We start from the raw sequence: 56,052 nt of genomic DNA on the forward strand, positions 1-56,052 counted from the left end.
AGAAAATTGGGTGGCGCAAGCGCAAGATTTTTTAACTGCGTGACCAGTTGTTCTTTGGCAATCGGCTGTAACATCAGATTGAGTATGTTCAGTTGCGCTGCTTTTTCGATATGGTCATTGTGGATCACAAAAGCATCAGCGGTGGTCTGGCAACTTTGTTCTGCCTTGATCCCGACAAAAGCATCCAGCTCGGTGGTATGGGCTTTTAGCGTGGTTTGGGCATGGAAGATTTGTTGATGAAAGGCCAGATAAACACCGCTTGGTAGGCTCAGTACCTGCTCTAGGGCCAGGTATAAATTGCCGATTGCATCGGTAAATTCACGGGTATCGTTACCTTCAATATTCAGTAATGGATATTGACTGCCGGTAATAATGGCATGGCAAGAATGGCCTAAGAAGCGTGCCAGTGTGGCTGCCGCATAACTGAGCGTATCGGTTCCGTGAATAATCACGAAATGCTGGAAGCTATTCAGTTGGAGTTGCTGGATTTGTTGGACCAGTTGCAGCCAGTCGGATGCTGTGCAGGCGCTGCTATCTTTAATACTGGGTGCAGCGAAGCATTCGACCTGTAAATGCGGTGGGATCACCTTGCCGAGTAGCGGTAAAAAGTCCTGTTCCGGCATTGGCATTAACGGTTCGCCAATACAGCCAAAAGTCCCACCCATATAGATTAAAGCGATTTTTTTCATCATAAAAAAAGCAGTCTTAGAGACTGCTTATATTAGACTGATCAAATTCAGGAAGCTATTTTATTCAGTAAAATTTCTGAACGTTGTTGTTGCTCTGCATTCAATGTTGACGTGTTTTTTAACAGTTCACGGGCAGACTGGTAAGCGCCCAGTTCAATATACTGTTCAGCCAGTTCCAGATTTAACTGTGCTTCATCCAGTTGTTGCAAATCCGGGAAGGATTGCATCAATGGATCATGACTTGCTGAAGCTTGAGCCGGTGCTGGCGTAAATTCAACTTTAGGCTCGACAACAGGTGCGGGCGCTACAGCGTCAAATGAAAATTCAGTCTTTTCAATAGGAGCTTTTTCTTCAACTTGCTCCTGAGACGGTTCAAAACTGAAATCAAGGCTTGGTGCTGTTTCTGTACTTTGCGGTTTAGCTTCAGGCTGATTTGGAACAACTTCTAAATCCGCAAAGTTAAAGTCTAATTCAGGTTTAGTGTCTTCAACTTTGGCTTGTTCAGTCTGCGCTGGGGTGGAATTCAGGTCAAAAGAAAACTCAAGCGGCTGCTGCTGTTTTGCTTCAGGTGTTTCAACAGGTGCAGGGGTAGGTTCAACCGTTTGCTTTTGTTCAAACGAAAAGTTGAAATCTAGGGGCTGTACTTCAGGCGCTGGCTCTACAGGTTTGGCTTCTTCTGCAGGCGCGTTATATTCAGATTGTAAATCATCAAAAGACTGCGCTGCCGGTGTTTGCACTAAAGCATCAAAATCAGCGCTATTGTTCTGAGCGACGGGTTCAGCTGCTGTAGGCGTCTGATGAAAACTGGTCGCGTTAAATTCGATTGAATCGGGCTGTTTATTTTGTAGATATTCGCGATGTTTGATTTCAGCGGCTTGCACAATATCTTCAAGTTTCAGTGCATGCAGATGTTTGATCAGTTGATCAATTGCAAAATCATCTTTCTGTTTGAGATGAATCTCCAGCAAAAACAGATACAGCTCATGTTGAGAGTTATCTTGTTTCAAAGACTGATTGATTTGTGCCTCAGCAGCTTGAAAATTACCACTTTGAATATTTCTTTCAAGCTGTTGGCGCAGGCTTTCAGAAATTGCAGTGCTAACTTGAGGGGCAAGTTCCTGTTCTTCCCGAACGAGTGTTGTACGTGAAGCAGTTTTGGTGGCAGCTTTTTTCGGTGTTTTGGCTGTACCTTTCTTTGGTGCAGCATTGGCCTGATTACTTTCACGTTTTTTTAAAAAGATCGCGACCACCAGCACAATGACCAGTAGCACGATGATGATATTTGACATGATCTTTACCCCTTAAAGATAGCGCCGCTTTTATGCAAATTTATGAGAATCTTCTCGTTACCTAGCGTGTTGGCTTTTTAGTTTCCTGCTGCGCTTTCAACTGATCCTGTAATTCGGCAAGCCGGGCATTTAACAGCTGAATACGTTGTTCCTTTTGATGCAGTGCCAGTTCTAACTGGGTAACGTTTCTTTGTAATGTAACGGTTTTTTCTCGTGCTGTCATAACTTTTAATGACAAGTCTGCACTGGTTTTTTGTTGTAATGTGTCTTTTTTGGCACTTCCCGTACTTGAATCTTGATGACTTTCAGCAACTAAGGACATTTCTGCCTGCTGTAAGCGATATTTGGCTTTAGCCGCGGCAGGGCGCTGCGTTTGTGCTGCAATCTGATTGATATTTTTAGGCTGCTGAGTGGCAGTGGCGCTGACATTAAAATTCAAATGTGAGCCTTGTCTAAGCCGGTTTGCATTCCCGCCAATAAAGGCATGTTCATTCTGCGCCTTGATTTGATGCATCACCTGAGCAACAGGTTGTTGGGTCTGCCCCGCAATACGTTGTGCAATACTCCATAGCGATTCATTGCGTTGTACCACATGTTGTTGTGCAGTCTCCGTAGAGGGCATTGGCGTATTCTGCACAGGTGCTTTTTGCTTAACCGGTGTGGAACCTTCTTTGGCCTGATAGTGGGCCTTGGTTTTCTCTGCATCTTCAACCGACTTTAATGCCGTATTTTTGAACTCATTTTCCGGCTGAATAGTTGATGTTGCGACTGGAGAGCTTTGGGCTGTTTGAACATTGTCCTGTTTAAGAGCAGTAACTTCGGCTGCTTTCTCTAATTTCTCTGCTTTGGGCTCTATATTTGATGCTGTTTGCTGAAGTGGTGCTGCTACAGAGGGATCTGCATTGACAGGCGTGGCAACTGATATGACGGCTGCATTGTCCAGTTCAGAAGAAGATTGTTTTTTTAATGCAGGCGGTAAGGCAAAGGGTGCATTTAACAGGGTTTCCTGTTTAGCCCCGGGTTGTGCCGTACTGTCTGCAACATTGAAACGGGTACTTTCAGGCAGGTTTAAGGCTATATCTTTTTCGCTGACGATAAATTTGGGTGTCAGTGATTTTTCATTATTACTTTTTGCGCTGAGCGGTGGTGCTTTGACTGCCTGACGCATGGACTGGCGTATATGTTTTAAATGAGAAGCGCCGCCTTCCTGTATTTTGATAATAATGTTCAGTTCAGCATCGGTCATTGGGCGGGAAGAGGTGATGACAATGACACCTTCGCCCTGATTATTGCGGCGTGTAAAAAAGTTCAGATTTGAAGGCGGCTGATGTGCAGCGCCAATCATCAATAAGTCCTCTGGTGTCGCCAGACTGACATCAAATTTCGAGTTGAGATCGGCCTGATGAAAACTCATTTCCGCATACAGTAATTCACCTGGCGCAGACTGGATTTGCAATGGATCAAGTGTAATGGCATAAAGATGTTGCGAAGAAATTATGGTTAAAATGGCAATTTTTAATTTGTTATAAACAGTCATCTCGATCCATGAAAAAGTGATGTGATGGTCAGAAAAAAAGTATACATTACCGTGATGTAAATGAATTGTAAATTCTTCATTTTTCATCAGCATAAAAAAGCCGATCAAATGTGATCGGCTTTTGATTTTCCGGGATTTTTGCTTAAGCGTTCTTGTATTCAACCAGGATACGAAGCATACGACGCAACGGCTCTGCAGCGCCCCAGAGTAACTGGTCACCAACCGTGAATGCACCGAGATATTCTTTACCCATATTCAGCTTGCGTAAACGGCCGACTGGCACAGTTAAAGTTCCTGTGACTGCAACTGGAGTAAGATCAGTCATAGAAGCTTCACGAGTATTCGGAACCACTTTTGCCCATTGGCTCGAGTTGCGAATCATATCTTCGATCTCGTCCAGTGCCACATCTTTTTTCAGTTTCAAGGTAATCGCTTGAGAGTGACAACGCATCGCACCGATACGGACACAGTGCCCATCGATTGGAACAATTTGCTGGTTACCGAGGATCTTATTGGTTTCAACCTGACCTTTCCATTCTTCTTTTGATTGACCACTTTCGAGCTGTTTGTCGATATATGGAATCAATGAACCTGCCAATGGCACGCCGAAGTTTGCTTTCGGAAAACCTTCGCCACGTTGCAAGTCAGCAATTTGACGATCAATATCCAGAATCGCAGATTTAGGATCATCCAGTAAGTCTTTGGTATTGTTATACAGATAGCCCATACCAGTGATCAGTTCACGCATGTTTTGCGCGCCTGCGCCCGATGCTGCCTGATAGGTCATTGAGGTTGCCCACTCCACCAGATTGTTCTGGAACAATGAACCCAAGCCCATCAACATCAATGAAACCGTACAGTTACCACCAACGAAAGTTTTAGTGCCATTCACTAAACCATCTTTGATTACGTTCAAGTTCACTGGATCAAGAACGATGATTGCATCATCTGCCATACGTAAAGTAGAGGCTGCATCAATCCAGTAGCCATCCCAACCTTCAGCTTTGAGTTTCGGGAAAACTTCAGATGTGTAATCACCACCTTGACAGGTCAAAATGACATCCATTTGCTTCAGACTGTTAATGTCCGTTGCATCCATAAGTGCTGGGGCAGTCTTACCACCAAATGCAGGTGCTTCACCACCTGCATTACTGGTAGAGAAATAGAATGGCTCAATATGAGCAAAATCATTCTCTTCAACCATACGTTGCATCAGGACAGAACCAACCATCCCACGCCAACCGACCAGACCTACTTTCATGTCATTGTGCCTCGGTATGTAAAAAATTTTAAAGGGGTTTGAGTGTATCAAAAGCGTCCACAACTGCAAGCTTTAGCGAACTAAAACAGTCAGTTTATTGAGTGGAATATCTTGTTTATATTAGAGAGAAAATTGATAAAGCGACAGCTTTATTGTAAATCTATGCTATCCCTAAGAGAAAAATGAACATGATGTGGATTCAGATTTGCGCAGCAGTGGTGATATGGCTTTCCTTTTGGTCATTAATCCCGAGAGATGAATGGTGGATTCGGGGCGCGGATTTTCCCAGATTACAGATCTTGGCATTGGGGATCGTGACTGCCGGGGCAATGTTATTTGGTCTGTCGGACTGGACCTTGAGCACCGAGCTGTTTTTTCTTGGCTTAATGGCTGCGATTGCCTATCAGCTCAAAATGGTGCTGCCTTATACGCCGTTATGGAAAAAGCAGGTACAACAAGTCAAACAGGCGGACTTAAAGCCAGAACAGCAAATTTCATTACTGGTCGCCAACGTACTGACTCCCAATCATCAATATCATCTTTTGCTGGAGCATATTGAGAAATTAAAGCCTGATGTGGTGTTGACGCTTGAATCCAATGCTGCCTGGCAACAGGCGCTTAGCCAGATTGAGCCAGACTATCCGTTTCGGGTCCCTGTACCGTTGGAAAATCTGTATGGCATGCATCTGTACAGTCGCTTGCCGTTAAAAGATACCGAAGTGAAGTTTATCTTAAGTGATGAAATTCCTTCGATTCATACCTGCCTGACCTTGAAGTCGGGGATACAGGTCAAATTATATTGTTTACATCCGAAGCCGCCGAGTCCTACTGAGGCCAAAGATTCGACTTTAAGAGATGCCGAGTTATTGCTTGTGGGTGATCAGATCAAAGATCTGGACCAGAGCTGTATTGTGATGGGTGATCTGAATGATGTGGCCTGGTCGCGAACAACACGTTTGTTCCAGCGTATTAGCGGCTTGCTCGATCCGCGGGTTGGGCGCTATTTTATGAATACTTTCCATGCCAACTATCCTTTACTACGTTGGTCACTGGATCATATCTTTCATAGTACCGATTTTGGTTTAGTTAAAATGAAACGTTTGTCCCATATCGGTTCAGATCATTTTCCAATTTATGTGGTGTTGCAAACAGGTCTTCGCTTTGAACAGCAACAACAATCACTGCAACAGACGGCCGAAGATGAACAGGAAGCCCAAGAGGCCATACAGGAAGGCATAGAGAAGGCCGAAGAAGAGGAAAAAGTCGTGATTGATCCATTGGCTCAACCGCATAAATAGCAATGCGATTGTGTTGAAACGATGCAATTCTTTTTAATTTCAGCGCGTTGCTAAAACCTATGATTTTAAACTTTAGCTAATCAATGTACGTTATTTCGTACATGGATTTAAGTTTGTAACGAATAGCCCTACAGGTACAAAAGATTTATTCTAAATACATCAGCACAAGGACGCAGGAATGGATTTCCGATTAAGGATAAGCAGCGCTGAGATGGAACAGTCATCATGGATATGATGCATGCGATGGACGCAACCCAATAAAAATAACGTGAAAGCACAACCTCATTTGCCCGAGTTTTGCAGGATGCAAGGCTCGGGTTTTAATTTTTTATTTATTCAGATGCTTTATTTTTCTCTCCTGCCGATATTTCAGTATCAGGGTGCGGTGGTTCAATACGTTCAGGTTTTTTAGGTACCAGTTTTTTATAAATAGGCACAGTGATCTGCGCGGCTTCACATTTTTCCCATGCCAGGTCAATGCTCGGTAAGTCTGTAGCATAAAAAGCATTATAGTTAACGATCAAGGGCAGTTCAGTTTCAGCAAAACTTAGATCCAGCTCATAGCGGCGGGTTTCATAAGGGCGCAAGACCTGGATTTCATCCTGATCTATCGGACATCTCAATGATTGTCCATGAAACATGATGGTTTCACCGACCTGAAATTCAATTGGACGGCAAAGTGGGACACGCTGATAGATATAATCGGAGGTCGTGTTACTAATTTCAATCTGTAAAGGAGCCATCGCCAAGGGCTGAAGCGAATTGACGGGGAACGGCTGTTTGGTTTTAGCATCAATAAAACCCATCGTGCGTTGTATGCCTTTACAGCTACTTTGACTCTCTTTCGGGATCGCGATGAGGTACTCATAACGCTCATCCTTATCTCCGGTTGATGGATTGGAAATCCCGCCATTATTTCCACCCGGCAAAGGTTTCAGCGTTCCCGAACCACTTCCTCCCAAGCTGACATTGGCCGCAGAAAAATTTTCACCACATGCGGTCAATGCCAGGGCGGAAACTAAAAAAATGCTTGGGAAAAGTATTGTTTTCATTTTTATTGATCCTTAAAGAGATAAGGTACTTGCAGTTTTATCTGGTGATCATATTGATACACACCAAAACGGAACTGATAGGTCGCATCTGCTTGGTTCTGGTCATGTTCGCAATAATGGATGGCAGCATTTAATAATTGTTTTGCCATGTCTTGCCAAAGGTCGAGACTGAGTTGTCGAAGTGCTTCCACCGACTGGGCAGTCAGTTTCTCGGCATGGACGGCCTGTTCCAGATGAGTAAACGGTTTTTCACTGATAAAGTTATCAATTCCTGCTGCTAAATGGTCAGTTAGGTTGGCAGAGAAGAGCGCCTTACTCTCTTGCATTTGATTATCCGGTGTAAAGCTATTTTGCTGCAAAACCACCTGCTGGTCTTGTTGTTCAACCACACCTAAACGTTGCAGTTCAAAAAGAATCGAACGCGGATGCTTTTCGGTCGAGATATGCTTAACCAGGGCTTCAAAGCTATCTGTTTCACCAGAAACCGGAATCTGATGGGGAAGATCCAGTGCAATCCAGCGTGCAATGACACGGGCGGGGACGCTAATGGCAAAATTGGGCGCCTCGCTGGAATTTTGAGTGGCCTGTTGCCGAAACGCACTGACATCCTTACGGTGTAGACCGGATAGTAAACTGACCGCTGAATCGGTTTTATTCTGTTGAATCCGGTCGAGTTCTGCGAGTGCCTGTTGATAAAAGATGGGCTTCAAGGCAGCAACAAAGTCGGTATAGCCTACCCCTGAATGAATTAACCAGCGCGCAATATGCTGCATCATTGGAAAAATGCTTTCCAAAGTGGTTTCTGCCTGCTGGGCAATGATGCCCTGGGTATTGTCGGCAGATAATTCGTTTTCGGTCATGAGCGGATGGGTTGGTTTTACCATTAAAGCACCTGAAGAGTTGAAGCAGGATCAGTGATTGACTAATCCGGTATTAGCTATAGCTGGACGTGGGAAATGATTCAGCGCCAGTATTGTCGATATTAAAATGAGTAAATGACACACTGATGGAGATATCCAGACTCTCGACACAATGCCACCAGCCGAGAGGAATAAATAAAGCTTCACCCGGTTCCAGAATGCATTCGATTTTGCTGCTTAAGGCAAAGTCTGGAAACGATTCTGTGATATCGGGTTGATAAGGATTGGCAACTTTGCTGAATACTGCGACATCATTATATAAATTGGCAACTTGTAGCGCCGGAATTAAGGTGACTTTTTTACGGCCGTAAATTTGAACCAGAATATTATTGGTCAAATCATGGTGTAGAGGGGTAAAAGCACCTTTCGGCCCAAACCAGATAAAGCTGCGGTCATAGACCTGACGATGATCTGTATAGCCATGAAAATGATCAATATCCTGAAATAATGCGGCTAAACTGGACTGGCTGGCTTTGGCATTATTGGCCGTCATGTAAAAATTATTCGAGTGAGGGGTGTGTTCAATTAAATCGACAAATTCCCGCATCAACATCTTAGTTTTATGTTGCACCGAGTTGCGTTCAAATAAGGGATCCTGTTCACGGTTAAACTGTACTTCTATTTCCTGATTTCCCACCGTTTTTTTGAAATACTGCGGTGACCACTTGTGTAATGCAGGCCAATGATCGATTGAACCTGTGAGCACCACAGCTAAGTTCCGGCTGTAATAGGCTTGAATGAATTGCGCGAATGAGGGAAGCGCGATACGGCTCAAGGACTGATAGTCAGGATTTAAACGGGCAAAATGGTCGAGCGTGTGGAGCAACCAGTTTCTTTTCTGCACTAAAAAATGCTGTTCTTGAGCGATTTGAAAATAAGGATGCTGTTTTAACTGCACCAGCTCGAGGGCGATATCAATTTCACTTAAGCCCTGTTGTTGCAAGCTTTGATAAATATAGGTTTGATCTGCTCCATTCAACACCGCCTGTGCCAGCCATTTTTTTTGCTGGGGATTAAAAGCGCTGCTTAGTTGTTCCTGTTTTTCTAATGCGATCTGTTCGAGTTGATGATAGTGCTGTGGTTCCAGCGACGTCTGGGGTGCAACATTTTTGTCCAGATCAATTAAGCCTTCACGTCGCAAAATCCTGACGAGATCATTGGGATGACAGCCGCGTTCTAAATTTTCTTCTAGCCACTGCTGCCATTCTTGAGGTAAGGCATTGAGTTGTCTGGCTAAGTTTTCTTGTGTGTCCATACATTCAGCCCATCAATAAATTATTTTTGACCTTTCGTTATTAATTTACGCACAAATATATTTGCACTCAAGCAAAAAAGTGTTAAATTTTCACATCTATGAATATGTGAAAAAATCACACAGAGGGTAAAATAATGAAAAATATATGGACACAATTCGCACTGAGCATGACTTGTGCAGTACTAGTCGGCTGTGGCTCGGATCATGATTCCGATTCAACACCAACGCCTACACCGACTCCAACGCCTACACCGACTCCAACGCCTACACCGACCCCAACACCGACCCCAACACCGACTCCAACGCCTACACCAACACCAACACCTACACCGACTCCAACTCCTACACCGACCCCAGTCGTGGCTGACCGCTTTGTTGGTTCATGGTTAAGCGGCTTTTGTCATGAAGGTGCACGAACAAACTTAACTGTTTATAAAACTTCAGATAATAGTGTTCGCTTTACCACTGAAAAACGTCAGTTTGAAAAAGAAGATTGTACTGGGGCTGTGATCAAAACCTATAGTGTAGCTTCGGATGATGCTTTGCTCACCGAGATTGCCGCGACAGAAAGCAGTGGTACAACTACAGCAAACCGGGTGAAATATATTGATCGATATCGTCCGAATGGTATTGCTGCCGCCTATGGCTTTAAAGGTGAGGGGATGTGTGATGTACCCGCAACGGCAACCATCAAGGATATTCAAGCTTATATGGATGGCATTGATCCATCGAGGGCCGTAACCTGCTATACCCGTACCAATGTTGAGGGCTATAGCTTATTTAAACCGACTGTAAAAAAAGCCACCGCAAGCTATCGCCTGTTAGACAACCAGAGCTCTCTCGAGAATTTCCTGATGCAAGCCAATGAGCAGGGGCATCAGGGCTTTGCCTTAGTCAGTCACTCTCTGGATGTAAAAAAGCCCAATAGTGATTTCCCTGAACCTAAGAATTTATATATTAAAAATAATGCTTCGACCGATAGCTATAGCTATAAAATCGCTGATGTCACCACCAATGTGGTAGCTAATGTTTATCTGTTCTGGTTAGCTGAAATTAAAAAACAAGGTGTTGCAGGCTTCGCGTATAAGTCATCTCTGGGTGAGTCACCACGCAATACTTATAAATATTTATTTGTTAAAAATGACAAAAAACCAGCGACTTATAGTTATGACAACCGCTTCTTGACCGATACCAGCCGCGCTAATATTCTGACCGTATTTAACCAGCTCGGGGCTCAGGGCTGTAAGCTAATTTATGCGGGCAGTACCTTTACCTATAATGGTACAACCAATGGCACGTTTTATGTACCCACCTGTGTAAACAGCAGTACTCATAACGGTACTTATAGTTATCGCTATTTTGAAATGCCAAAAACCAGCGCGGGATTCTATGAGGACAATCCAACCAAGTTAGACCTGTTACTCAAACAGCAGGCCGCGGAAGGCTATCACCTGATTGATAAGGATAATGCAATTGCGTTCTTTAATACCAAAGGCTATTTATTTGAACGTGATAGCAGCAGCACAAGCAATATTGAATCCAAGGTCTTTAACGAAGATGCAATTTATAAACTCGATCTCGCGAGCGAGGTACAAAACCGATTACAAGATCAGGGTAATCTAGGCTGGTTTATCAATGTGAAATTAGGCTCGGTTTATAGTAATAACCCAACCTATTACGATTTAAGTTCAGGCGTGATTTTCCCGAATTAAGTCTTATTGTTCTATTAAAGAAAGAGCCGATTCATGTATATGGATTGGCTCTTTGTTGCTTAGTAGATTTTTTCGTAGCCTTCGGCTCTGGTTTTAAAACGGCGGTGGAACCACATCCATTGCGTCGGTGCGATACGTAATTGAGCTTCAATAATCTGATTGACCCGAATCGCATCACCCACTTCATTTTCGCTTGGCATATTGTCCACCATCGGTTCAATCAGTACTTTGTATTGTGGATTACGGACATCACCGTAGCGATAAAAATACAGCGGAATTGCAACCGCTTTTGAAATTTTGAGTAAACGGCGATGTGCCGTGACCGTTGCTGCGGGGACACCAAAGAACGGGGCCATGACACCTTGTTTCAAACCGAAATCCTGATCCGGGCTATACCAGATGGCGCCACCGTCTTTAAGGCGACGGATCAAGCCGCGCATATCATCATGATCGATCTGGTGCTGATAAATGGTGGCACGGCAACGATAAATCAGCATATCCAGCATAGGATTGTTTTGTGGTCGATACACCACATCCGGCTCAAAATACTGGGCACAGATATAACCGCCGGCATCAAGCAAGGTACTGTGCGTCCCCAGTAACAGGATGCCTTTGCCTTGAGCCTTTGCTTCAGTGATATGTTCTAAACCTTCAATGCTATGACGACCCTTAAACCATTGCGGGCAGTACCAGGCATTTAGGGTTTCAAACACCCCCAGCATCATATCAACAAAAACCTGCTTGGCCTGAGCTTCGACTTCCGCAGGTGACCATTCTGGAAAACAAAGTTCCAGATTTCGAAGGGTGGTTTTACGGCGTGACTTGAGCAGATGCCAGAATAATCCTGCTAAGCCATGGGCCAAGCGCCACTGGATTGCCCACGGGAGAATGGCCAATAACATAAGGAAAAAAATGGCGATCCAGATTTTCCAATATTTGGGTAATAGAAATTCCCATTGAAATTCGCCAGGAATATAAGACTGCTTTTGACTCATAAACTTAGTAGAGTAAATAATGTTGAATTTTGGAGCAGTGTAACATGAAGTGCACCTGAGAATATGCCCACACGCTTTGGTTCGGCTGCTACTCGACGGAAAATGAATGAGAGTTTTTTGCTTGTTGTACTGCTGTAATACAATGAGCTCATACCTGACTTAATTAAGATTAAGCCCCATACAACAAAAAAAGGTGAAGGATGATGAATATTCAGGAAATATCACAAGGAAAGAAAGTCGATGCTCAGCAAATGATCGAGTTTTATGATCAGCTAGAGGAAATAGACTGTGCATTGATGTATGGTCGCTGGAAAGGATATGAGGTCATCACTGGGCATCCAATGAATGGTCTGTTAGCGCAGGCAAACTGGTATGGAAAATTATTGATAGATCAGGAAACGGTCTATCCCCTAGTGTTGCTGAATACCAAAAAAACAGCGTTATTTTTCATTGATCCCAAGTGGCTGCCTTTAAATCTGGATTTTAAATTTTTGAAAAAAAATGCCAAGTCTCTGGCTGGTGGCTTGAAACTTCTAAAAACCAAAGACAGTAAGGCCCGTTTAAGGATGACTGAGTTTCGAGGGAAAATATCAGCCACGATGATTTATGATGAAAAGCCGATACACGATGTGTTTCGAAAAATAGATGAAAATACCGTATTGGGCTGGATGGATCTGAAACAGCAGCCCCAGCCTTATTTCTTTATTCTGCAACGCGATGAGAACAGCTCGCTTGGTTTTGAGTGAGTTCATGTTCTATCAGAATTTACCTGTTGCGAATTGAAGCTTAGGTCAAATTGTACCTACACTTTTAAATCTAAAAGATAAAGCGCATGCTTTTATCGATAGGCTAATCATTATTTCGATCAGGAGATCAGGGTGAAAACGATAAACATCATTCAGGGAGATATTACTCAGATTGCCGTAGATGCGATTGTAAATGCAGCGAATACTTCATTGCTTGGCGGTGGTGGCGTGGATGGCGCAATTCATCGAAAAGGCGGCGCAGCGATTTTGGCAGATTGTCAAAAAATAAGGGCAAAACAGGGCGGCTGTGCGGTTGGTGAAGCGGTTATGACCACTGCTGGAAATCTGCCTGCAAAATATGTCATTCATACCGTTGGACCCACTTGGGTCGATGGACAGCACGATGAAGCGTTATTGTTGGAAAATGCGTATCGGAATAGTTTTAAACTGGCTGAAAATTTGCACCTACAAAGTGTGGCATTTCCAAATATTTCCACAGGAATTTATCGTTTTCCTAAACAGCAGGCTGCTCAAATTGCGTTAAAAACAATTGCTGAGCAATTAAAACAAAGTCAGTTTATAACAGACGTCATTTTTGTCTGCTTTGATGATGAGAATTTTAATATTTATCAGTCATTAAAAGAGAATTTTAAGATATAACCTCCGATTTGATTTTAAATAGAGCATCTATCCCGAACAGATAGATGCTCACTGGTTATTTAATTGCCTTTGCTGAGATTTTCCAGCTCATCCCAACGTTCCAGCTTTTCTAGCAATAACTCGTCAATTTCTGCGAGACGCTGGCTGGCCTGAGTCGCTGCATTGGCATCGCTGACAAACCATGAACCATCAGCCAGTTTCTCTGATAAGGTGGCTTGTTCAGTCTCTAATGCTTCAATTTCAGCAGGCAACTGTTCAAGCGCACGCTGATCTTTATAGCTGAGTTTTACTTTCTTCGGTGCAGTAGCGTTTGCAGCTGCGGCAGCCGCTTCAGCTTTGGCTTGTGCCTTTTTCACATCACTTTTCTGATCAACGACTTTCTGGTCTGGACGTTGTTCTAGATAGTCCTGATAGCCACCGATATATTCATCAATATTACCTTTGCCATCAAATACCCAGGTTGAGGTCACAACGTTATCCATAAAGGCACGGTCATGCGAGATCAGCAGCAAGGTGCCTTTGTATTCCGATAACATTTCTTCCAGCAACTCAAGCGTCACCATATCCAGGTCATTGGTTGGCTCATCCATCACGATCAGGTTGGATGGCTTGAGTAACAATTTTGCGAGAAGAATACGGTTGCGTTCACCACCAGAAAGCGCTTTAACAGGGGTGCGGGCACGTTCTGGAGAGAACAGGAAATCTTGTAAATAGCTATAGATATGACGGCGGTTACCATTGACATCGACGAAGTCTGAGCCTTCTGAAACGTTGGCCATCACGGTCTTTTCCAGATCAAGCGCATTACGTAACTGGTCAAAATAGGCGATTTCAAGCTGAGTACCAGTCTTGACTGAACCGCCATGTTCGATTTCACCCAGAATGGCTTTGATCAAGGTGGTTTTACCGACACCGTTGTCACCGACCAGACCGATGCGGTCGCCACGCAACACGATGGCAGAGAAATCTTTAATCAGGGCTTTGCTGTCGTAACTCACACTCAGGTTTTCAATTTCAAACACTAGCTTACCAGAGCGATTGGCTTCCTGGGTTGCCATGCTGACCTTGCCTTGTTGTGAACGACGTGCCTTAGACTGTTCACGCAAGTCTTTCAAGGCACGGACACGACCTTCGTTACGGGTACGACGTGCTTTAATACCTTGACGAATCCAGGCTTCTTCTTCAGCTAACTTTTTATCGAATAGAGCATTCTGCTTTTCTTCTGCTTCCATTTGCTGTGCTTTGAGGTCGAGATAACGTGAATAGTTACCTTCGTAGCTCCGCAAAATACCACGGTCCAGCTCGACAATACGGGTTGCGATACTGTCAACAAATGAACGGTCATGCGAGATAAATAGTAGGGTCAGATTATTCTGATCCAGTAAGAATTTTTCGAGCCATTCGATACTTTCGACATCGAGGTGGTTAGTGGGCTCGTCCAGTAACAGGACATCGGGTTGAGTCAGTAAAGCACGCGCCAACAGTACGCGACGTTTACGTCCGCCTGATAAATCTGCCAAGTCAGCATTCGGATCAAGTCCCATTTTACTGAGAATCGAGTTGACCTTGTTTTCGAGCGCCCAGCCATCGAGTTGATCGAGTTTGTGCTGCAGCATGCCCATACGGTCACAGGCTTCCATATCGCCCAGTACGCAGGCATCGCTGGCTTCATGATATTCTTTTAAGACATTGGCAGCTTCGCCAGCACCCTCGGCCACGATATCTGCAACTTTACCTGAGTCCATCGGGACGTCTTGGGCTAACATTGAAACAGTTAAACCGTTTTGAATGGAAACTTCGCCGTTATCCGGTAACAGGCTTCCCTCAATCAGTTTTAATAAAGTAGACTTACCTTCGCCATTACGACCAATTAAACAGACTCGTTCGCCACGTTCCAGGTTAAAGTTCGCGCCGTCGAGTAAGGCAGGTCCGCCAAATGCGAGATGGACATCCCTTAAAGTAATATAGGCCATAATGTTTCCTAAAAGTTCAGATGAGGTCTGAAATGACTAAACCACAAAATTTTGATGATCACGCGTCATTTTCCGCACCCATTGAAGATTTGCAAGTCCGAATTGCATTTTTAGATGATTTAGTTGAACAATTGAATCAACAACTGGCACTTCAGACCCAAGAAATAGCCGATCTAAAAAAACAGATGCAACTGTTATATCGTCGGGTTGAATCGTCGGATTTATCGGACGGGATTGCGCCTTTTGATCCGATGAGTGATAAACCGCCGCATTATTAAGCGATTTGCCATCATAAAATACCTGTTGAATAGAGATTCAAGAATCAGAGATGTATTTATTGTGTATTTCTGGCATTCATCATATTTTAAACTTTAGAAAAATAAGGTTAGATAACTGCGATCTCTTCAAGTTTGAATGATAAATCAAAGTCTTGAAAGTCGACTGTAAGGAAAGCTTGCCTTTTGGATTCAAGTTATGTAACGCTAATAAAAGGACATTTTGGGCAACTTTATGAGTAATATTGGAATTTGGATCACAGTTGCGATTGTACTGTTTGTACTTGGCTCGATTTTTGGCTTACGTGTCAGTCCCCGAGAAAAAGCATTGGGCATGATGCGCGATCAGGCACGAAAAATGGGTTTGCATCCACGTTTAATCGCCGCACCAGAATGGACGAAAATTCCAATGGCATCAGAAAAGCGTGCCAGCATGGTGGCTTATTATAGTGTCCTGATTCCAGATGCCCGCCTGCCGCTTATGCGCGCAAGAGTGGTGGATGGCAAGCTTCAGGTCGTGCAAGGTGATCAGAAATTTAATGATTTAACCATTGCATTAACAGGAGTTTATGCTATTGATATGCAGGCAAACTGTGTTGGGCTATATTGGGATGAAGAAACTGACTTAAAAGCCACACAGCTTGAACAGATAAAAACTTATTTACATGAATTGGCTCAACGCTAATTTATTGATTGAACACAGGAAAAACGATTTATTATGGCGAAAACTCCACGCTCTGCTTCAGAAAGCACAGCAGCTTCCGCGTCTGCTGCAAAGAAACGTGCCTTAGTGATTGTGGAGTCGCCTGCAAAAGCGAAAACAATTAATAAATATTTAGGCTCACAGTTTGTGGTGAAGTCATCGGTCGGTCATGTCCGTGATTTACCGACAGGCGGCGGAGCGAAGTCTAGCGAAAAGAAGCCGGCAACGCGTGTCAAGCTGACTGAACAGCAAAAAGCGGAAAAAGCCCAATCTGCACTGATTAACCGTATGGGTGTTGATCCGGAACATGACTGGATCGCCCATTATGAAGTGCTGCCGGGCAAAGAACATGTGGTTGCCGAACTGAAAAAACTTGCCAAAGATGCCGATGCTATCTATCTCGCAACGGATTTGGATAGAGAAGGGGAAGCGATTGCCTGGCATTTAAGAGAAGTAATTGGTGGAGATGACAGTCGTTACCATCGTGTGGTCTTTAACGAGATTACCCAAAATGCCATTCAGGAAGCGTTTAAACAGCCAACACGTCTCGATTTGAACCGTGTCAATGCACAACAGGCACGTCGTTTCCTTGACCGTGTGGTGGGCTTTATGGTGTCGCCATTGCTGTGGGAAAAGATTGCCCGTGGCTTATCGGCAGGCCGTGTACAATCGGTTGCAGTCAAACTGGTGGTCGAGCGTGAACGTGAAATCCGGGCCTTTATCCCGGAAGAATACTGGCAGGTATTTGCAGATACCTTGTCGAAGAAAGATGACATTCGTCTGGAAGCTGTGAAACAAGCCGGTAAGACGCTTAAGCTCAAGAATAAAGCTGAAACCGATGCGTTATTGAACGTATTAAAAGATGCTGAATATAAGGTGGCATTACGCGAAGATAAACCGACCAAGGTGAATCCAAGTGCACCGTATATCACCTCGACCCTGCAGCAGGCAGCAAGTACCCGTCTAGGTTTCTCGGTGAAGAAAACCATGATGCTGGCACAGCGTTTGTATGAAGGTGGTTTTATTACCTATATGCGTACCGACTCAACCTTCTTGAGTGATGACGCGGTGAATATGGTGCGTAATCATATTCAGCAAAATTTTGGTGAAAAATATGTGCCGGCCAAGCCAAACCGTTATGGCAATAAAGCAGGCGCGCAAGAAGCGCATGAAGCGATTCGTCCATCCGATGTTGGATTGACGGGTGACAAACTTGCAGGTGTTGAGCGTGATGCTCAGCGTTTATATGATTTGATCTGGCGTCAATTTGTCGCTTGTCAAATGACACCAGCAGAATATTTATCTTCGACGTTGACCGTTGAAGCGGCAAATGTTGAGTTAAAGGCCAAAGGCCGTACTCTAGTCTTTGATGGTTTTACCCGTGTGCGTGGTGCAAACAAATCAGATGATGATGTGTTGCTGCCAGCAGTGAAAGTCGGCGAAGTGCTCAAGTTAGAAAAGCTTGATCCAAGCCAGCACTTTACCAAACCACCTGCACGTTTTACCGAAGCATCTTTAGTTAAAGAACTTGAGAAAAAAGGCATTGGCCGTCCATCGACCTATGCTGCCATTATCTCAACCATTCAAGAACGTGGTTATGTGAAACTGGAAAACCGTCGTCTCTTTGCCGAGAAGATGGGTGAGATCGTGACGGATCGTCTGGATGAAAGTTTTAATAACCTGATGAACTATGCTTTCACTGCAGATTTAGAAGGTCAGTTAGACCGTGTTGCGACAGGTGAGCGTAACTGGAAAGAGCTATTAGACACCTTCTACGGTGACTTTAAAAAGCGTTTGACCAATGCACAGGGCGAAAGCGGCATGCGCCGTAACCAGCCGGTTGAAGTGCCAGATGTACCATGTCCTGAATGTGCGCGCCCAATGCAGGTACGTACCGGAACAACAGGCGTATTCCTGGGATGTTCAGGTTATAACCTGCCACCAAAAGAGCGTTGTAAGGGTACACTGAATCTAACACCAGTCGAGTCTTTAGCTGCATTGTCGGATGATGATGGTGCTGAAACCGCTGACTTGATGTCGAAACATCGTTGTCCTAAATGTGGTACGGCGATGGACAGCTATGTGGTTGACGGGGGGCGTAAATTACATGTCTGTGGTAATAACCCAGATTGTGATGGCTACGAAGTCGAAGAAGGTGAATTCAAGATCAAGGGCTATGATGGCCCAACCATTCCATGTGATAAATGTGATGGTGAAATGCAGTTGAAAACTGGCCGTTTTGGTCCGTATTTTGCCTGCTCAAGCTGCGACAATACCCGTAAGGTCTTGAAGAGTGGTCAGCCAGCACCTCCACGTGTTGATCCGATCAAAATGGAACACTTGCGCTCAACCAAGCATGATGATTTCTTTGTGTTGCGTGATGGCGCGGCTGGTTTATTCCTGGCTGCAAGTAAATTCCCGAAAATTCGTGAAACACGCGCGCCGAAAGTAGCCGAATTACGAAGTGTTGCGGAACAGCTTGATCCGAAGTATCAATTCCTGCTGCAAGCGCCAGATGTTGATCCTGAAGGCAATCCAACCGTGGTGAAATTTAGTCGTAAGAACCAGTCACAATATGTGGGTTCTGAAACGGCTGAAGGCAAACAAACCAAGTGGAGTCTGGTGTTCCAAGACGGAAAATGGGTAGAAGGCTAAATATTCAGATTTAAAAAAATGCTAGCACTTGCTAGCATTTTTTATCGCATCAAGAAAAACAAGAAATATATTTTTATTGGGGAAATGATATGTGGAAAAATATTCGGGTCGCGATTTTGCTGGTCGTGTTGCTGGTGGTCGCCGTGAATGCCTATCGTGATCAGAATCAGGACTGGAATCAACCGATTCATATTTTATTGCATCCGATTAATGCTGATGGTTTAGCGACCACACAACAGTATATTCAACAATTACAGCAAGATGACTTTGCTGAGGTGAAACAGTATTTAGAGAAAAATAGCCAGCAGTATCGCGGACAAAGCAGCTATTTCATGATTCAGATTGGACGCGAGTTACAGCAAGTACCTCCAAAGATGTCTGAACAGCCGAGTATCTTGAACAATATCTTGTGGAGCCTGAAATTCAGATTCTATGCATGGGAACAGCATCAATCGGGAGATGGTTCACCAAGCTTGACGCTATATCTGAATTATTATGATCCGAAGCAGAGCAGGGAATTGAAGCATTCGACTGCGCTGGAGCGTGGACGAATCGGCTCGGTCAATTTATTTGCTTCACCCAAACAGGCTGCACAGAACAATGTGGTGTTGGTACATGAATTACTACACGGGTTTGGCGCGACAGATAAATATAATTTGAATAATGGCGAACCGATTTTCCCGATTGGCTATGCCCAAGCCGATCAGCAGCCTTTATATCCACAAACTGAAGCTGAAATTATGGGAGGAAGAATTCCCTTATCCGAACATAAAAGTAAAATGCCCAATGACCTGAATGAAACGGTAATCAGTATTTTAACGGCCAGGGAAGTGGGGTGGATCAAGTAAATTGTGGATAAGTTTAGATTTATCCATAGCATTCAACAGAACGCTCAAAAATATGAAATAAAACACAAGTTTTCTGACATTCCATCATTAATTTTCAACATGCCTTATACAGAATTTTGTGACGAACAGGCCCAATATAGGCATATAACATTGAAGATAAAAGAGTAAATAATGATGAAAACAGTGGGTAACGATCTGATTCGCAATCAGCTACACGCTGATCGTAAATGGTATCTGTTATTGGGCGTGTTACTGGTTATTTTTGGCTTGGTTCTTTTAGCTGCGCTACCATTCGCCACCTTGTCTGCGGTACTGTTATTTGGTGTCTTGATGATGCTGGGCGGCGTTTTGCATTTTATTGCCGCATTTACCGTCTTTAAAGGCGGTACGCGCTGGTTGTGGGCTTTATTTGGTGTGCTGTACTTGGTGGCGGGTTATTTTGCCTTTACCACACCGGTGATCACTGCGGTAGTGCTCACCAGCTTTCTGGCGATTGCCCTGATTATTGCGGGGATTATCCGCACTGTGAATGCATTTATCCTGAGACCGGTTTCTGGTTGGGGCTGGGTGCTGTTTTCAGGCATATTAACCTTACTTACCGGGATTTTAATCCTTTCATCACCGGATTCACCGTTCTGGGTGTTGGGAATGTTCTTGGCAATTGATATTTTATTCCAGGGAATTAATTACCTGACCTTTGCGGGAGCGATCAAACAGTTGCCGCATAGCTCAACCACCGCCTAACTCATTCGCTAAAATTGTAGGGCGTGCCTTTTGCACGCCCTTTTTTGTTTTGTAGCGAGAAACATTTGCATGGCTTTAGTCTGTTAAAATATCGATTCGTTTGTAACTGACCGATTGTATGACGCTTGCCAAGCTAATTGATGAACTGAATCCACAACAGAAACAGGCTGCCACCACGACTGCACAAAATTGTCTGGTTCTGGCAGGAGCGGGATGTGGTAAAACCAAGACCATTGTGGCGAGATCGGCATATTTAATTGATCAGGGTTTGCCTGCACAGCAGATCCAGATTCTGACCTTTACCCGTCGGGCTGCAAGTGAAATTGTCACCCGTGTCGAGCAGCATATGGGTGCACAGGCCAAAGGTTTGCGTGCATCCACCTTCCATACCTTTTGCATGTATTTGTTACGTCGTAATCCGCGCGCTTTTGGTCTGACCCAGTTCAGCATTATTGACCGTGATGATCAGTTGCTGATGTTCCGTTTACTGCGCGGCAAGGATAAGGGCAATGTATTGCCAAAAGCAGCTGAATTATGTGATCTGTATTCATATGCCCGTAATACCAAGACCAAACTCTCTGACGCCTTATTAGAGCAGTTACCGCAAGCAGTGGAGTACAAGGTGCAAATTGCGGAACTGATGCAAGCCTATGAACAACGTAAGCAAGAACGCAATTTTCTCGATTATGATGACATCTTGTCGATTGTCGCGGTGCATTTGCAAAACTCAGCTGAATTGGTGCAATGGGTTACCGGCTTCTGTTCAGCACTACTGGTCGATGAAATGCAGGACACCAATCCGTTGCAATGGGCGTTATTGCAACCCTTAGTCGGTAAGGTCAAACTGTTTTGTGTCGGCGATGATGCACAATCGATTTATGGCTTTCGTGGGGCGGATTTTGAAAATATCCACCATTTTAGGGAACGTGTCCCTGATGCCCAAGTGCTGACGCTGGAAATGAATTATCGTTCCACGCAGGGGATTCTGGATTTATCTAACTGGTTGCTGGCGCAAAGTCCGATTGAGTATGGCAAGCATCTGCAAGCCTATCGCGGTAAAGGTTTAAAGCCTCAGTTGCATATCCTGAGTAATGAGTTTGAAGAAGCCAACTGGATTATTCAGGATTTAAATCGTCGGCATATGCAGGGCGCGGCATGGGCAGAGCATATGGTGCTGTTGCGTTCGGGTTTTAGTGGGCGTTATCTGGAAGGGGCCTTGATTGCCGCCAACATTCCCTACCGTTTTATTGGTGGGGTGAAACTGCTGGAATCGGCGCATGTTAAAGATGTGCTGAGTCTACTCCGTGTTAGTGTTAATCCGCAGGACGATCTGGCATGGATGCGTTTCTTGACGCTCTGGGATGGTGTCGGTGATGTCGGTGCCAGTAAATTAGCTCAGGAACTGATCCAGCTACCTAATATTGAGGCGCGTTGCCAGCGTTTAGAGCGTCATGGCAAAGTACCGCAACAAGCCATCCTGATCCTGATGCAGCTGGATGTGTTGCAGCAACATGTCGAAGCCTGCATTGGGCTGGCGCTGGATGCCTTGAATGAACAACTGGAAAATAACTATAAAACCAAAGACTGGACCCGCCGTGTCAAAGATTTTGATCTGGTCAAGCAACTGGCACGTAAACACAGTTCGCTTGGAGAGTTTCTGGAGGAATATGTACTCGATCCAATTTCGGTCTCGGAAATTGATAAAACCCCAGATCAGGACTTGGTAACATTGATTACCATCCATTCGGCTAAAGGTGCCGAGCAAAAAGTCTGTTATGTACCGCATGTCTCGCCAACGCAGTATCCGCATGCACGGGCACAGGGCGATTTTGACGATGTGGAAGAAGAACGCCGTGTGTTGTATGTGGCCTTGACCCGTGCCGAGAATGAACTCATTTTGACAAAACAGAATTTAAATCTATGGGCTCATGATCAATATGATGAGCTCGGTCGCAAAATAGAAAGTTATTTTCTCAATGATTTACCTCAACATTTAGTCGATACCCAGATTCACCGTGATATTCCGCGTGCTTATGGGCAAGCCAGTCGCTCGCGTTCGACTGCAATCAATTTAGGTTTTGGGATCGATTTGGATTAAACTACCCAGATTCAATTTATTTTGATTCACCGATTTGAGGGTGAATCATGTTTTAGGTTTTAGCATGAAAATTTTAGTTCGTAATTTAGATCGTAGCGTGACCGATGCAGAAGTGCTCGACTTGTTTAAAGCTTATGGCAAAGTCGAGTCTTGTGTGGTGGTCAAAGATGCTGAAACAGGAAAATCCAAAGGCTTTGGTTTTGTTGAAATGCCGAATCCACGTGAAGCGGTCAAAGCAGTGAAAGATTTAAATACCTTGAAAGTAAAAAACTATGGCATCCGTGTGAAAATTGCGGAAGATCAAGCTTAATTCTGTATGTTAAAGCAATATACCGCTTTATCGGTTTTTGCTCCCAATGCCGGGCGAATTGCGCAAGGTCAGAAAACCTTGGAAGTTCGCTCATGGCATCCTGAGGCATTGCCTATAAAAGATGTAGTAATTGTCGAGAATCAAAACTTTCTGTTGCAGGATGGCGATGAAGAATCGTTGCCTTAGTCGATATAGAAGCCGTCCATGCATGGCGAGTGGATGAAGTTGAAGCAGCTTGCGCCTCATATTGGGCTGAAGGCTATTTCGCTTGGATGATTGCGAATATCCGTCCATTCGACCAACCTATTCAAGTCATGGCTAAGCGAAAACTTTATCTGCTCGAGTTGGGCATCGAGTCACTTGTCTTCGCCTTATTTACCCCATGTTTGTCCCCAACCCTGACAAGGGTTGATAAAATAGCCATAGATATTGGTGATTTCTTGTTGGTCGATTAAGCCATTATGATCCTGATCGAGTGCTTTAAAAATCTTTATGCGTTTACGGTCGAGCGGGAAAAATTGTTTTTGCCAAGAAACAGGTTGATCTTTTAGGTCAATGAGTTTTGTCCATTCATTTTGATCAATCATTTGATCTCGGTTGAGATCGTAATCGGCATAGAGCTTTTCCCAGTCCAAACCGGCAGGTTCACAGCTATAACTCATTGAAATCGCCATACAGCATATTAAGCTCAGGATGGCTTGTTGAATATGACGCATGAGCGGGCTCAAAAGATATTGATTTTATCATTAAAGCATTTAATCTTAAGCTATCCAAGTGGAAGGATTTTGAAGGAAAAATATTATGTCCCGTGTTGCTCGTTATCATGCAGATCGTACCAATCAGAAACTATATTTCGCCCGTCTCGCATGTCAACAAGCTGAGCAAACAGAACATATTCAACAAGCACAGGCTTATCGTGAAGCTGCTGTTTTCCATTTGCATGGGGCAATATTGGCATTTTTGCAAGAACTGGTACGTTATTATCGCCTGAATGACTTGCAGCCGACCTTTAAGTCGATTGAAGAACATATGGCGGATAAAGGGCAGGTCTCTCCAGAGATTCAGGTATTACAACAACTGGCTAAAGACGGTTTTGTGGCTGAATTGAAACGTGCCTATCGGATGTGTCAGTATGCACCCGAGCCCTCTGCACCAGAACCTGAAAATGAAACCTCTTCTAATTTGATTATCAAGGTGACGCAAAGCCCACAGGCATGGTTGCCCGATGCCAAAATCTTACGTGAATGGCATCGTGAATTAAGTCACTTAATTGATGGTTTTCGTAATGAAATGGTGGAGTTCTAAGTCGAAACTTTAAGACGACTTGAAATCTATTCCCTCAGCACTTATATAAATAAGACGTGAGAGCGCAAAGTGCCAAATACTTTGCCACCATGTTGAAACATGGAGAAAATTTATGTCAATGCAACAGTTAAAAGAATTATTTGGTAATCAGGAAGCAATTCTTGAATTGGTTCAACTCGAAGGTGGTGAGCTTGCTTTGCGCAATGCGGGTTCTGAAAATGAGCCTTTGGTCAAAATCCAGTTTAGTGATGAGGTGAAGGCCATCCTCGGAGACCAGACGCCAGCCGTCGCACAGCATATGATTCAGGCAGCCTTGTTCGGATTGCTAGAAAAGCAGATGAATCAATGGCAAGCCGAAGTGCTGGACGAGCAACCTAGCCATTTCAGCTAATCCTGAAAAATAAAAAAGCGTACTCAAGGTACGCTTTTTCGTTTAAAGCAGTTTGTTAATGGGCTTCGGTCTGATGAGCGAGTTCAATCTGATTGAGGATATGATGGCTCATATTCTTGGCCATTTCCTCTTTGGCATAGAATACTTCTCCAATATTTTCCTCACGGATAATCACGGCTTCTTCTTTGCTTTCTGCACAGATCAGGACCTGAATTTCAGGATTAAGTTGTTTGGAAATATCCACGATACGATGAATATCCAGAATATCCATTGGTGAGATCACTAACAGGCGTGCATGCTGAATGTGTGCCTGAATCAAGACATTCGGTTCGGTGGCTTCACCGCTGACCGCTGCTCTGCCTTGGGCACGTAGTTTTTCAACAATTTCCCGGTTTTCTTCAGCAATCACCACTTTGATGTTTTGCTGCATCAGATTTTCACTGATACGACGACCCACCCCCCCATAGCCGATAATCACTACCTGATCGCGCAGGTAAGCCTGATCAACCTCATCCGGGAGCATTGCCAGTGGGTCACCACTACGTTCCAGTAAACGTGCCAAATGCGAGCGCTCACGAATCCAGCGCTGTACGGGCTCGATCGCAGAGAACACAAATGAGTTCAGCGTAATTGAGAATAATGCGCCTGCAAGAATCAGGTTTTGTGCATCCGGTGTCAGTAAACCGAGTGATAAACCCAGTGTCGCCAGAATGAAAGAGAATTCCCCAATCTGGGCCAGACTTGCACCTACCGTTAAAGCAGTATTAATCGGGTAGCGGAAGAACAGCACCAAAGCCATTGCAGCCAAGGTTTTACCCACCATAATGATGGCAACCACCGCTAAAATCTTTAATGGGGCTTCGACCAAGATACTTGGATCGAATAACATACCCACGGAAACGAAAAATAGAATCGAGAAGATTTCACGGAGGGGCAGGGTTTCTTCTTCGGCACGATGGCTAAAGTCCGATTCTTTAACCACCATCCCGGCAAAGAATGCGCCCAATGCCATGGATACGCCAAATACCGCATATGAACCATAAGCAATCGATACCGCAGCTGCTACTACAGTCAGGGTAAATAGTTCACGGGAGCCTAGACGTGCCACAAATTGCATGATCATCGGCACAAGACGTTTACCAATAATCAGCATGAAGGCAATAAAGCCCGTCACTTTAAGCAGGGTGATCCCGATCGTGACCCAGATGCTTTGTGAAGTATCGGTACCTGGAAGGGCTTGTCCGCCCAGCAATACCGCCGTTGCAGGGAGAAGTACCAGTGCTAACACCATCACTAGGTCTTCGACCAAAAGCCAGCCGACGGCAATTTTTCCATTCACCGAATCGAGCAGGCCACGATCTCCTAGCGCCTTGAGTAAGACCACTGTACTGGCACAGGACAAGCTTAAACCGAAGATCAACGCTGAACCGAAGCTCCAGCCCCAATACATGGACACCGCAACGCCGAGTAAGGTTGCCACGGCAATTTGTAAAATCGCACCTGGTAAGGCAATGCGGCGAACCTGTAATAAATCTTTGAGGGAGAAATGCATCCCCACACCGAACATCAGGAACATGACACCGAGTTCGGCCAGCTGATTGGCCAGCTGGATATCACCCACAACACCGGGCGTATTTGGACTAATAATAATACCGGCAACAAGATAGCCGATTAAAGGGGGGAGGCGTAGACGTGCTGCGATATAGCCAAAAATAAGGGCCATACCAAAACCGACAGCAAGTAATATAATTAAATCAACATCATGTGGCATCGGGGCTCCTTAATCGTTGCGGTTAAGGTAGAAATAAATGAGCATAAAACATGCCAAGAAAACAGCGAATAAATTGTAACAACTAAAATCGAATTTGTTGATGATAATTTTTTTAATTATCAAAAAAAATTATGTAAGAGATTTATTCATGTGTTTTTTTAGTTATACCGCGTTTTTCAGGCAAAAAAAACGACTTCAAAAGAAGCCGTTTTTTTAAAGAACTAAAATTATTTAATTTTAGCTTCTTTGAAGATGACGTGTTGACGGATTTTTGGATCAAATTTTTTGATTTCCATTTTTTCCGGCATAGTACGTTTGTTCTTAGTAGTGGTATAGAAATAACCTGTACCAGCTGTAGAAACGAGGCGAATCTTATCACGCATTGTTCAGACTCCTTAGATCTTTTGACCTTGAGCACGGAGATCAGCAACAACTTTCTCGATACCCAATTTATCAATAATACGCATACCTTTAGTGGTTAAACGAAGACGTACAAAACGCTTTTCGCTTTCTAACCAAAAACGGTGGTGGTGCAGGTTCGGCTCGAACCGGCGTTTGGTTTTGTTGTTTGCGTGCGACACGTTGTTACCAACGATAGGACGCTTGCCGGTAACTTGGCAAACCTTAGACATGGTGAACTCCATTGCTAGTTTATACAGCACAATTTCGTGCAACTAGCCATTCAAGTAAACGGATGAAATCATTCAAGGGGCGTTTTATACCAAAAATACGATTAAAAGACAAGCGAATTTGGTAAAAACAAGACATGATCTGGTGTGATAGATCATGCCTTAACCAGCTTAACGAAATAGTGTTTTTAAAAGCAGTTTGTGTGTCGCTTTATTATACGGTGGCAGAATGAATTTTAAACTGTAAAGTTTAGGGCTGACCGGATTCGACATCATTGAGCGTTCATGTGAGAAGCTAAAGAAACCTTCCTTGCCATGATATTTGCCCATGCCCGATGCGCCAATGCCGCCAAATGGCAAGTCATCTTGAGCCACGTGGGTCAGGGTCTGGTTGATTCCGAAGTGTCCTGAATGCGTGCGACCTGCGACATAATCGGCACGTGCACTATCTGTATCAAAATAATAGAAAGCCAGTGGGCGAGGGCGACTATTAATAAACTGTAGGGCTTCGTCAATATGCTCGTATTCCAGAATAGGAAGAATTGGACCAAAGATCTCGTTCTTCATAATCTCCATTTCTGTGGTCACACCGGTTAATAGGGTCGGTGCAATTTTACGAACCTCGGTTAGAGACTCATTCTTGGCATTGAGCTCAACAATATTGGCGCCTTGTTCACGGGCATCTTCCAGATAGCCTTGCAGGCGATTGTACTGCTTGTCATTGATAATAGAAGTATAGTCATTATTATCACGCAAGCTTGGATACATGGTGGTGACAAAGTCATTATAGTGCTTGGTGAACTCGGCCGTTTTGCCCTTAGGCAGGAACATATAATCAGGGGCAACACAGGTTTGGCCGGCATTCCAGAGTTTACCGACCGCAATCCGCTGTGCCACATCACGAATGTTCATGGCGGAATGCACCAGCGCAGGGGATTTGCCACCTAATTCTAAAATCACAGGGACAAGATTCTCTGCCGCCGCAGCCATGACAGTTTTCCCTACAGAGGTTGAACCGGTGAAAATCATTTTGTCAAAAGCCAGATGACTGAAAGCATCTGAAATAACTCCACCACCATTTACCACAGCCACCAGTTCCTGCGGAAATGCTTCTGAAAGGGCATTTTCCAGTACATAACCAAAGTGTGAGGATGCACTCGAGATTTTGATCATGGCATGGTTACCCGCTGCCAGGGCGCAGATCAGTGGACCCAGTGAAAGGAGCAGAGGATAGTTCCATGGTGCAATAATGCCGACTACACCTAAAGGTTGATATTCTACCCAGCCTTTCGCTGGTTGGTGTAACATGCTGATATGGCGTTTGGACGGTTTCATCCATTCGGTTAGGTTCTTGCTGTAATATTTGATATGTTCCAGACAAGTCAGAACTTCGCCAATCTTGGTTTCCATCACGGCACGGTTGCCGTAATCCTGATTAATTGCGTTAGCAAATTGATCTTGATATTTTACCAGGATATTTTTAAGTCGGGCTAAGCGATCAAGACGTTCTTTGGCGCTTGGCACAGGATGGCGTTGGTAAGCTGCTTTTTGCTGCTCAAGCAAATCATGTAGCCGTTGTACATCAACATGAGGTGTCATAGCGGTTGTTTTTGTTTGACTGTTCATAGGAGTGGACCAAAAGAAAGCTTATTATTTTTTAATTTTTAGAGTAAATACTCTAAAGTGTCAAGTCGCTTTATAGGTTTGTTTTATAACCTATTGATAATGTTATAGATGGTTAAACTCAATGTCACACGCTAAACCGAACAAAACAAAAGATCGAATTTTGCAAATCAGTTTGCAGTTGTTTAATGAGCGTGGAGAGCGTTCGGTCACCACCAATCACATTGCGGCTGAACTGGGGATTAGTCCCGGTAACCTGTATTATCATTTCCGCAATAAACAGGAAATTATCAAGGAACTGGCACAGCAGTATCAGGCTGAAACCTTGGAAATGCTGGCTTTGCCGACCGATCGTCCGTTGAATGCCAATGACAAGATCAGCTACTTTCAGGTGCTGAGTAATCAGTTGTGGGCCTATCGTTTTATTCACCGCGATGTGTATCATCTGGTGGAAAATAATGAAGACTTTAGAAAAATCTATCCGCGTTTTGCGGGGCAGGTGATGCAGCAGGGCCAAAAAATCTATCGCGCTTTCGTGGATGCCGGCCTGATGAAGATGACCGATTCGGAAATCGAAGCCTTAATTATTAACCTGTGGATTGTGCTGACCAACTGGACTAACTTCTTATATATGTCTGGTCATATCAGTGATAACAATCGCCTTGAAGAAAAATGGGTATGGCAGGCTTTGCGTCAGATGGTGTTTCTGGAAGGTCCGTATTTGATGGGGGAAAGCCGCCAGACTTATGAACAATTATTGAAATCATTGGGTCCATCCGACCTGTTTGCCAGCTTATCTAATCTTAAAAATGACGACGAGTGAGCCTTAGCTATTTAGTCAGGGGCAAAAAAGGGTTAGAATGCCCGGCTTGATTTTAATTTGATTCGAATAAGTGATATTAACCAAATGAACACGACTACAGCCCACACAGCGCGATTACTGATTACTTGTGAAGACAAGCCGGGGATCGTGCAAGCCGTATCGAGCTTTTTGTATCATCAGGGAGCAAACATTACCGCACTTGATCAGTACGCAACAGAAGCTCAGGGCGGGCGTTACTTCATGCGTGTTGAATTTGAACTTGATAATTTGCCATCTCGTAAAGAAGCGCTTATGCAGACTTTTGCTGTAAATGTGGCTGAACGTTATGAAATGCAATGGAAAATGAATTTCGTTGGCGAGTTGAAAAAAGTCGGTATTCTGGTGTCGAAAGTTGACCATGCTTTACTAGAACTGTTATGGCGTCATGCGCGTGGTTCATTACCATGTGAAATTACCCAAGTGATTTCAAACCATCCAGATTTGCGTGAAGCGGTTGAAAACTTCGGTATTCCTTTCCATGTTGTCCCAGTAAATAAAGACAATAAAGCTGAAGCGTATGCTCAGATTGATGAAATGATGCAAGGTAACGATTTATTGGTGTTGGCGCGTTACATGCAGATTCTCAGCGAAGACTTTGTTGCGAAATGGGAAATGAAGATTATCAATATTCACCATTCATTCCTGCCTGCTTTCGTGGGTGCAAATCCATATAAGCAAGCCTATGAGAAAGGCGTGAAACTGATTGGTGCAACAGCACACTATGTGACGGCTGATCTCGATCAAGGCCCGATCATTGAGCAGGACGTTGAACGTGTGAGCCATGACTATAACGTTGAACAGCTGCGTGAGTTAGGTGAAGACGTTGAACGTAATGTCTTGGCACGTGCGGTGAAATGGCATTTAGAAGACCGTATTATTGTAGATGGCAATAAAACCGTAGTGTTCTAAGAAACGCTATCCTGCCGTTGTATAAAAAGAACATGCCGTCAGGCATGTTTTTTTATGCCTATTTTTCAAAGCTTAGCAAATATACAAGAAAAAATGGTTGCAAATGAAAACACTTCTCATTTATTATTACGGCACTTTCATTGTTCTATCCGATGAGTGAAATCGCTTTTTTGAAAGCCTCACCATCTATATAGGTACTTAGATTCTTATGAGTCAATCTCCTGCTACATTCAACACGCCACACCCGATGAAAAAGAAAATCATCACTGCCTTAGTTGCGGTTGTGATTGGACATGTAGGAGTTCTGTGGGCGGTTAGCCACATGAAAACGATGGAGCTTAAGCCCGTCGAGAAAGAGCCGTTAAAAGTACGTTTTTTAACAATTAAAGAAGATGTACCACCACCGCCACCTCCTCCTGCAAAAGTAGAGCCGATCAAGCCTAAAGTAGAGTCTAAACCTGTAGAGAAGAAGGTAGAGCCAAAACCTGTTGAAAAGCCAAAAGTTATTGCCCAGAAAGTACAGAAGGTAGAACCAAAGGTGATTCAACAAGATGATACGCAAGAGAAATTAAAGAAACAGCAAGAGTTGGAAAAGCAGAGATTAGAGCAGCTCCAGCGGGAACAAACGTTAAAAGAGCAACAGGCTCGTGAACAGGCGTTGAAAGAACAGCAAGCCCGTGAACAAGCGCTTAGAAATCAAAGAGCAGAAGAGGAGGCCCGAAAGAGTCAGCCTGCTGCGCCTGGTGAAGTGTCTTGGTCTAGAAAACCTGCGCCTGCTTATAAAGATTCGGATTTAGAGGGTAGTGAGCGGACAATTATTGTACATATTGAAGCTGAACCCTCAGGCAAAATTTTGAATGTAACGGTAAAAAAATCAACAGGATTACCGAAATTAGATGACATCGTACTCAAAGCAGTACGAAGAGCGAAATTTAAACCAACTAAAGATGGGCGAGCTATTAATGGGGATCTCCCATTAGAGCTGGTGAAGAGTTCCTCTTAGCCTTTTGTAGCAGATTAAATCAGGAGTTCGTATATGAACTTTTCAGTTTATTGGCAACATGCAGATGCAGTAAGTAAGACACTGTATTTCATCCTATTAGCAATGTCGATTGCAACGTGGACTATTTTCATTCTGCGCATTTTAGGAACACGCCAGTTAAAACAACAGGCTTATAATCAACTGGTGCAAGCTTTGGCTGCGCTAAAATCAAAGTTACAGCCTTTATCGTTTGAACAACGTAAAGCTGTCGCTGAACAAGCATTACTTCGCCAGATCTCTGCTGAGAAATCTCAAGCAGAAAAAGGGGTATCCGTACTTGGAACAATCGCTTCATTGGCACCGTTTGTGGGTTTGTTCGGTACAGTATGGGGAATTTTCCATGCGCTTGTTGCGGTAGGTAAAAGCGGACAGGCTGGTTTGGCTCAGGTAGCAACACCGGTCGGTGAAGCCTTGATTATGACCGGTCTAGGCCTAGCCGTCGCGATTCCTGCAGTGATGGCGTATAACATCTGTGTACGTTTCAATCGTGGCCTGGCACATGATTTACAAGATCAGGCACATAGCCTGTTAATCGATACCATGTTGCAGCAAGAAACAGCGGCAAAAACAGAAACTAAAGCGACTCAACAAAGTTTAGTTGGAGGTCAAGCTTAAAATGGGCTTTCAATTGGGTGAAGACCACGACAGTGGCATGAATGAGATGAATCTCATTCCTCTGATCGACATTATGTTGGTATTGATGATTATCTTTTTAGTCACAGCAACGGTTGCTAACCCATCAATTCCATTAAGTTTACCAAAAACAACGGCTGAAATTGTTGATCCGCCACCAAAAGCAATCACTATTAGTATTAATGACAAAGGTGAAGTGGCTTGGGATGCACAAATCATTAGCCTGGATGAGCTAGAGAAGCGTTTCCAAGAAGCGGGTCAGGCACAGACAAAACCGACGGTGCAGTTACGTGCAGATAAAGAATCAAAATATGATACGGTTGCACAAGTCATGTCGCGTGCCAGTGAAGCCGGCTTAAGTGATATTGCGTTTGTAAGTGAAAACTAAAGTGTGATCGTAATAAAAAAGCAACTCGGTGAGTTGCTTTTTTTATGTCTATTCATCTTTAAGCAGGTCAAGATACTTAGCGCGGAGTTTAGACAGCTTAGGAGGAATACTGAAGTTGCAGTAACCTTGAGACGGGTTACGGGCAAAGAAGTTCTGGTGATATTCCTCAGCCGGGTAAAACGTCGGTACCGGACTGAGCTCAGTCACAATATTCAGCCCTTCATCTTCCAGACTTTGAATGACCTGTTCAGCTTGCTGCTTTTGCTCATTATCGAAGTAATAAATCACAGAGCGATATTGGGTGCCAATATCATTACCCTGACGGTTTAATGTGGTTGGATCATGAGTGGTAAAGAATACATTCAACAATTGGGTATAGCTGATCTGCTGTTCATCAAAATCAATCAGGATGACTTCGGCATGTTGTGTATTGCCCTGACAGACCTGCTCGTAGCTTGGGTTTTGGGTAATGCCGCCGGCATAGCCACTCACCACTTTTTCCACACCTTTCAGTTGTAGAAATACGGCTTCTACACACCAAAAGCATCCACCACCTAACATTGCCTGTTGCATATAACTCCCCGATTTTTAATTTTAAGCATGCCACTAACTTAAACGAACTACCCAAAAAGTAAAAGCCCGTGTTTGAAACGAGCTTTTACTTTTTATAGTAATCGCGTTAAGGAAGCGGCTGGATGACTGTTACGAAGCTGACCAGTACTTTGCCTGATGCATCCATAAATTTAAGCTCATGGCCTTTCAGTTCATAATTGGTGGTACTGGCCAAAGCATTTGCATATTGGCGAGAAAGGGCACTGTTGTCCTTGCCGATACATGCCATCATGGTTGAAGCAATTGGGCCTAGGCGTAAGATTGAACCTTGGCTTTCAAAAGTCCCCTGAATCTGGTTACAGCCATCTGCACCAAAGAAACGCTTGCCTTGAGCATCGAACTGAATGGCTGGATGTTTGCCAGAAAGATCATTGCTTTTAATCTCCACACCATTGATATGGGTGGCGATCCAGTTACGGTTATAAAGACCGATGCTTTCTTTCTGAGAAGCGTTTGGTGAAGTCTGGAGAGATTCTGTGGCTGCACAACCCGTCATTGCTACGGCAATTGCCAAAGTACATGTTGTTAAAAAAGGCTTTAACATAAGATTTTAAATCCGAATCATTGTGTTTCTATAAGTGTTTATTAAAAGAAAACAACATGGAGTAGCGCAGGATATTCAGTATCCTTTTGTAAATGTTCAGATACTTTTAATGAAATTAGTGGAAAAATCACTCAACTTTCGGCAAGCCTGCGCGAATTACATCCGAAAAATACTCGCTACTTTTATTGGACTGCTGATCGTACTGTTCAGCACGTGGGTTGATATGTGCCAGACGATACCATTCATTGATGCTGTAATTCTGGTTAAGTGCTTTCAGGTCGTAAAGATAGTTGGGCAAATACCCTGAAGCCAGTAAGCGATAATCTTTCGGTAATTTTTGTGGGTTAATGGCCTGAACCATATCAAATACCAGCGTAGTGCAGTTACTGGTTAGGGTGTTGTACCATTTTGCTTCACCGCGGAGCTCATCAGCCTGCTTCAGATATTCAATAAACAGCGCTTTGCGCTCGGCTGCAGGCATTTTGACCGGAAATAAATACACCTGTTCATGACGAATATTACTGCGTGTATACACAATATCTTTTTCATCTGAAGCGACTAGGCTGAGTTCATATTTACGAAAAAAACCGCCAATCGCAGAAAAATCTTCGCCTTTCTCTTTGCGGATCTCAATCGAAAATACCAAAGGCTTTTGATCGGCAAAATCAAAGCTGACCAGTGTATGGGCTATCTGTGGCCCCATCCAGTAAGAAGTGATGACATTGATCCCGGTAATTTTGTTCAGATCAATGTTTCGGTCTTCCCAGCGAATGTCATACGTCCCGTCCGCATGCCAGTCAAAGTTACGGACCTTGTGCAAGCTAACCAGATCGCCTTGTTTGCTATAGCTGAGCTGTTCGGCAACTTCTGGATTCCAGTCACGGTCTTGTCTGGCTTCGATAGAGAAATACCAAAACAGTGAGCAGGCAAAGGCAACGCAATAAATAATGATATCAGTACGGCGGCTGATGAGATGACCGCTGAAATATACACCCAGCAGGCTCAGTGCAAACAGGCTCCAGAGTACAATTGTCACCCGGCTAAAGAAGGTGCCGAGCGGTTGTTGAATCCAGAGCGCAAGGCAAAGCCAGACACTGGAAAGAACCACGCATAAGGTGAATAGACCGTGTAAAAGTCCGATCCCTAAGGCAATAAAAAACTCACGTGATCCTATGTTATGCATGGCAACTGCGATCCATTATTATTTTTGGTAGGTCGCAAACTCGAAAGCGACACCAGACTTCTCATCGCGATGTTGTTCTGAGTTTACTTTGTGAAAATCCTCAGAGAGTTCTGGATAATGTGCATCGCCTTGAACATCAAGTTCCACATGGGTTAACTCTAGGCGATCAGCAATACTAAGGGTTTGAGTAAAAATCTCTCCACCCCCAATAATAAATAAAGAGGCTTTTTCAGCGTGTTGTGCATCTGTAAGTGCGCCGTTTAATGCCTCTTCGATGCTGTGTGCAACTTTAACCCCTTCAAACTGCCAAGACGGATCACGGGTAATCACCCAGTTGACACGATTGGGAAGGGCACGACCCATAGATTCAAGGGTTTTACGACCCATGATCACCACACCACCTTGTGTGATCGCCTTGAAGTGCTTGAGATCAGCCGAGATATGCCACGGCAAAGCATTGCCTTTGCCGATACAGCGATTTTTATCCATCGCAACTACGTGAACAACTTCAGTGCCTTGCCATGCCATTTTATATTCTCTCTAATCTTTTAAACTGCAACGGGTGCTTTAATTGCTGGATGTGACTCATAGCCAACAATTTCAATATCTTCAAATTTAAAATCAAAAATATCGGTAATTTCCGGATTTAACTTTAATTCACAGAGTGGCAATGGTTCGCGAGAAAGCTGTAATTGGGCCTGCTCAAAATGGTTGGCATATAAATGCGTGTCGCCACCTGTCCAGACAAAATCACCGACCCCTAAACCGCACACTTGCGCAATCATATGGGTCAGTAAGGCATAGCTGGCAATATTGAAGGGTACGCCTAAGAATACATCGGCACTGCGTTGGTACAGCTGGCAGGATAATTTGTTATCTTGGACAAAAAACTGGAACAGGGTGTGACAAGGCGGCAAAGCAACTTTACCTGCTTCATTCGGATTCCAGCCAGACACGATCAAACGACGTGAGTTTGGATTGGTCTTGATTTCATTCACCAGCCATTTGATCTGGTCAAAACCATCTTGCTGATAGCTGCCATCTGCATTCTGGGTTGCGCCAAAGTTACGCCATTGGTGACCATAAACAGGGCCAAGTTCGCCTTCTGGACGGCCAAAGCGCGCCGTTTGCTCAGCCGTTGCCCATTCATCCCAGATCGTGACTTTGTTGTCTTTGAGGTATTGAACGTTGGTATCGCCTTTGAGGAACCAGAGCAGCTCGATCACGATGGAACGGAAATGTACTTTTTTGGTGGTCAGTAATGGAAAACCTTGTGAAAGATCAAAGCGCATCTGATGACCGAATACTGAACGTGTTCCTGTTCCTGTACGGTCACCTTTGTCGCCGCCATTGTCGAGGATATGTTGTAAAAGGTCTAAATATGTACGCATCGTCATTCCTATCGCAGATTTTGCTCGGGCTCATCTTAGCAGAATTTATGTAATAAATAAGGGGGGCAGTTAAGCGTCATTAACTGTCGTGGTACAGACTTTGTTCTCTATTTTAATTTAGCTGCTTGTTTTATATTAAGTTCTATAAATAACGACAGAGACAATCAACAAAATGAATCTTCAAGCCGAGCATTTACCGCATACTTTACATCCATACCTAGAAAAAATTTCAGCCACTATTCTGCCAACAGTTACGATGCAACTCACAGCAAGTGATAACTTAAGCTTATGGCAAAGTAAGATTGGGGGAGATCCGTATTTACCTTTGGATAGCGCTTATCCAGTCGATTCTAATGGCAATCCGTTGGCCTTGTTGGCGCAGTTTAATTTTGCTGAAATTCCAAGTTTACCCAATTTTCCAGACCAGGGAATTTTGCAGTTTTATATTGCAGCCGATGATTTGTATGGAATGAATTTCGATGATCAACAGCAGCAATCGGACTTTAAGGTCTTATATTTTGAGCAGGTGATTGCAGATCCATCGCAATTAAAACAGGATTTTTCCGAGCTTGAGTTCAATGAAGACACTTATTTGCCATTTACGGGACAATATTCGATTGAATTTAACCTCACTTCTCAGCCCATTAGCCTCGGTGATTTTGCCTTTGCACCGAAGATTTTAGGGGTTGAAGAGCTTTACGATTTTGAAGATCGATTCGAAGGTGGCGATTTCGAAGATGATTTTATTGAACCTTATGATGAAGTTGCTTCCGCAAGTGGACACCGTTTAGGTGGTTATCCTTATTTTACCCAAACTGATCCACGCCATTATAACGAAAAGGTGCAAGATTATATTTTACTTTTCCAGCTGGATACCGATGATGCCGAAAACGAAATTATGTGGGGCGATTCAGGTGTGGGGAATTTCTTTATCCATCCGGAAGATTTAAAGAATAGAGACTTTTCTAAAGTGCTATACAATTGGGATTGTTGTTAAATAAAAAAAGCGGATGAATTGCCATCCGCTTTTTTCTCGTTTTTGAATCTTATTCAGTCACAAAAGTTACTTTGCCGTCTGCTAAAGATTTAACACGAGCTAAGGACTCAACGCGGTAGCCTTTTTCAAGCAATACGTCGCGACCCGGCTGGAATGATTTTTCAATCACAATACCAACGCCAACCACTTCTGCGTTAGCCTGATGAATTAGGTCAATAAGACCTAAAGCTGCCTGACCATTGGCAAGGAAGTCATCAATCACTAGCGCTTTATCGCTTGAGCTGATGTGCTTGTTCGAAATCGCAATGGTGCTTTCAGTTTGTTTGGTAAACGAGAACACTTTAGAACGGTAAAGGTCGTCTTTGAGTGTTAATGACTGGTATTTACGGGCGAAAATAACAGGAACGCCAAGTTCTAAACCTGCCATGATTGCAGGTGCAATACCTGAAGCTTCGATGGTAATAATTTTAGTAATACCTGCATCTTTAAAGCGAGCGGCAAACTCTTTACCAATCAGCTGCATTAACACAGGATCGATTTGGTGGTTTAAGAAAGCGTCAACTTTCAACACCTGATCAGATAGAACGATACCTTCATTTAAGATTTTCTGTTCTAAAGCGTACACGGGAGAATCCTCTAAACGGATGCTTGTTCAAGCAAAGGCATATTTTAAAAAGCATCAAAAAAAATGCAAGCCAAAATTGACCAGTTGCTTAGTTTGTTTTACCCGAATAACCAGTTAATAACAGTCCGTAAGACGATTTTCCATCATTATGCGCCATTTTTACTGGCAGATAGTCAAGTTTTGGCGCTAACCAGAACACGGTATTACGTTCAGGTTTATCATGCTGCATGACCACTTTAATGGCATCGAATGTCCCATAAGGGGTCTTGATACTTTCAGTACCCTGTTTAACAAAACGACGTTCATCCAAAGCTTTGGCATCTGCAATCAAGTATTTGCTTTTCAGATAATTATTTTTCAAATCTTCACGAATTTGCAATTCGGCATTCAACTCATCCAGCGCGCCCGCCTGCCATGCAAATGAACGGCTCTGGTCATCCTTTTTGGTATTCACCACTTTACTGCTTGGGTTGAAATTAATATTCATTGTATTGTTGTGAATCAGGATCTTGCTGCTACGGCTGAAATTTTGTGAGGTAATTTTGTTATTGGCAAAATTAAACTGGCTGGTTTCAGAGGCAGACGCAATCGCACCAGCTTTGGCATTGAACTTATAGGTCCAGTTATTGCCTTGTTGGGAAAGGGTACGTGTTGCAGAACCCAGATTTTTATTGTTGTAGCTAAACTGATAGCTAGCCTGGAAAGGTGCCATCGCCAATGCATGACTAGATAAGCTTGCACTTAAAATGGCCGCAGAGGTAATACCCGCTACTTTCAAAAATTTCTTTGTCATAACATTCTATCCTCTGAGTGATCTGGATAAGTTAATCACTCATTTCAAACTACGATTGAACACTATTATGCTGCTAGATTGTGAAGAAAAGATCAGGCTTTTTACTAAGCGCTTGTTAATTTTTCGTATAAATCATGAAGTTGTGTATAGGCGTGGTATGGGTTATGGTGCAACATACCACCGAATAATCAATTTGTTACTGCTTAGGGTCTTTTTGCTGAATCGGGGTGACTTCAGTATCTTCCAGCCCATCTTCATCAAAGTCGTCATCGTTTGATGGCGACAGAATTGCAGCCAGATTAACATTGCCCCAGACGATTAACTCTGCTGGACGAACCCGGGCTCGGTTTACATGCACTTTGCTCAGCGTTTCGATAATACTGGCTTTCTTGCCAAGCCAGCGATTCAGGTCCAGATAAAGCAATTCATCCTTGACCTTGACGATATCAAAATGTTCCAGGATTTTACCTAGAGGATCTTCTTCACGAAATTTCTGGTAATACCAGATGGCAATATAAAAGCCCCATTTCTGAAAAATATTCTTGAATTTTGCTTCAATGACCTGAGTATTGCTGATCTGTTCAAACACCATCAGTTGTACGTTTTGATTCATTTCCATCTGAATCAATTTCAAGTCGACCGAGAGCGTGGTATGTAAGCCCTTTACATCTAGTGTGGTATATAAGCGTAACCAGCCATCATATAAATCGGCATGTAGGTCTTGCATCATGTCGACATTTTCTGTGACATAACGCTCCATGGTGGCATTCACAAAAACTTGTGAAAGCGAAAATTCTCTTTCTTCTTCGATGAATTCTTCTGCTTTTTGGTAAACTTTACGTAGACGTTTAAAAACGGACGAGATTAGCGTTTGCATAAAAGTTGTTCCAGAAAGTGAATTGATAGGTCATGCAATACCACGATCTTTGTATTAACTAAAAAATAAAAATAAATTTCTAACTTGCAGTGTAGCAAAATTAATTGCTACATTTTCATAAAATGATGTTATGGAAACACTGTAACTATAAGTGGATCACATTTTTGTAAATTTTTGAATATTGTTTGGGTTTTTATACGGTTATCACCGTTGGGGATGAGGCATTTTTGCCGCTTGAATCGCATGTGGAATAAAATAAATTTTCGTTCAGCGCTGTCTGGTTATTGGTGGCAAGATCCGCTTTTTGTAGGGGCGGTTGCTTTGGCGATGCTGTTGCATGGTGCTGTGCTGGCTATTCATTTTACCATGCCATCGCCTGCAGATACCTCAACCAAAGAAATTGCAGTCACTGTGCGTCCCAGTGCGGATAAAGTCAAAGAGGCGGATTTTCTGGCCCAGGCGGATCAACAGGGTTCGGGTGATTTCCGTCAAGCGCATCGTATGGCCAGTGATATGCCAGCGCCCATGCAGGCTGATGCGACAACAGGCGAGTCTACACTAGAAAGTCTGGAAAAAGTTCAGCAGAAACGTGAGCTCAAGTTTGAAGAAAAAGTATTAATGACAGTTTTAAGCTGGCAAAAACAGGCAGAACAAAGCGAACGTAAAAAGACTTTGGATGAGTTACAAAGCCAGTTTCAGGCCAAGGCCGCGATGGTAGCGAGCTTGGAAGCACAATATTTACAACGGCAGCAAAATTTTAGCCGCAAACAACGCATTAAAACGGTTGATGGCATTCAAGCCAAACAAGATGCATCCGCTGCCTATCTGGATAAGTTCCGTCAAAAAGTCGAATTGTATGGCAACCGTTATTATCCGGATGAGGCAAAGCAGCAACGTTTAGCCGGAGAAGTGCGTTTAATGGTGATTCTGAATGCGGAGGGCGGGATTCGGGCGATTCGTTTAATCGAAAGTTCGGGGCATTCCATTTTGGATGAAGCTGCTAAAGCGTCAGTGCGCCGTGGTGCACCATTTGGAGCATTTGATGCAGCGATGAAAAAGGATATTTCGGAGTTGCGAATTATACGGACTTGGCGTTTTGACCCCGTCGATGCAGAGTTTGAAGTGCATTGAAGTCAGGTATATTTTCTGATTGGAATTTATGATGATTAAAAACCAAATTAAATATATATAAAAATCAAATGATTATGTTTTTTAGTGAATTTTTTATAATTTAAATTAATTAAAAACAATAGTTTAAATTTATTTGTCAATTATTGAATTGATAATAAAAACAATTATCATTTGCGGTGTCTTTTTGTTAAATCTCCTTTTTGAAAATGAATGCATCCTTCTTTAAATTTTCGGGGGGAAGGATATGCATGTTTTCAAATGCACTTCCCTTTATAAGGACATATTTCATGCACCAAGATCCGACTTTGAGCCTGTTTAAAGCGCACCCGCTTGTATTGGCGATGGCAACAATTATTTTTCCATCATTGGCTTTTGCAGAAAGTAAACCATCTAATGACACTGCACAGTTGCCAACGATTACAGTCAAAGCTGAACAAAGTGATCGGGCAAAGACCGAAGGAACTGGAAGTTACACAGCTAAAAGTACCAATACTGCGACTAAATTTGATTTGTCTTTGAGAGATACTCCTCAAGCTGTGAAAGTTTATACACGTGAATATTTGGATGACCGAAATATTGATTCTTTTCAAGATTTCATGAGTAATGTCACGGGAGTAACTGTTTCTCGTACAGATGAGCGTCAAAGTTATTTTGCCCGTGGCTTTCAGGTGGATTATCACCTGATCGATGGCATGCCAAGTACATCATCACTTGCAGAAGGTGATTTGGATTTGGGAATCTATGATCGCGTTGAAGTCGTCAAAGGAGCCAATGGCTTAAACTCGGGCGCAGGTAACCCTTCGATGGGAATAAATATGGTACGTAAACGTGCCAATGCCAAAGAATTCACAGGTAATGTGAATGCATCTGTTGGGTCATGGAATCGCTATACTAGTTCTGCGGATCTTTCGAATGCATTAAATGCAGATGGTTCTTTACGTGGGCGAGTTTATATAAAGCACTCAGATGAAGACTCCTTCATGGATTTCTTCTCAAGAGAACGTAATATTGTTTATGGTGCAATTGACTATGATGTTACGGATAAAACAAATTTATCCTTTGCAGCGACCTATCAAGAATTAAATCGTGATGGAATACGTTGGGGAGGCTTACCTGCTTTTTATAATGATGGGACGCGGACCAAATTTGATCGCTCTCTAACAGTGAGTTCAGACTGGACGTACTGGAATGTTAATACAACAGCAGTTTTTGCTGGCTTAAAACAGAATCTTTTTAATGATGTAAATTTAAATATTGCCTATTCCTTTCAGCGAAATGATAAAGAAACCGCCTTACTTTATATTGATGGCAAGGTTGATAAGGCAACTAATAAAAGTCTAGGTTCTGTTTCAGTGTATTCGTCAGATGCTCGTAATGATGAAAATAACATTGATATGTATATATCAGCACCTTTCACCATTGCAGATCGTAAGCAAGAAATTATATTGGGTGGTTCATGGAATAAAAGTGAATTGGTCAATAGTCGTTATGGAACCATTCAAGGAAAGGACAAAGGAACAAATGATCTGGATATTGATAAATGGAAACAACTCGATTTTTCCGATATGAATACCAAGTTGCTTACTCCTATTACCAATCCACAGAAATTGCCAGGTAATACAACGACTCAAACAGGTGTTTATATTGCAGGTAAATTCCAAGTGCTTGATCCATTAAAAGTGGTGGCAGGAGCAAGACTGTCGAACTGGGAATATGAGTCTGAAGATGGTAAGGGGAATCGTGAATTCAAAGATCAAGTCACGCCTTATGTAGGGCTTGTCTATGATTTTGCTCAAGATCATTCTTTCTATGCAAGTTATACCGATATTTTTAAACCGCAAAATCGTCGTGATGTAAATGCGAATTACATTGATCCGATTATTGGTCGAAATTATGACACAGGTATAAAAAGTGAATGGTTTGGTGGCCGCCTAAATACTGCGCTTTCTATATTCAGAATTGAACAAAGTAATTTTGCTGAGGAGCTCTCAGGCGTAACCGTTATTGGTGTTAAACCTGATGAAAAAGCATATAGAGCTGTTGATGGGGTTGTTAGTAAAGGGGTTGAGCTTGAAATTGATGGTGAAATAAACCAGAACTGGGGCGTGAATTTTGGTATCGCAAACTTTGAAGCCAAAGATGCTAAAGATCAGAAAGTAGCAGTCAATAGTGCTCGTACCACATCAAATTTATTTGTTAAATATAAAGCGGAACAATGGAATGCAGGCTTTGGTGTAAATTATAGAGGAAAAACTTATACGGGAACTGGTGCCAGTTTGATTGAGCAAGATGAGGTTTTCTTGCTGAGTGCAATGTTGGGTTATAAAGTTGATCAAAATATCAGTGTGCAACTTAACTTAGATAATTTATTAGACAAAGAATATTATGATGGTATTGGTGCAAATAGTATGAACTATGGAGCGCCACGGAATGCAACATTGACTTTCCGCTACCAATTCTAAAATTGAATCAATAAAAAAACGGCTAGATTCAGCCGTTTTTATGCGGTTTGTGGATAAGTTTGTATTTATTCACAATTCCTTTTGACTGGAATAGGCTCGTTCAATCTTACAGATTTCAACGCTAAAGTCCTGATACCATTTTTGTTGACCCAAGCGCTGGGCTACTTGATGTTCTGCATCTTGTTGCCAACGTTGAATATCTTCAAGGCTATGCCAATAAGACAGGGCAATTTCAAAACCATTTTCACTGCATGCTTCAAACTTGGCACAGTTAAACTGGCTCAAGGCTTTATGTCTGAGCATTTGGGCCATGTCTGAATACGTTGCATCAAGTTGTTTGATCGTGGCTTTAAAAATAACGATATACATAGGACCTTGGATTAGCTTTCATCGGCTTGGTAAGGATTGGCGATTCCCAGTTTTTTCAGAATCTCGATTTCCAAAGCTTCCATCTCTTCAGCTTCAGCTTCGCTGGTCTCATGGTCATAACCGAGTAAATGTAAAACGCCGTGGACCAGTAAATGATTGAAATGATCATTTGGTGTTTTTTGCTGTTCAGCGGCTTCTTGTAAAACCACAGGAATACAAATCACCAAATCTCCTAAAGGCTCTGCATCGAGTAAGCTGAGCATTTCCTCTGGGATGTCACTGGGGAAAGACAGCACATTGGTCGGTTTGTCTTTTTCACGATATTGCAGGTTGAGTTCATGGCTTTCTGCGATGTCGACACAGGCAATTCCGATTTCGCAATTGACATCGAAACCGACATGACGCAGTGCAGTTTCGATATTTTTTTTGATTTGCCCACGTTTGAGTGGCAATTCAGCAGCTTGAAAGTCTTGTTGAAGACTTAAATTGATTTTCAAAATAGATCCTTAGATATAAATTAGATCTACGAACTTAGATTGAGTCTAAGAAATGTAGATAAAGATCATGGTGGAATCTTGCCACATTCTCATCCATTTGCTGGATAAGCCTTCGGCGCGACCTACTTTTGTTTTGGCAAAAGTAGGCAAAACCTGATTTTACATTTATTGTAACGTTAGATCCGCATCCTTCATTCACAGCATAGCTGTTCATCTTGCGCTCAGACAAAGCATAGCTTTGTTTATCTTCGCTCAGGTTGCGAATGACAGCTCCCAGTATCGAATTAGATTAATATTATTTAATGCTGGGCATCAGCTTTCTCATCATTTTCTGCAATCAGTGCTTCTTGTTTGGCTTTGCGTTCGGCGCGGGCTTCTGCTGACAAGCGTTGCTGCTCATTATCCCAACCTTCGTAAGCTTCAACAATTTTTTGTACCAGTTGATGGCGCACCACATCACGTGAGTGGAAACGGGTGATATGAATTTCGTGCACATTTTCCAGTACACGTAAGGCTTGTGCCAAACCGGATTGCTGGCCGCGTGGCAAGTCAACCTGAGTCACGTCACCGGTGATCACGGCACGAGAGCCAAAACCTAAACGGGTCAGGAACATCTTCATCTGTTCAGGGGTGGTGTTTTGCGCTTCATCCAAAATCACGAAAGAATGATTCAGGGTGCGTCCACGCATGTAGGCGAGGGGAGCAACTTCAATCACTTGACGTTCAATCAGTTTGGCTACTTTTTCAAAACCCAGCATTTCATACAGGGCATCGTAAAGCGGACGCAAGTACGGGTCGATTTTCTGGGTCAGATCGCCGGGTAAAAAACCCAGCTTTTCACCTGCTTCAACCGCTGGGCGAACCAGCAAGATGCGCTGAATCTCATTGCGTTCCAGCATATCAACCGCAGCAGCAACCGCCAGATAGGTCTTACCTGTCCCGGCAGGGCCGATACCGAATGAGATATCACTTTGTAAAATGCGTTGTACGTAACGTTTTTGATTGGCACCACGTGGGTTGATTCGCCCTTTGCGGGTCTGCAACCAAACACTGTCAAGGCCAGTATGTTCCTGTTCTGAATCATCCATGAGTTCACGGTCGGTCTGTGAACCCTGGATCATCAAATGAATGACATCGGCACTGATTTGTGAGGAAATTTCTGATTCTTGATAGAGCCGTTGCAATAGTGCTTCGGCTCTTTCGACCGCTTCTATATCACCATCGAGATAAAAGGCATCGCCACGGTGAGTAATTTTGACATCTAAACGTTGTTCGATTTGTTTTAAATGCCCGTTATACGCACCGAGCATGCTTTTTAAGCGTTCCAATTGAATCTCAGGGAACGTTACTGTACGTCGAATCGCTGCAGTCAAGATAAACCCTTTTTGTTGCTTTGTAGGAATAACCCTTACATTACGCCACGTCAGGTTCAAGATTCAAGAGTTCTCCGTAAACTAAATTTAAAGTTTTGATTTCGGTGATCTCGATCTCTGCGAAACGACCAACCCACGCGGCATCACCGATAAAGGTGACTAAACGTGTATTGTCTGCGGTACCGATTAAAACATTCGGGTCTTTATCCGACACTTTTTCAATCAGCACGCGTTCAATTTTACCGAGCATGGCATCAGTTTTATCGATACTCGATTTCTTAATCACTTCCTGAACTTGCGCAAGTCGATCTTTTTTCACTTGCTCAGGTGTGCTATCCGGTAAGTCCGATGCAGGGGTGCCCGGACGTTTTGAATAAACAAAGCTATAAGAGTGATCGAAATCTAAATCTTTAATGAATTGCAAGGTTTCAGCAAAGTGTTCATCTGTTTCCCCCGGGAAACCGATAATGAAGTCACTGGATAAATGCATATCTGGACGTACTTTGCGTAGCTTGGCAATTTTATCAATGTACACATCAATGGTGTGGTTACGTTTCATGGCTTGCAGTACATCGTTCGAACCACTTTGTACTGGCAAATGTAGATGCGAAACCATTTGCGGTAAATCACGGTAGCACTGAATCAGATCATCTGAAAATTCAAGCGGGTGAGAGGTGGTGTAGCGTAGACGACCGATTCCTGGAATCTCTGCAACCAAGCGCAATAATTCAGGGAAGGTACAGATGCCACCCTCGAAGGTTTCACCGCGGTAACCATTCACGTTTTGACCGAGCAAGCTGATTTCACGAACCCCTTTTTCAGCTAAACCGGCAATTTCAGCCAGCACGTCATCCAGAGGACGAGACACTTCTTCACCGCGTGTATAAGGAACCACACAGAAAGAACAGTATTTAGAACAGCCTTCCATGATAGAGACAAATGCCTTAAAGCCTTCGACACGTGGTTCAGGCAGGAAGTCGAATTTTTCGATATCCGGGAAAGAAATATCCACCAGTTTGATTTTTTCTTTCTTTGGCTTTTCTACTTGCTCGTTATGCTGATCCAGCATTTGTGGCAAACGGTGCAAGGTTTGCGGGCCAAAGACCATGTCGACATAGGGTGCGCGTTTTTGAATGTTGTCGCCTTCTTGAGAGGCAACACAACCACCGACACCAATCACCAGATCCGGATTTTTTTCTTTAAGTTTGCGCCAGCGGCCTAAACCACTGAAGACCTTTTCTTGGGCTTTTTCACGAATCGAACAGGTATTCATCAGCAGAATATCCGCATCATTCGGGTTGTCAGTGAGCACATAACCGTGTGAATCACCTAATAAATCTGCCATACGATGACTGTCATACTCATTCATCTGACACCCTTGAGTTTCAATATATAACTTCTTAATTGAAACATCAGCGGTGTGCATGGGCTGGGTAACAGTGTTTTCTGAGGCAGCTTTTACAGCACTGGGAATGAATGTTTGAACCGTCATGCAGGCTCCTAAACAAGGTGGATTTAAATAAACCGCGGATTATAGCAGTATTTTTGCTTGTGCGCAGAGAATAAAAAACTGACAAAAATGGACAGTTTGTGAATAAAATTGTGTGAATTTTAATGAATATGAATCAGTAATTTACATAACACAACAATAGTGAGAAGCTAGACTTATTACACTATGTAAGCAGGCAAAATTGGGCATAGATATTGATGAAGATGAAAAAGCAGTGTGATTTAATAACAACAGGAAGACGTAAATCGAATAATAAGAACAGTTTCCGTCGTTTTATTGCCATGAGTGGAATGATTGCCTGTTCATCGGTCTATGCTTTGGATGAACAATTCAATGACGCCCTACGTGCTGCCAGCTCAGGTAACACGGCTTTGCTCGATCAATACCAATATTCAATGCAGAATGATGCATTGGGTTATTATCCAGAATACTGGAAACTGAATACTAATCTCGGCTTCCAGCCTGCCACCTCGATTATCAGTTTTGCTCAGCGTTATCCGCAATCCGCAATGGCTGAGAAACTCGCGGCCGATTATGTCGAAGAAAAAGTCAAACAGGCCAGCTTCGCCGATGCCAAGCCCGTACTCAGTTATGTCACCAATCCTGATCAGGAAGAAAGTTGTGCGGTAGCACAAGTGCGTGCCAAGACGGGCGATAGTCTGGTTTTTGCTGAATATAAAGACATCTGGCTGACCACCAGTACCCAACCTGAATCGTGTAATGGCTTGGGTCGTTTGATGCTGTCTAGCCCGTTAATGAGTACTCAAGATCGTCAGCAACGTTTGTGGGGACAATTGCGCGCAGGTCAATCTGGCCCAGCAATTGCGACAGCTCAAACCATGGGCTTGAATCTTTCGCTGGCTCAGTTTAACCAGATTCAGGCCAATCCATTGGGCTATTTATGGAGTGCCCCTAAGTCCAACGATGCCGATTATGCTTATCTGATTTTTGCGCTCGGTCGTGTTGCCGATAGTGACTTAACCAATGCTTTAGGTAATGTGCAACGTGTTGTTCAGGATGTGCCTCAACCTGTACAGAAATATCTTTACCGCACCATTGGCTATGTCGGTGGTACCACTGTGATGAAAAACGGTTTTAACCGTGAAGTGCTTAATGCTTTCGATCAGAGTTATGGTTATCCATTTAGCCCGGAAGAAGCTGAAATCTACGCGCGTCAAGCGATTCGTTTCGGGGCCTGGGAAAGTCTGATTCGTGCCATTGATGCGATGTCGGTAACCCAAAAACAGGAAGATCGCTGGCAGTACTGGTTAGCACGTGCCTCTGAGCAACGTTCCGATGGTGGTTCCAAGCAGGCGGCTCAGCAGATTTATCGTAAACTGGCACAAGGTGGCGACGATTATCATAATTTGTTAGCCAAAGACCGTATCGGTGAACGCTATAACCATCAGCCTTATAATGAACAGCCGAGCGCTCAAGATACCCAGCGTCTAAACCAGAATATTCATTTTCGACGTGCCTTTGCGTTAAGAAATATCAATGCACCTGCAAACTATACCAACCGTGAATGGAACTGGGCCGTACGACAGGCTTATTTGCAACATGATGATGGTTTGTTGCTTGCTGCAGCAAAACGTGCGCATGACATGGGCTGGTATGATCGTGCCATTTATGCGGCTGACCGGACCACCTCTCGTCATAACGATACCTATCGTTATGCAACACCGCACCGCAGCAATGTCACCAGTCATAGTTACAATGCTGGTATTGATCCCGCTTGGGCATATGGTTTAATGCGCCAGGAAAGTCGTTTTGTGACCTCTGCACGTTCCAATGTCGGTGCAGGTGGCTTAATGCAGATTATGCCAAACACAGCAAAACTGATTGCACGCCAAATGGGTGAAACCTATAACCCTGCGGCATTAAGTGAAATGAATACCAATATTCGTTACGGTACCTATTACCTTTCTATGATCCAGAGTCAATTGAGTGGCAGTTCGGTACTGGCAACGGCAGGCTATAACGCTGGTCCGAATCGTGCCCGTCGTTGGCAGCCGGATAATCAGACCATGGCCGCAGATCAGTACACCGAAACCATTCCATTACTGGAAACACGTGACTATGTGAAACATGTCATGACCAATGCCACGCACTATGGTGTGGTATTGGGACAGGGCGCACAGTCGTTAGAAAAACGCATGAGTACTATACCTGTGCGCAATAGTCCTTAAACACACGAAGATGTTTAATTGAGATAATGAAGTTTTTGCATTTGATGAAAGCCGTCGACTTATTAAAAGGGAAGTGGATGAAAGCGATACAGGCATTGTTCTGTTATCTGGCCTTATCATTCGCTGCACCGTTATATGCAGCTGATAAACAGGATGTTGCCGGTTATGTCATGCATGTACAAATGACGCCTGCTGCCTGCGCATTTGATTCATCAAGACAAAAACAACGTAAATGTCTGGAAGGCTATTCGCTGACCATTGCAAGTTTGCTGCCTGAAGTGCCATTAAACCGGGATTGCTCGACCAAGACTTCTGCGAGATTGTCACCGTTACAAGCGAAAGTGGTTGCACGGGTTATGCCGGATGAAAATGCTCGGGTACAACTATGGCAGGATGTGGGCGGCTGTATGCCAATGAATGCCAGCCAATATTTTAGAACCATTATTAATTTCGCTGAACGCCTGAAAATACCGGCTGACTTGACCAGTCCAAATACCATTGAAGTACAAAAAGAAAGTCTGAGACAGCAATTTACCAAGCTCAATCCATCGTTGCCGCCAAATGGCATCCGCTTCACCTGCCAATCTTCAAAATTTAATTCGGTTTTGACGGAAATTCGGGTTTGTTATCAGAAAAATGGTCAATATAAACAATGTGCTAGCCATATTGTGACGGGCTGCCCAAGTGAGTTTACGATTAAAGGCAGTTATTAGGCTTTTACCTAGTTTGATTTGTATTTTCTATTAGACTTTCGTTGAAATTCATTCTCTTTTACATGCATATGCATTCGCTTTAGAGTACAATCTTTGCCGTTTATGATAATTCGGTTGAATAACAATAACGTTCAATCGTGCTAACGCATCTCATTGGAGAATATCACATGAAGCAACCCGTTCGTGTTGCCGTTACAGGCGCTGCTGGTCAAATTGGTTATAGCTTATTATTCCGTATCGCAAGCGGCGAAATGTTAGGTAAAGATCAACCAGTCATTTTACAATTGCTTGAAGTTCCTTTTGAGAAAGCTCAACAAGCGCTTAAAGGCGTGATGATGGAACTTGATGACTGTGCTTTCCCGTTATTGGCAGGCATGATCGGGACTGATGATCCTAAAGTTGCATTTAAAGATGCTGATTACGCGTTATTAGTTGGTTCACGTCCACGTGGTCCAGGTATGGAACGTGCTGACTTATTAAAAGTAAATGGCGAAATCTTCATTGGCCAAGGCCAAGCATTGAACGAAGTTGCAAGCCGTGACGTTAAAGTATTGGTTGTGGGTAACCCTGCGAACACCAATGCTTACATCGCAATGAAATCTGCTCCAGATCTTCCTGCTAAAAACTTCACAGCAATGTTGCGTCTTGACCACAACCGTGCGTTGACTCAACTTGCTCAAAAAGCAGGTGTTGCAGTTTCTGACATCGAAAACATGACTGTTTGGGGTAACCACTCTCCAACTATGTATGCTGACTACCGTTTCGCAACAGCAAATGGCGTAAGCTTAAAAGACAAAATCAACGATGCGGCTTGGAACAAAGATGTGTTCCTTCCAACTGTTGGTAAACGTGGTGCTGCGATTATCGAAGCGCGTGGTTTGTCTTCAGCTGCTTCAGCTGCGAATGCTGCAATTGACCATATGCGTGACTGGGCGTTGGGTACTAACGGCAAATGGGTCACTATGGGTATTCCATCTGATGGTTCTTATGGTATTCCTGAAGGCGTAATGTTCGGTTTTCCTGTAACCACTGAAAACGGTGAATACAAAATCGTTCAAGGTTTAGAAATCGACGAATTCAGCCGTGAGCGTATCAACTTCACGCTGAACGAGCTTGAAGAAGAACGTGCAGCGATTGCTGACATGGTTAAATAATTTATCAGTTTGATAAATTGAAAAAAGCACTCTCTATAGAGTGCTTTTTTTATACATGAATCACAAAAAACAACAAGAAAATATAGACATACCTAAGCATATCTGCTGGGTTTGCTGATAAATTATTTTGATCGGAAGCACTTATGGAGAATAACAATGTTTGAACAACAACCCACACTGGAACTTTTATTTGAGCAACTTGGGCTTGGGGCAGATGATGCTGCAATTGAAAGTTTTGTGAAAACGCATCAGCTCGGTGCTGATCAGAAATTGCATGAAGCCGAGTTCTGGAGTGCGGGTCAGCGAGATTTTCTAAAAAGTCACTGGGACAAAGATGATGACTGGGCCATTGTAATTGATGAGCTGAATCAGCAGTTGCATGTAGACAGTACCAAGTCATGATTCGATAAAAATAAAGCTCACATCAGTGAGCTTTATTGCGTAATAGGGTACTAAACCAGTCTTCTTTACGGACTTCAACAAAAGCGGGGTGAAGCTGTAGTAATTCCAGATCATGCTCTAGGCAAGACACATACTTTTTCAACCAGTGTCGTGTTAAGGCCTGTTCTTGCTTAACGGCAGATGCATAAGCCAAAAAGAAATAAATATCCAGATGCTCATGATGTGCCAGCGGTTTCAAGATCTGCTGAGTAATGAGGGCAAAACGTTGCTCTTTGGTCAGCTCGAAATAAATCATATAAGCTTTGGCTAAAGTCAACGACAGGTTGAGATACAGGCTTAATGGCATTTCCTCATATTCAATACGTGCCTGTTCAAGCAATACGATTGCTTCTTGCAAGAAATGCAACTGTTCCTGACGTACATGACTTATTACAACCAGCTGTAAACGCAGGTCTGCACGCTCTAAAGCAAGTTCAGGACTATTGTTCTCTAAAAAGAGTTGGTCAGTTTCACCAATGCGTGCAATGACTTGTTTAGTTTCGTTCGACATGTATTGATCCAGAATCGTCAGTTATGCCTAGGTATATAAGGCTGTTTTTAGCAATTTAAAGGGCTTAGCCCTGATTCCAGATTGAGCTTCCGCTACGTAACCATGCAGTAATCGACAGGCGCTGTTGTTTTGAACGTAGAACCTCATGTAATAAATCGCTCTGGAAAATCGCCAGACGATTAGGTGAGGGCTGGATAATATGCCATTGACCATTTTTATCCTGCAAACGTAATTGGCCGCCCCAGTCCTCTTGCCAGCTTTCATGCACATAGAATACGGTGGAAATCATCCGGTCATTTTTTTGTTGCGGATTGTCACGATGCAAAGCATAAAATTCACCGGCGTTATAGCAGGCAAAATGTGCTTCTACTTCTTTGATGCCGAGATAAAAGGCCTGATTTAAAGTTTGTGATAATACTTCTAAGGCCTTGAGATGCTGTTGGGCAATCGGTAACTGACCATCAATCCACAGGATATGGTCACTCCGGATATGACTGACCACACCATTTTGTACTCCCGCTGCTCTGAATTCCGCAAGATGAGAGGTGCATTCATGAACAAGAGAGTGTACATATTCATGTGAATAGACATCATCAATCACGGCAAAGCCAAATTCATTTAAATCATCCAGAATTTGCTCTAAATTCCATGATTCAGCAAGAGAGGTTGGTTGCATGGCACTCCAGTTTAGGATGGGTTGGATTAAAGTGCGATTTTAGACGATCACATCAACGCTAAAGAATAGTTGAGGGGTCGCTGATATTTCAACCATGCCTTGCGTTATAAGCTAAAACGACATAAACGAGGCATGGAACGTAGGCAATGGCGATCCCCTTGTCAAGTTTCATAACGAAGTTTAGGGCAGTTTTAGCTATAACCCTGAGCAAAAGCAAAGCATTGCTTTGATTGCAGTGCAAGGCGAAGCTCAAGGACTGCGACATTTTTTGCTGCTTCGGCGTTATGCTTTTCTTATTTAGAATGCTAAATTTCGAAAACCATGCCTTGTATCAGCTAAAAAATGTCAACAGTCGCAATGAGAGCTAGGGCTCGCAAGGTGAAATGTCATCGGCCCCTATTTTCATGTTAAACTACCTGCTGAATTGAGGAATAAATTGTCAACATGAATTACCGTCACCATTTCCATGCGGGTAACTTTGCCGATGTGATGAAGCATGTACTTTTGCTTCAACTGCTTGCTCGCTTAAATACGAAAGATAAACCTTATCGATATATTGATACCCATGGTGGTGCCGGTAAATATGATTTATCGACTTCTGAAGCACAAAAATCAGGTGAATTCTTAACGGGTATCCATCGCTTGGTCAAACTTGACGATTCGATTAAACGAAATGCACCGGAAGGTGTAAAACAATATCTTAAAATTGTTGAAGATATGCGTGCAGCTTCGGGCAAAGGTGCTTATCCAGGATCACCTTGGTTTGCGCTTGAAGGCATGCGTGAAACAGATAAAGCGACTGTGTTTGAAATGCAGCGTGACGTGTTTCAGCAATTATATTTTAATATTCGCGATAAACGTGCCGGCCTGCATGAGCGTGATTTTTATGAAGGTCTGATGGGGGTCATTCCACCAAAAGAAAAGCGTGGATTGGTCATGATTGACCCACCTTACGAAATCGAGCGTAAAGATTTCCCACAGCTGGTTGAATTACTGCAAACCGCTCATAAAAAATGGCCAACAGGGGTATTCGCTGTTTGGTATCCAATCAAAGATCGCGCGATGATTGACCGTTTTGAAAAGAAAATGTTGAAAACCGGTATTCGCCGTCAATTGATTTGTGAAATTTGTGTATGGCCAGATGACACACCAGTCGGTTTGAATGGTTGTGGTTTGTTGGTGATCAATCCACCTTGGAAATTCTCGGAAGATGCGGATCAGGCATTACAATGGTTATTTCCACATTTGCGTATGAGTGAAAATGGTGGACATGCTGCAGTGCGTTGGTTGGTGGGTGAATAACCCATCAACGTCCAAATATTCTTGAGGAATTGAAAATAATGACAAATTCTCTTAAACCTGATTCTGATTTAAATAAAGATGCCCATTCTTTTGATGGCATCACTTTTGAAGTAGAAGAAGAAGAGCATACGCACGAAGGACAAAAAGTGAAACGTCGTGGCATTTATTTGTGGCCGAATTTAATTACAACGGCTGCACTTCTTTCTGGTTTCTACTCAATTATTGCCAGTATGAATGGCAATTTTAACCAGGCAATCTATGCCATTTTCCTGGCTGCATTACTTGATGGTTTGGATGGACGCGTGGCACGTGCAATTGGTGCGCAAAGTGCATTTGGTGAACAATACGACTCACTTTCTGACTTATTGGCTTTTGGTGTGGCGCCTGCAATCTTGATGTATAGCTGGAGCTTGCATGACCTTGGGCGTATTGGTTTAGCCTGTTGCTTTATCTATACCGCTTGTGCAGCTTTCCGTCTAGCGCGTTTCAATGTACAGATTGGTGTAGTGGATAAGCGTTATTTTATCGGAATTGCCAGTCCGCTTGCTGCCGTTACCGTGATTTCATTAGTATGGGTTGGTCGTGATTTCCCGTTTATCTTTGATTTAAGAGATATTGTGATTCAGGTGATTAATTCGGTGGTCATGGTCGCAGTCGGTTTACTGATGATTTCGAACATCAAATACTATTCATTTAAACAAATGGATCGTAAACGTGTACCTTTTGTCGTGATGTTGCCTGTGGTCTTGATTTTTGCTGCAATCACGTACAACATTCCTGTAGGGATCTTGATTGTATGTATTCTCTATGTGCTTTCAGGCTTTGTAACGACTTTGTTTGCTAAAAAGAATGATGAAAAAATAACAACCTAAAATTCAGGAGGTTCAGTATGCCAATATTGATGAGTAATAATCAATTAAAGCAGCTGAACCTCAATAAGTCAGATGCTTTAACTTTTTACCCGCCTAAGGGATTATTTAAAATTGTTTATCAGGCCCTGATCCTGCCGAATTTGCCTGAGCCATTTCATTATTTCAATTTTATTAGCCTGATTGGGCAACCCCGTATTCCGATTTGCTATAACGCCAGTGCCATTACTACAACCGCGATTGATACGGCTACTGTTCTGGTCAGTAGCAGCGCATCCACGGTGGGGCATCTGAAAAGCTATAGTGCAAAAGAACAATGCCAGTTAGAAGTAGATCGCTATCAGTTTCTTGATGTTGATCATATTCAGGCCGATTTTCCTCATTATTATTTTAAACGGAATGATGAAGAACTCAGTTGTCAGCTCAAAGTGAAGATATGCACAGATATTGAAAATCACTCGGCTCTGCAATGGGGGGTGGCAGATTACTGGTATGTTTCTTGCCAATGTGAGGGTGAAATTGTCTATAAAAAACAAAAATACCAAATTGAAGCGCGAGGTGTCTTAAAACATGCCCGGGCGATTTATTTTCCTTTTATCGCTTTTCATTTTTTCACCTATCAAATTATTCAGATTCATCCTGATTTGCAAATCATCATGTCTGAACTCAGAAACCAATGGAATAACATTGTCTTTTCACGGATAGAAATACAAACAAAAGAGATCAATGTTGTCTATGAACATCAAGTCGTTCTGGATATCACCCGTGTATATCCGAAAGTCAAAACACCGAATGGGCGGGAAATGTATTTGCCACGAGAGTTTATTTGGCAGTACCAAGAAAAAGATGAAGTGATTTTCCAGTTACAAGCCAAAAGTCGGGGAGATTATAAGTTTGGTCTTGCTGCCGGATATGTAGGCAGCTTTCATTACCAGCTATTATGGAAAAATAAAAATTATGAAGGCACTGGATACTGTGAATATATCGATTGCAGACCATTACATTGGCAGGAAAAAAATAAAACCGAGCAAATAATCGACCAAATTCCGCATTTTCAGCCTTATTTGTGTAAAAAATAGACGCTTGGTTAAATTATTTAAATAAAAATAGAAAAGGGTGTTGCATTGGGTTAGGAATGCTGTAGAATGCACATCCATCGGCGGTGATGCAGATAAAAACTTGTTGATAAACAAGGATTTGGCTAAAATGGTTAGATTCTTGGATTGGTTGATAAGTTTGCTAAATATCTAAATTACCTGT

Annotated in this window: 56 protein-coding genes and 1 pseudogene (1 of these 57 only partly in view); 29 read left to right on the plus strand and 28 right to left on the minus strand. The window is 43.2% G+C overall.

Going from position 1 to position 56,052, the window contains the following annotated elements; all coding sequences use genetic code 11:
* From IEV39_RS15875 to asd, 4 genes are all read right to left on the minus strand, one after another.
* A protein-coding gene (locus tag IEV39_RS15875; protein WP_005280671.1) for an asparaginase domain-containing protein crosses the window boundary here: on the minus strand, positions 1 to 692 show its 5' portion. Its footprint begins 277 nt before the window's first position; 692 of the gene's 969 nt are visible here — the first part of the coding sequence; the start codon lies at positions 690 to 692; the stop codon falls past the left edge of the window.
* 44 nt (positions 693 to 736) lie between these two features.
* Complete coding sequence (gene fimV, locus IEV39_RS15880) at positions 737 to 1,978, minus strand: T4P machinery localization factor FimV (RefSeq protein WP_005280669.1); 1,242 nt, start codon at positions 1,976 to 1,978, stop codon at positions 737 to 739.
* Between the two features lie 61 nt (positions 1,979 to 2,039).
* Positions 2,040 to 3,515 carry a FimV/HubP-related protein gene (locus IEV39_RS15885; protein ID WP_005280667.1) on the minus strand — a complete coding sequence of 492 codons (1,476 nt, stop codon included), beginning with the start codon at positions 3,513 to 3,515 and terminating at the stop codon, positions 2,040 to 2,042.
* A gap of 142 nt (positions 3,516 to 3,657) precedes the next feature.
* Positions 3,658 to 4,776, minus strand: a complete 1,119-nt coding sequence (asd, locus tag IEV39_RS15890; RefSeq protein ID WP_005226618.1) for an aspartate-semialdehyde dehydrogenase — start codon at positions 4,774 to 4,776, stop codon at positions 3,658 to 3,660.
* Positions 4,777 to 4,964: 188 nt separating this feature from the next.
* Between asd and IEV39_RS15895 the strand changes: the two genes are divergently transcribed.
* Positions 4,965 to 6,074 carry an endonuclease/exonuclease/phosphatase family protein gene (locus IEV39_RS15895; protein ID WP_005280664.1) on the plus strand — a complete coding sequence of 370 codons (1,110 nt, stop codon included), beginning with the start codon at positions 4,965 to 4,967 and terminating at the stop codon, positions 6,072 to 6,074.
* Positions 6,075 to 6,406: 332 nt separating this feature from the next.
* Here the strand turns inward: IEV39_RS15895 and IEV39_RS15900 are convergent, their stop codons facing one another.
* The 3 genes from IEV39_RS15900 to IEV39_RS15910 are packed head-to-tail and all read right to left on the minus strand — an operon-like array spanning position 6,407 to position 9,301.
* Positions 6,407 to 7,126 (minus strand): hypothetical protein, encoded by a 720-nt coding sequence (locus IEV39_RS15900; RefSeq protein ID WP_005280662.1) that lies wholly within the window; start codon positions 7,124 to 7,126, stop codon positions 6,407 to 6,409.
* Positions 7,127 to 7,128: 2 nt separating this feature from the next.
* On the minus strand, positions 7,129 to 8,010 hold the full coding sequence (locus IEV39_RS15905; protein ID WP_005280661.1) for a DUF6502 family protein: 882 nt from the start codon (positions 8,008 to 8,010) through the stop codon (positions 7,129 to 7,131).
* A 49-nt stretch (positions 8,011 to 8,059) separates the two neighbouring features.
* Positions 8,060 to 9,301, minus strand: coding sequence for a cupin-like domain-containing protein (locus IEV39_RS15910; protein ID WP_005280659.1), 1,242 nt, complete (start codon positions 9,299 to 9,301; stop codon positions 8,060 to 8,062).
* 134 nt (positions 9,302 to 9,435) lie between these two features.
* On the opposite strand from IEV39_RS15910, the gene IEV39_RS15915 reads away from it, so the two are divergent.
* Positions 9,436 to 11,013 (plus strand): PT dipeptide repeat lipoprotein, encoded by a 1,578-nt coding sequence (locus IEV39_RS15915; RefSeq protein ID WP_005280657.1) that lies wholly within the window; start codon positions 9,436 to 9,438, stop codon positions 11,011 to 11,013.
* Positions 11,014 to 11,072: 59 nt separating this feature from the next.
* Here IEV39_RS15915 and IEV39_RS15920 read toward each other — a convergent pair whose 3' ends face one another.
* Positions 11,073 to 12,008, minus strand: a complete 936-nt coding sequence (locus tag IEV39_RS15920) for an LpxL/LpxP family acyltransferase (RefSeq protein ID WP_005280655.1) — start codon at positions 12,006 to 12,008, stop codon at positions 11,073 to 11,075.
* Between the two features lie 203 nt (positions 12,009 to 12,211).
* Between IEV39_RS15920 and IEV39_RS15925 the strand changes: the two genes are divergently transcribed.
* Both IEV39_RS15925 and IEV39_RS15930 read left to right on the plus strand, forming a co-directional pair.
* Positions 12,212 to 12,754 carry a DUF4334 domain-containing protein gene (locus tag IEV39_RS15925; RefSeq protein WP_005280652.1) on the plus strand — a complete coding sequence of 181 codons (543 nt, stop codon included), beginning with the start codon at positions 12,212 to 12,214 and terminating at the stop codon, positions 12,752 to 12,754.
* Positions 12,755 to 12,886: 132 nt separating this feature from the next.
* Positions 12,887 to 13,414, plus strand: coding sequence for an O-acetyl-ADP-ribose deacetylase (locus tag IEV39_RS15930; RefSeq protein WP_005280649.1), 528 nt, complete (start codon positions 12,887 to 12,889; stop codon positions 13,412 to 13,414).
* 59 nt (positions 13,415 to 13,473) lie between these two features.
* Here the strand turns inward: IEV39_RS15930 and IEV39_RS15935 are convergent, their stop codons facing one another.
* Positions 13,474 to 15,387, minus strand: a complete 1,914-nt coding sequence (locus tag IEV39_RS15935) for an ATP-binding cassette domain-containing protein (RefSeq protein WP_005226652.1) — start codon at positions 15,385 to 15,387, stop codon at positions 13,474 to 13,476.
* A gap of 32 nt (positions 15,388 to 15,419) precedes the next feature.
* Here IEV39_RS15935 and IEV39_RS15940 point away from each other — a divergent pair, with 32 nt between their 5' ends.
* From IEV39_RS15940 to IEV39_RS15975, 8 genes and pseudogenes are all read left to right on the plus strand, one after another.
* Positions 15,420 to 15,665 (plus strand): SlyX family protein, encoded by a 246-nt coding sequence (locus IEV39_RS15940; RefSeq protein WP_005280646.1) that lies wholly within the window; start codon positions 15,420 to 15,422, stop codon positions 15,663 to 15,665.
* A 232-nt stretch (positions 15,666 to 15,897) separates the two neighbouring features.
* Positions 15,898 to 16,347: a hypothetical protein gene (locus IEV39_RS15945; protein ID WP_005280642.1), complete on the plus strand. Its 450-nt coding sequence runs from the start codon at positions 15,898 to 15,900 to the stop codon at positions 16,345 to 16,347.
* A gap of 33 nt (positions 16,348 to 16,380) precedes the next feature.
* Entirely contained in the window at positions 16,381 to 19,020 is a 2,640-nt protein-coding gene (gene topA, locus IEV39_RS15950) for a type I DNA topoisomerase (RefSeq protein WP_005280639.1), read from the plus strand.
* A gap of 89 nt (positions 19,021 to 19,109) precedes the next feature.
* A complete protein-coding gene (locus tag IEV39_RS15955; RefSeq protein WP_005280636.1) occupies positions 19,110 to 19,868 on the plus strand; it encodes a hypothetical protein in 759 nt (252 codons plus the stop codon).
* Between the two features lie 171 nt (positions 19,869 to 20,039).
* Positions 20,040 to 20,612 (plus strand): HdeD family acid-resistance protein, encoded by a 573-nt coding sequence (locus tag IEV39_RS15960; RefSeq protein ID WP_005280632.1) that lies wholly within the window; start codon positions 20,040 to 20,042, stop codon positions 20,610 to 20,612.
* Positions 20,613 to 20,730: 118 nt separating this feature from the next.
* Entirely contained in the window at positions 20,731 to 22,710 is a 1,980-nt protein-coding gene (locus IEV39_RS15965) for an ATP-dependent helicase (RefSeq protein WP_005280630.1), read from the plus strand.
* A gap of 64 nt (positions 22,711 to 22,774) precedes the next feature.
* Positions 22,775 to 23,020 (plus strand): RNA recognition motif domain-containing protein, encoded by a 246-nt coding sequence (locus IEV39_RS15970; RefSeq protein ID WP_005280627.1) that lies wholly within the window; start codon positions 22,775 to 22,777, stop codon positions 23,018 to 23,020.
* Between the two features lie 6 nt (positions 23,021 to 23,026).
* Positions 23,027 to 23,373: pseudogene (locus tag IEV39_RS15975) on the plus strand (ASCH domain-containing protein); the annotation flags it as partial.
* 18 nt (positions 23,374 to 23,391) lie between these two features.
* On the opposite strand, the gene IEV39_RS15980 reads toward IEV39_RS15975, so the two are convergent.
* Positions 23,392 to 23,736 carry an EF-hand domain-containing protein gene (locus tag IEV39_RS15980; RefSeq protein WP_005280622.1) on the minus strand — a complete coding sequence of 115 codons (345 nt, stop codon included), beginning with the start codon at positions 23,734 to 23,736 and terminating at the stop codon, positions 23,392 to 23,394.
* An 85-nt stretch (positions 23,737 to 23,821) separates the two neighbouring features.
* Here IEV39_RS15980 and IEV39_RS15985 point away from each other — a divergent pair, with 85 nt between their 5' ends.
* Together IEV39_RS15985 and IEV39_RS15990 are read left to right on the plus strand one after the other, a co-directional pair.
* A complete protein-coding gene (locus IEV39_RS15985) occupies positions 23,822 to 24,325 on the plus strand; it encodes a DUF6586 family protein (RefSeq protein WP_005280620.1) in 504 nt (167 codons plus the stop codon).
* A gap of 112 nt (positions 24,326 to 24,437) precedes the next feature.
* On the plus strand, positions 24,438 to 24,716 hold the full coding sequence (locus IEV39_RS15990; RefSeq protein ID WP_005226660.1) for a hypothetical protein: 279 nt from the start codon (positions 24,438 to 24,440) through the stop codon (positions 24,714 to 24,716).
* A gap of 55 nt (positions 24,717 to 24,771) precedes the next feature.
* Here the strand turns inward: IEV39_RS15990 and IEV39_RS15995 are convergent, their stop codons facing one another.
* From IEV39_RS15995 to IEV39_RS16010, 4 genes are all read right to left on the minus strand, one after another.
* Positions 24,772 to 26,487 (minus strand): cation:proton antiporter, encoded by a 1,716-nt coding sequence (locus IEV39_RS15995; protein WP_005226661.1) that lies wholly within the window; start codon positions 26,485 to 26,487, stop codon positions 24,772 to 24,774.
* A gap of 227 nt (positions 26,488 to 26,714) precedes the next feature.
* Positions 26,715 to 26,870 (minus strand): 50S ribosomal protein L33, encoded by a 156-nt coding sequence (gene rpmG, locus IEV39_RS16000; protein ID WP_003654787.1) that lies wholly within the window; start codon positions 26,868 to 26,870, stop codon positions 26,715 to 26,717.
* Between the two features lie 12 nt (positions 26,871 to 26,882).
* Positions 26,883 to 27,119, minus strand: coding sequence for a 50S ribosomal protein L28 (gene rpmB, locus IEV39_RS16005; protein ID WP_004649871.1), 237 nt, complete (start codon positions 27,117 to 27,119; stop codon positions 26,883 to 26,885).
* Positions 27,120 to 27,287: 168 nt separating this feature from the next.
* Positions 27,288 to 28,742, minus strand: coding sequence for a coniferyl aldehyde dehydrogenase (locus tag IEV39_RS16010; RefSeq protein WP_005226662.1), 1,455 nt, complete (start codon positions 28,740 to 28,742; stop codon positions 27,288 to 27,290).
* Positions 28,743 to 28,863: 121 nt separating this feature from the next.
* Between IEV39_RS16010 and IEV39_RS16015 the strand changes: the two genes are divergently transcribed.
* From IEV39_RS16015 to IEV39_RS16035, 5 genes are all read left to right on the plus strand, one after another.
* On the plus strand, positions 28,864 to 29,562 hold the full coding sequence (locus tag IEV39_RS16015) for a TetR/AcrR family transcriptional regulator (protein ID WP_004655980.1): 699 nt from the start codon (positions 28,864 to 28,866) through the stop codon (positions 29,560 to 29,562).
* Between the two features lie 84 nt (positions 29,563 to 29,646).
* The gene (gene purU, locus IEV39_RS16020; protein WP_005226672.1) at positions 29,647 to 30,510 is read left to right on the plus strand and encodes a formyltetrahydrofolate deformylase; all 864 of its coding nucleotides are present in this window, start codon (positions 29,647 to 29,649) and stop codon (positions 30,508 to 30,510) included.
* A 208-nt stretch (positions 30,511 to 30,718) separates the two neighbouring features.
* Positions 30,719 to 31,513, plus strand: a complete 795-nt coding sequence (locus tag IEV39_RS16025) for an energy transducer TonB (RefSeq protein ID WP_005280614.1) — start codon at positions 30,719 to 30,721, stop codon at positions 31,511 to 31,513.
* Between the two features lie 33 nt (positions 31,514 to 31,546).
* Positions 31,547 to 32,167, plus strand: a complete 621-nt coding sequence (locus tag IEV39_RS16030; protein WP_004774288.1) for a MotA/TolQ/ExbB proton channel family protein — start codon at positions 31,547 to 31,549, stop codon at positions 32,165 to 32,167.
* A gap of 1 nt (position 32,168) precedes the next feature.
* Entirely contained in the window at positions 32,169 to 32,573 is a 405-nt protein-coding gene (locus IEV39_RS16035; protein WP_005226674.1) for an ExbD/TolR family protein, read from the plus strand.
* A 48-nt stretch (positions 32,574 to 32,621) separates the two neighbouring features.
* On the opposite strand, the gene msrA is transcribed toward IEV39_RS16035, so the two are convergent.
* From msrA to thyA, 5 genes are all read right to left on the minus strand, one after another.
* Entirely contained in the window at positions 32,622 to 33,146 is a 525-nt protein-coding gene (gene msrA, locus IEV39_RS16040; protein ID WP_005226675.1) for a peptide-methionine (S)-S-oxide reductase MsrA, read from the minus strand.
* 106 nt (positions 33,147 to 33,252) lie between these two features.
* Positions 33,253 to 33,729 (minus strand): META domain-containing protein, encoded by a 477-nt coding sequence (locus IEV39_RS16045; protein WP_005280608.1) that lies wholly within the window; start codon positions 33,727 to 33,729, stop codon positions 33,253 to 33,255.
* Between the two features lie 127 nt (positions 33,730 to 33,856).
* The gene (locus IEV39_RS16050; RefSeq protein WP_005280605.1) at positions 33,857 to 34,912 is read right to left on the minus strand and encodes an Lnb N-terminal periplasmic domain-containing protein; all 1,056 of its coding nucleotides are present in this window, start codon (positions 34,910 to 34,912) and stop codon (positions 33,857 to 33,859) included.
* Positions 34,913 to 34,930: 18 nt separating this feature from the next.
* Positions 34,931 to 35,440 (minus strand): dihydrofolate reductase, encoded by a 510-nt coding sequence (locus IEV39_RS16055; protein ID WP_005280603.1) that lies wholly within the window; start codon positions 35,438 to 35,440, stop codon positions 34,931 to 34,933.
* Between the two features lie 20 nt (positions 35,441 to 35,460).
* Positions 35,461 to 36,303 (minus strand): thymidylate synthase, encoded by an 843-nt coding sequence (gene thyA, locus IEV39_RS16060; protein WP_005280599.1) that lies wholly within the window; start codon positions 36,301 to 36,303, stop codon positions 35,461 to 35,463.
* 172 nt (positions 36,304 to 36,475) lie between these two features.
* On the opposite strand from thyA, the gene IEV39_RS16065 reads away from it, so the two are divergent.
* Positions 36,476 to 37,300, plus strand: coding sequence for a YwqG family protein (locus tag IEV39_RS16065; protein ID WP_005280595.1), 825 nt, complete (start codon positions 36,476 to 36,478; stop codon positions 37,298 to 37,300).
* 49 nt (positions 37,301 to 37,349) lie between these two features.
* Here the strand turns inward: IEV39_RS16065 and IEV39_RS16070 are convergent, their stop codons facing one another.
* The 3 genes from IEV39_RS16070 to IEV39_RS16080 form a co-directional block, all read right to left on the minus strand.
* Positions 37,350 to 37,925, minus strand: coding sequence for a xanthine phosphoribosyltransferase (locus IEV39_RS16070; protein ID WP_005226682.1), 576 nt, complete (start codon positions 37,923 to 37,925; stop codon positions 37,350 to 37,352).
* An 88-nt stretch (positions 37,926 to 38,013) separates the two neighbouring features.
* Positions 38,014 to 38,718 carry a DUF3108 domain-containing protein gene (locus IEV39_RS16075; protein ID WP_005280592.1) on the minus strand — a complete coding sequence of 235 codons (705 nt, stop codon included), beginning with the start codon at positions 38,716 to 38,718 and terminating at the stop codon, positions 38,014 to 38,016.
* A 196-nt stretch (positions 38,719 to 38,914) separates the two neighbouring features.
* Positions 38,915 to 39,595, minus strand: a complete 681-nt coding sequence (locus tag IEV39_RS16080) for a hypothetical protein (protein ID WP_005280587.1) — start codon at positions 39,593 to 39,595, stop codon at positions 38,915 to 38,917.
* A gap of 243 nt (positions 39,596 to 39,838) precedes the next feature.
* Here IEV39_RS16080 and IEV39_RS16085 point away from each other — a divergent pair, with 243 nt between their 5' ends.
* Positions 39,839 to 40,726 carry an energy transducer TonB gene (locus IEV39_RS16085; RefSeq protein ID WP_005280584.1) on the plus strand — a complete coding sequence of 296 codons (888 nt, stop codon included), beginning with the start codon at positions 39,839 to 39,841 and terminating at the stop codon, positions 40,724 to 40,726.
* A gap of 287 nt (positions 40,727 to 41,013) precedes the next feature.
* Complete coding sequence (locus IEV39_RS16090) at positions 41,014 to 43,188, plus strand: TonB-dependent siderophore receptor (protein WP_005280581.1); 2,175 nt, start codon at positions 41,014 to 41,016, stop codon at positions 43,186 to 43,188.
* A 69-nt stretch (positions 43,189 to 43,257) separates the two neighbouring features.
* On the opposite strand, the gene IEV39_RS16095 is transcribed toward IEV39_RS16090, so the two are convergent.
* The 4 genes from IEV39_RS16095 to miaB all read right to left on the minus strand — a co-directional run bounded on the left by IEV39_RS16095 (position 43,258) and on the right by miaB (position 46,919).
* Positions 43,258 to 43,557, minus strand: coding sequence for an antibiotic biosynthesis monooxygenase family protein (locus tag IEV39_RS16095; RefSeq protein WP_005226696.1), 300 nt, complete (start codon positions 43,555 to 43,557; stop codon positions 43,258 to 43,260).
* Positions 43,558 to 43,568: 11 nt separating this feature from the next.
* Positions 43,569 to 44,054, minus strand: a complete 486-nt coding sequence (gene ybeY, locus IEV39_RS16100; protein ID WP_005280578.1) for an rRNA maturation RNase YbeY — start codon at positions 44,052 to 44,054, stop codon at positions 43,569 to 43,571.
* Positions 44,055 to 44,353: 299 nt separating this feature from the next.
* On the minus strand, positions 44,354 to 45,427 hold the full coding sequence (locus tag IEV39_RS16105; protein ID WP_032870775.1) for a PhoH family protein: 1,074 nt from the start codon (positions 45,425 to 45,427) through the stop codon (positions 44,354 to 44,356).
* Positions 45,428 to 45,467: 40 nt separating this feature from the next.
* The gene (gene miaB / locus IEV39_RS16110; protein ID WP_005226701.1) at positions 45,468 to 46,919 is read right to left on the minus strand and encodes a tRNA (N6-isopentenyl adenosine(37)-C2)-methylthiotransferase MiaB; all 1,452 of its coding nucleotides are present in this window, start codon (positions 46,917 to 46,919) and stop codon (positions 45,468 to 45,470) included.
* A 299-nt stretch (positions 46,920 to 47,218) separates the two neighbouring features.
* On the opposite strand from miaB, the gene IEV39_RS16115 reads away from it, so the two are divergent.
* The 4 genes from IEV39_RS16115 (at position 47,219) to IEV39_RS16130 (ending at position 51,395) form a co-directional block, all read left to right on the plus strand.
* Complete coding sequence (locus tag IEV39_RS16115; RefSeq protein WP_171067862.1) at positions 47,219 to 49,126, plus strand: lytic transglycosylase domain-containing protein; 1,908 nt, start codon at positions 47,219 to 47,221, stop codon at positions 49,124 to 49,126.
* A 44-nt stretch (positions 49,127 to 49,170) separates the two neighbouring features.
* On the plus strand, positions 49,171 to 49,839 hold the full coding sequence (locus tag IEV39_RS16120; RefSeq protein WP_032876211.1) for a ribonuclease T2 family protein: 669 nt from the start codon (positions 49,171 to 49,173) through the stop codon (positions 49,837 to 49,839).
* A gap of 167 nt (positions 49,840 to 50,006) precedes the next feature.
* Positions 50,007 to 50,993 carry a malate dehydrogenase gene (locus tag IEV39_RS16125; protein WP_005226708.1) on the plus strand — a complete coding sequence of 329 codons (987 nt, stop codon included), beginning with the start codon at positions 50,007 to 50,009 and terminating at the stop codon, positions 50,991 to 50,993.
* A 156-nt stretch (positions 50,994 to 51,149) separates the two neighbouring features.
* Positions 51,150 to 51,395: a DUF2789 family protein gene (locus tag IEV39_RS16130; protein ID WP_005280568.1), complete on the plus strand. Its 246-nt coding sequence runs from the start codon at positions 51,150 to 51,152 to the stop codon at positions 51,393 to 51,395.
* Between the two features lie 22 nt (positions 51,396 to 51,417).
* Here the strand turns inward: IEV39_RS16130 and IEV39_RS16135 are convergent, their stop codons facing one another.
* Both IEV39_RS16135 and IEV39_RS16140 read right to left on the minus strand, forming a co-directional pair.
* The gene (locus IEV39_RS16135) at positions 51,418 to 51,945 is read right to left on the minus strand and encodes a hypothetical protein (RefSeq protein WP_005280565.1); all 528 of its coding nucleotides are present in this window, start codon (positions 51,943 to 51,945) and stop codon (positions 51,418 to 51,420) included.
* Between the two features lie 64 nt (positions 51,946 to 52,009).
* A complete protein-coding gene (locus IEV39_RS16140) occupies positions 52,010 to 52,621 on the minus strand; it encodes a 2OG-Fe(II) oxygenase (RefSeq protein ID WP_005226714.1) in 612 nt (203 codons plus the stop codon).
* A 444-nt stretch (positions 52,622 to 53,065) separates the two neighbouring features.
* Between IEV39_RS16140 and IEV39_RS16145 the strand changes: the two genes are divergently transcribed.
* Genes IEV39_RS16145 through IEV39_RS16155 form a run of 3 tightly spaced genes read left to right on the plus strand, consistent with a single transcriptional unit; the run spans position 53,066 to position 55,871 of the window.
* Positions 53,066 to 53,923, plus strand: coding sequence for a 23S rRNA (adenine(2030)-N(6))-methyltransferase RlmJ (locus IEV39_RS16145; RefSeq protein WP_005280560.1), 858 nt, complete (start codon positions 53,066 to 53,068; stop codon positions 53,921 to 53,923).
* A gap of 38 nt (positions 53,924 to 53,961) precedes the next feature.
* Positions 53,962 to 54,795 (plus strand): CDP-diacylglycerol--serine O-phosphatidyltransferase, encoded by an 834-nt coding sequence (gene pssA, locus IEV39_RS16150; RefSeq protein ID WP_005226718.1) that lies wholly within the window; start codon positions 53,962 to 53,964, stop codon positions 54,793 to 54,795.
* Positions 54,796 to 54,812: 17 nt separating this feature from the next.
* Complete coding sequence (locus IEV39_RS16155) at positions 54,813 to 55,871, plus strand: DUF6670 family protein (protein ID WP_005280557.1); 1,059 nt, start codon at positions 54,813 to 54,815, stop codon at positions 55,869 to 55,871.
* Positions 55,872 to 56,052: the final 181 nt, after the last annotated feature.

It is taken from the genome of Acinetobacter courvalinii (assembly GCF_014635545.1).
GTDB lineage: Bacteria > Pseudomonadota > Gammaproteobacteria > Pseudomonadales > Moraxellaceae > Acinetobacter > Acinetobacter courvalinii.

What these genes read in the sequence shown, in the direction of transcription:
- IEV39_RS16055 (WP_005280603.1), bottom strand. Translation starts at nt 35,440, where the DNA reads ATGGCATGGCAAGGCACTGAAGTTGTTCACGTAGTTGCGATGGATAAA.
- IEV39_RS16145 (WP_005280560.1), top strand. Translation starts at nt 53,066, where the DNA reads ATGAATTACCGTCACCATTTCCATGCGGGTAACTTTGCCGATGTGATG.
- IEV39_RS15895 (WP_005280664.1), top strand. Translation starts at nt 4,965, where the DNA reads ATGATGTGGATTCAGATTTGCGCAGCAGTGGTGATATGGCTTTCCTTT.
- IEV39_RS15995 (WP_005226661.1), bottom strand. Translation starts at nt 26,487, where the DNA reads ATGCCACATGATGTTGATTTAATTATATTACTTGCTGTCGGTTTTGGT.
- IEV39_RS16135 (WP_005280565.1), bottom strand. Translation starts at nt 51,945, where the DNA reads ATGTCGAACGAAACTAAACAAGTCATTGCACGCATTGGTGAAACTGAC.
- IEV39_RS15960 (WP_005280632.1), top strand. Translation starts at nt 20,040, where the DNA reads ATGATGAAAACAGTGGGTAACGATCTGATTCGCAATCAGCTACACGCT.
- asd (WP_005226618.1), bottom strand. Translation starts at nt 4,776, where the DNA reads ATGAAAGTAGGTCTGGTCGGTTGGCGTGGGATGGTTGGTTCTGTCCTG.
- rpmG (WP_003654787.1), bottom strand. Translation starts at nt 26,870, where the DNA reads ATGCGTGATAAGATTCGCCTCGTTTCTACAGCTGGTACAGGTTATTTC.
- msrA (WP_005226675.1), bottom strand. Translation starts at nt 33,146, where the DNA reads ATGCAACAGGCAATGTTAGGTGGTGGATGCTTTTGGTGTGTAGAAGCC.
- IEV39_RS16155 (WP_005280557.1), top strand. Translation starts at nt 54,813, where the DNA reads ATGCCAATATTGATGAGTAATAATCAATTAAAGCAGCTGAACCTCAAT.
- IEV39_RS15900 (WP_005280662.1), bottom strand. Translation starts at nt 7,126, where the DNA reads ATGAAAACAATACTTTTCCCAAGCATTTTTTTAGTTTCCGCCCTGGCA.
- IEV39_RS16050 (WP_005280605.1), bottom strand. Translation starts at nt 34,912, where the DNA reads ATGCATAACATAGGATCACGTGAGTTTTTTATTGCCTTAGGGATCGGA.
- IEV39_RS15885 (WP_005280667.1), bottom strand. Translation starts at nt 3,515, where the DNA reads ATGACTGTTTATAACAAATTAAAAATTGCCATTTTAACCATAATTTCT.
- rpmB (WP_004649871.1), bottom strand. Translation starts at nt 27,119, where the DNA reads ATGTCTAAGGTTTGCCAAGTTACCGGCAAGCGTCCTATCGTTGGTAAC.
- IEV39_RS16125 (WP_005226708.1), top strand. Translation starts at nt 50,007, where the DNA reads ATGAAGCAACCCGTTCGTGTTGCCGTTACAGGCGCTGCTGGTCAAATT.
- IEV39_RS16120 (WP_032876211.1), top strand. Translation starts at nt 49,171, where the DNA reads ATGAAAGCCGTCGACTTATTAAAAGGGAAGTGGATGAAAGCGATACAG.
- IEV39_RS16030 (WP_004774288.1), top strand. Translation starts at nt 31,547, where the DNA reads ATGAACTTTTCAGTTTATTGGCAACATGCAGATGCAGTAAGTAAGACA.
- IEV39_RS16045 (WP_005280608.1), bottom strand. Translation starts at nt 33,729, where the DNA reads ATGTTAAAGCCTTTTTTAACAACATGTACTTTGGCAATTGCCGTAGCA.
- IEV39_RS15910 (WP_005280659.1), bottom strand. Translation starts at nt 9,301, where the DNA reads ATGGACACACAAGAAAACTTAGCCAGACAACTCAATGCCTTACCTCAA.
- IEV39_RS15940 (WP_005280646.1), top strand. Translation starts at nt 15,420, where the DNA reads ATGACTAAACCACAAAATTTTGATGATCACGCGTCATTTTCCGCACCC.
- IEV39_RS15970 (WP_005280627.1), top strand. Translation starts at nt 22,775, where the DNA reads ATGAAAATTTTAGTTCGTAATTTAGATCGTAGCGTGACCGATGCAGAA.
- IEV39_RS16015 (WP_004655980.1), top strand. Translation starts at nt 28,864, where the DNA reads ATGTCACACGCTAAACCGAACAAAACAAAAGATCGAATTTTGCAAATC.
- IEV39_RS16010 (WP_005226662.1), bottom strand. Translation starts at nt 28,742, where the DNA reads ATGAACAGTCAAACAAAAACAACCGCTATGACACCTCATGTTGATGTA.
- IEV39_RS16065 (WP_005280595.1), top strand. Translation starts at nt 36,476, where the DNA reads ATGAATCTTCAAGCCGAGCATTTACCGCATACTTTACATCCATACCTA.
- IEV39_RS15980 (WP_005280622.1), bottom strand. Translation starts at nt 23,736, where the DNA reads ATGCGTCATATTCAACAAGCCATCCTGAGCTTAATATGCTGTATGGCG.
- IEV39_RS15955 (WP_005280636.1), top strand. Translation starts at nt 19,110, where the DNA reads ATGTGGAAAAATATTCGGGTCGCGATTTTGCTGGTCGTGTTGCTGGTG.
- IEV39_RS16140 (WP_005226714.1), bottom strand. Translation starts at nt 52,621, where the DNA reads ATGCAACCAACCTCTCTTGCTGAATCATGGAATTTAGAGCAAATTCTG.
- topA (WP_005280639.1), top strand. Translation starts at nt 16,381, where the DNA reads ATGGCGAAAACTCCACGCTCTGCTTCAGAAAGCACAGCAGCTTCCGCG.
- IEV39_RS16090 (WP_005280581.1), top strand. Translation starts at nt 41,014, where the DNA reads ATGCACCAAGATCCGACTTTGAGCCTGTTTAAAGCGCACCCGCTTGTA.
- thyA (WP_005280599.1), bottom strand. Translation starts at nt 36,303, where the DNA reads ATGCGTACATATTTAGACCTTTTACAACATATCCTCGACAATGGCGGC.
- IEV39_RS16035 (WP_005226674.1), top strand. Translation starts at nt 32,169, where the DNA reads ATGGGCTTTCAATTGGGTGAAGACCACGACAGTGGCATGAATGAGATG.
- IEV39_RS16085 (WP_005280584.1), top strand. Translation starts at nt 39,839, where the DNA reads ATGTGGAATAAAATAAATTTTCGTTCAGCGCTGTCTGGTTATTGGTGG.
- IEV39_RS16115 (WP_171067862.1), top strand. Translation starts at nt 47,219, where the DNA reads ATGAGTGGAATGATTGCCTGTTCATCGGTCTATGCTTTGGATGAACAA.
- IEV39_RS16095 (WP_005226696.1), bottom strand. Translation starts at nt 43,557, where the DNA reads ATGTATATCGTTATTTTTAAAGCCACGATCAAACAACTTGATGCAACG.
- IEV39_RS15985 (WP_005280620.1), top strand. Translation starts at nt 23,822, where the DNA reads ATGTCCCGTGTTGCTCGTTATCATGCAGATCGTACCAATCAGAAACTA.
- IEV39_RS15990 (WP_005226660.1), top strand. Translation starts at nt 24,438, where the DNA reads ATGTCAATGCAACAGTTAAAAGAATTATTTGGTAATCAGGAAGCAATT.
- IEV39_RS15935 (WP_005226652.1), bottom strand. Translation starts at nt 15,387, where the DNA reads ATGGCCTATATTACTTTAAGGGATGTCCATCTCGCATTTGGCGGACCT.
- IEV39_RS15945 (WP_005280642.1), top strand. Translation starts at nt 15,898, where the DNA reads ATGAGTAATATTGGAATTTGGATCACAGTTGCGATTGTACTGTTTGTA.
- IEV39_RS15925 (WP_005280652.1), top strand. Translation starts at nt 12,212, where the DNA reads ATGAATATTCAGGAAATATCACAAGGAAAGAAAGTCGATGCTCAGCAA.
- IEV39_RS15965 (WP_005280630.1), top strand. Translation starts at nt 20,731, where the DNA reads ATGACGCTTGCCAAGCTAATTGATGAACTGAATCCACAACAGAAACAG.
- IEV39_RS16025 (WP_005280614.1), top strand. Translation starts at nt 30,719, where the DNA reads ATGAGTCAATCTCCTGCTACATTCAACACGCCACACCCGATGAAAAAG.
- pssA (WP_005226718.1), top strand. Translation starts at nt 53,962, where the DNA reads ATGACAAATTCTCTTAAACCTGATTCTGATTTAAATAAAGATGCCCAT.
- IEV39_RS15920 (WP_005280655.1), bottom strand. Translation starts at nt 12,008, where the DNA reads ATGAGTCAAAAGCAGTCTTATATTCCTGGCGAATTTCAATGGGAATTT.
- fimV (WP_005280669.1), bottom strand. Translation starts at nt 1,978, where the DNA reads ATGTCAAATATCATCATCGTGCTACTGGTCATTGTGCTGGTGGTCGCG.
- purU (WP_005226672.1), top strand. Translation starts at nt 29,647, where the DNA reads ATGAACACGACTACAGCCCACACAGCGCGATTACTGATTACTTGTGAA.
- miaB (WP_005226701.1), bottom strand. Translation starts at nt 46,919, where the DNA reads ATGACGGTTCAAACATTCATTCCCAGTGCTGTAAAAGCTGCCTCAGAA.
- IEV39_RS16080 (WP_005280587.1), bottom strand. Translation starts at nt 39,595, where the DNA reads ATGCAAACGCTAATCTCGTCCGTTTTTAAACGTCTACGTAAAGTTTAC.
- IEV39_RS15905 (WP_005280661.1), bottom strand. Translation starts at nt 8,010, where the DNA reads ATGGTAAAACCAACCCATCCGCTCATGACCGAAAACGAATTATCTGCC.
- IEV39_RS16075 (WP_005280592.1), bottom strand. Translation starts at nt 38,718, where the DNA reads ATGACAAAGAAATTTTTGAAAGTAGCGGGTATTACCTCTGCGGCCATT.
- IEV39_RS16130 (WP_005280568.1), top strand. Translation starts at nt 51,150, where the DNA reads ATGTTTGAACAACAACCCACACTGGAACTTTTATTTGAGCAACTTGGG.
- IEV39_RS15915 (WP_005280657.1), top strand. Translation starts at nt 9,436, where the DNA reads ATGAAAAATATATGGACACAATTCGCACTGAGCATGACTTGTGCAGTA.